Origin of the sequence: Ensifer sp. MJa1, assembly GCF_037026475.1 — a bacterium.
Taxonomy (GTDB): domain Bacteria; phylum Pseudomonadota; class Alphaproteobacteria; order Rhizobiales; family Rhizobiaceae; genus Ensifer.
In genome coordinates, this window is the sequence record NZ_JAKUMO010000008.1 from 1 (window position 1) to 55,763 (window position 55,763).

The 55,763-nt window shown below is 62.7% G+C and carries 56 protein-coding genes, 1 tRNA gene and 1 riboswitch (1 of these 58 running past the window's edge); of the genes, 30 read left to right on the top strand and 27 right to left on the bottom strand.

The window, feature by feature from the left end; translation table 11 throughout:
* Positions 1-171: 171 nt before the first annotated feature.
* The 5 genes from bfr to MKZ91_RS12835 all read right to left on the bottom strand — a co-directional run bounded on the left by bfr (position 172) and on the right by MKZ91_RS12835 (position 7,087).
* Positions 172-663 (bottom strand): bacterioferritin, encoded by a 492-nt coding sequence (gene bfr, locus MKZ91_RS12810; protein ID WP_034802698.1) that lies wholly within the window; start codon positions 661-663, stop codon positions 172-174.
* Positions 629-940: a (2Fe-2S)-binding protein gene (locus MKZ91_RS12815; RefSeq protein WP_442892270.1), complete on the bottom strand. Its 312-nt coding sequence runs from the start codon at positions 938-940 to the stop codon at positions 629-631. Before MKZ91_RS12815 ends, bfr begins: the two co-directional genes overlap by 35 nt.
* A 375-nt stretch (positions 941-1,315) precedes the next feature.
* Positions 1,316-4,669: an error-prone DNA polymerase gene (locus tag MKZ91_RS12825; RefSeq protein ID WP_336171258.1), complete on the bottom strand. Its 3,354-nt coding sequence runs from the start codon at positions 4,667-4,669 to the stop codon at positions 1,316-1,318.
* Positions 4,666-6,249 (bottom strand): Y-family DNA polymerase, encoded by a 1,584-nt coding sequence (locus tag MKZ91_RS12830; protein WP_336171445.1) that lies wholly within the window; start codon positions 6,247-6,249, stop codon positions 4,666-4,668. Before MKZ91_RS12830 ends, MKZ91_RS12825 begins: the two co-directional genes overlap by 4 nt.
* The gene (locus MKZ91_RS12835) at positions 6,134-7,087 is read right to left on the bottom strand and encodes an ImuA family protein (protein ID WP_336171259.1); all 954 of its coding nucleotides are present in this window, start codon (positions 7,085-7,087) and stop codon (positions 6,134-6,136) included. The genes MKZ91_RS12830 and MKZ91_RS12835 overlap by 116 nt, the downstream gene beginning before the upstream one ends.
* 168 nt (positions 7,088-7,255) lie before the next feature.
* Between MKZ91_RS12835 and MKZ91_RS12840 the strand changes: the two genes are divergently transcribed.
* A complete protein-coding gene (locus MKZ91_RS12840) occupies positions 7,256-7,690 on the top strand; it encodes a metallopeptidase family protein (RefSeq protein ID WP_034802708.1) in 435 nt (144 codons plus the stop codon).
* Positions 7,691-7,808: 118 nt separating this feature from the next.
* Here MKZ91_RS12840 and MKZ91_RS12845 read toward each other — a convergent pair whose 3' ends face one another.
* Both MKZ91_RS12845 and MKZ91_RS12850 read right to left on the bottom strand, forming a co-directional pair.
* Complete coding sequence (locus MKZ91_RS12845) at positions 7,809-8,015, bottom strand: DUF1737 domain-containing protein (RefSeq protein ID WP_336171260.1); 207 nt, start codon at positions 8,013-8,015, stop codon at positions 7,809-7,811.
* Entirely contained in the window at positions 8,012-8,917 is a 906-nt protein-coding gene (locus MKZ91_RS12850; RefSeq protein WP_336171261.1) for an HpcH/HpaI aldolase/citrate lyase family protein, read from the bottom strand. The genes MKZ91_RS12845 and MKZ91_RS12850 overlap by 4 nt, the downstream gene beginning before the upstream one ends.
* A gap of 125 nt (positions 8,918-9,042) precedes the next feature.
* Between MKZ91_RS12850 and MKZ91_RS12855 the strand changes: the two genes are divergently transcribed.
* The 9 genes from MKZ91_RS12855 to MKZ91_RS12895 all read left to right on the top strand — a co-directional run bounded on the left by MKZ91_RS12855 (position 9,043) and on the right by MKZ91_RS12895 (position 16,287).
* Positions 9,043-9,297, top strand: coding sequence for a hypothetical protein (locus MKZ91_RS12855; protein ID WP_336171262.1), 255 nt, complete (start codon positions 9,043-9,045; stop codon positions 9,295-9,297).
* Positions 9,298-9,489: 192 nt separating this feature from the next.
* On the top strand, positions 9,490-9,921 hold the full coding sequence (locus tag MKZ91_RS12860) for a VOC family protein (protein ID WP_336171263.1): 432 nt from the start codon (positions 9,490-9,492) through the stop codon (positions 9,919-9,921).
* Positions 9,922-10,096: 175 nt separating this feature from the next.
* A complete protein-coding gene (gene leuD / locus MKZ91_RS12865) occupies positions 10,097-10,702 on the top strand; it encodes a 3-isopropylmalate dehydratase small subunit (protein WP_104665493.1) in 606 nt (201 codons plus the stop codon).
* Between the two features lie 11 nt (positions 10,703-10,713).
* Positions 10,714-11,094, top strand: a complete 381-nt coding sequence (locus MKZ91_RS12870; RefSeq protein ID WP_336171264.1) for a RidA family protein — start codon at positions 10,714-10,716, stop codon at positions 11,092-11,094.
* A gap of 104 nt (positions 11,095-11,198) precedes the next feature.
* Positions 11,199-12,038: an AAA family ATPase gene (locus tag MKZ91_RS12875; RefSeq protein ID WP_336171265.1), complete on the top strand. Its 840-nt coding sequence runs from the start codon at positions 11,199-11,201 to the stop codon at positions 12,036-12,038.
* Positions 12,035-12,484, top strand: coding sequence for an NUDIX hydrolase (locus MKZ91_RS12880; RefSeq protein WP_336171266.1), 450 nt, complete (start codon positions 12,035-12,037; stop codon positions 12,482-12,484). Before MKZ91_RS12875 ends, MKZ91_RS12880 begins: the two co-directional genes overlap by 4 nt.
* 241 nt (positions 12,485-12,725) lie before the next feature.
* Positions 12,726-12,803: riboswitch (SAM riboswitch) on the top strand.
* A 60-nt stretch (positions 12,804-12,863) separates the two neighbouring features.
* Positions 12,864-13,790: a homoserine O-acetyltransferase MetA gene (metA, locus tag MKZ91_RS12885; protein ID WP_336171267.1), complete on the top strand. Its 927-nt coding sequence runs from the start codon at positions 12,864-12,866 to the stop codon at positions 13,788-13,790.
* A 7-nt stretch (positions 13,791-13,797) separates the two neighbouring features.
* Positions 13,798-14,982: a vWA domain-containing protein gene (locus MKZ91_RS12890; protein ID WP_336171268.1), complete on the top strand. Its 1,185-nt coding sequence runs from the start codon at positions 13,798-13,800 to the stop codon at positions 14,980-14,982.
* Positions 14,983-15,270: 288 nt separating this feature from the next.
* Positions 15,271-16,287 (top strand): aldose epimerase family protein, encoded by a 1,017-nt coding sequence (locus tag MKZ91_RS12895; protein WP_336171446.1) that lies wholly within the window; start codon positions 15,271-15,273, stop codon positions 16,285-16,287.
* A 210-nt stretch (positions 16,288-16,497) separates the two neighbouring features.
* Here MKZ91_RS12895 and MKZ91_RS12900 read toward each other — a convergent pair.
* Positions 16,498-16,572 (bottom strand) — tRNA-Gly (locus MKZ91_RS12900).
* Between the two features lie 253 nt (positions 16,573-16,825).
* On the opposite strand from MKZ91_RS12900, the gene MKZ91_RS12905 reads away from it, so the two are divergent.
* From MKZ91_RS12905 to MKZ91_RS12920, 4 genes are all read left to right on the top strand, one after another.
* A complete protein-coding gene (locus MKZ91_RS12905) occupies positions 16,826-17,335 on the top strand; it encodes a prolyl-tRNA synthetase associated domain-containing protein (RefSeq protein ID WP_336171269.1) in 510 nt (169 codons plus the stop codon).
* Between the two features lie 58 nt (positions 17,336-17,393).
* Entirely contained in the window at positions 17,394-18,368 is a 975-nt protein-coding gene (gene trxA, locus MKZ91_RS12910) for a thioredoxin (protein ID WP_336171270.1), read from the top strand.
* A gap of 226 nt (positions 18,369-18,594) precedes the next feature.
* The gene (locus MKZ91_RS12915) at positions 18,595-19,275 is read left to right on the top strand and encodes an LON peptidase substrate-binding domain-containing protein (RefSeq protein WP_336171271.1); all 681 of its coding nucleotides are present in this window, start codon (positions 18,595-18,597) and stop codon (positions 19,273-19,275) included.
* Between the two features lie 10 nt (positions 19,276-19,285).
* Positions 19,286-19,474 carry a Trm112 family protein gene (locus MKZ91_RS12920; RefSeq protein WP_077500831.1) on the top strand — a complete coding sequence of 63 codons (189 nt, stop codon included), beginning with the start codon at positions 19,286-19,288 and terminating at the stop codon, positions 19,472-19,474.
* Positions 19,475-19,679: 205 nt separating this feature from the next.
* Here the strand turns inward: MKZ91_RS12920 and MKZ91_RS12925 are convergent, their stop codons facing one another.
* The gene (locus MKZ91_RS12925) at positions 19,680-20,894 is read right to left on the bottom strand and encodes a ubiquinone biosynthesis hydroxylase (RefSeq protein WP_336171272.1); all 1,215 of its coding nucleotides are present in this window, start codon (positions 20,892-20,894) and stop codon (positions 19,680-19,682) included.
* Between the two features lie 84 nt (positions 20,895-20,978).
* Between MKZ91_RS12925 and tesB the strand changes: the two genes are divergently transcribed.
* From tesB to MKZ91_RS12960, 7 genes are all read left to right on the top strand, one after another.
* The gene (gene tesB / locus MKZ91_RS12930) at positions 20,979-21,863 is read left to right on the top strand and encodes an acyl-CoA thioesterase II (protein ID WP_336171273.1); all 885 of its coding nucleotides are present in this window, start codon (positions 20,979-20,981) and stop codon (positions 21,861-21,863) included.
* A gap of 237 nt (positions 21,864-22,100) precedes the next feature.
* Positions 22,101-22,439, top strand: a complete 339-nt coding sequence (locus tag MKZ91_RS12935) for a P-II family nitrogen regulator (protein WP_336171274.1) — start codon at positions 22,101-22,103, stop codon at positions 22,437-22,439.
* A 27-nt stretch (positions 22,440-22,466) separates the two neighbouring features.
* A complete protein-coding gene (locus MKZ91_RS12940) occupies positions 22,467-23,891 on the top strand; it encodes an ammonium transporter (protein ID WP_336171275.1) in 1,425 nt (474 codons plus the stop codon).
* Between the two features lie 243 nt (positions 23,892-24,134).
* Positions 24,135-26,789: an FtsK/SpoIIIE family DNA translocase gene (locus MKZ91_RS12945; RefSeq protein ID WP_336171276.1), complete on the top strand. Its 2,655-nt coding sequence runs from the start codon at positions 24,135-24,137 to the stop codon at positions 26,787-26,789.
* 184 nt (positions 26,790-26,973) lie between these two features.
* The gene (locus MKZ91_RS12950; protein ID WP_336171277.1) at positions 26,974-27,636 is read left to right on the top strand and encodes an outer membrane lipoprotein carrier protein LolA; all 663 of its coding nucleotides are present in this window, start codon (positions 26,974-26,976) and stop codon (positions 27,634-27,636) included.
* A 200-nt stretch (positions 27,637-27,836) separates the two neighbouring features.
* Positions 27,837-28,643, top strand: coding sequence for an exodeoxyribonuclease III (locus MKZ91_RS12955; protein ID WP_336171278.1), 807 nt, complete (start codon positions 27,837-27,839; stop codon positions 28,641-28,643).
* A gap of 233 nt (positions 28,644-28,876) precedes the next feature.
* Entirely contained in the window at positions 28,877-31,060 is a 2,184-nt protein-coding gene (locus MKZ91_RS12960) for a TonB-dependent siderophore receptor (RefSeq protein WP_336171279.1), read from the top strand.
* 24 nt (positions 31,061-31,084) lie between these two features.
* Here the strand turns inward: MKZ91_RS12960 and MKZ91_RS12965 are convergent, their stop codons facing one another.
* The gene (locus tag MKZ91_RS12965; protein ID WP_336171280.1) at positions 31,085-31,540 is read right to left on the bottom strand and encodes a cyclic nucleotide-binding domain-containing protein; all 456 of its coding nucleotides are present in this window, start codon (positions 31,538-31,540) and stop codon (positions 31,085-31,087) included.
* A 70-nt stretch (positions 31,541-31,610) separates the two neighbouring features.
* Positions 31,611-32,294: a response regulator transcription factor gene (locus MKZ91_RS12970; RefSeq protein WP_034802783.1), complete on the bottom strand. Its 684-nt coding sequence runs from the start codon at positions 32,292-32,294 to the stop codon at positions 31,611-31,613.
* Between the two features lie 143 nt (positions 32,295-32,437).
* Here MKZ91_RS12970 and MKZ91_RS12975 point away from each other — a divergent pair, with 143 nt between their 5' ends.
* Positions 32,438-32,986, top strand: a complete 549-nt coding sequence (locus MKZ91_RS12975; RefSeq protein ID WP_336171281.1) for a L,D-transpeptidase family protein — start codon at positions 32,438-32,440, stop codon at positions 32,984-32,986.
* A 26-nt stretch (positions 32,987-33,012) separates the two neighbouring features.
* On the opposite strand, the gene MKZ91_RS12980 is transcribed toward MKZ91_RS12975, so the two are convergent.
* The 5 genes from MKZ91_RS12980 to rplS form a co-directional block, all read right to left on the bottom strand.
* Positions 33,013-33,549 (bottom strand): SixA phosphatase family protein, encoded by a 537-nt coding sequence (locus MKZ91_RS12980; protein WP_336171282.1) that lies wholly within the window; start codon positions 33,547-33,549, stop codon positions 33,013-33,015.
* A 139-nt stretch (positions 33,550-33,688) separates the two neighbouring features.
* Positions 33,689-35,098: a 3-isopropylmalate dehydratase large subunit gene (gene leuC / locus MKZ91_RS12985; protein ID WP_336171283.1), complete on the bottom strand. Its 1,410-nt coding sequence runs from the start codon at positions 35,096-35,098 to the stop codon at positions 33,689-33,691.
* Positions 35,099-35,340: 242 nt separating this feature from the next.
* The gene (locus tag MKZ91_RS12990) at positions 35,341-36,162 is read right to left on the bottom strand and encodes an amino acid ABC transporter permease (protein WP_336171284.1); all 822 of its coding nucleotides are present in this window, start codon (positions 36,160-36,162) and stop codon (positions 35,341-35,343) included.
* Between the two features lie 9 nt (positions 36,163-36,171).
* Positions 36,172-36,981 carry a basic amino acid ABC transporter substrate-binding protein gene (locus MKZ91_RS12995; RefSeq protein ID WP_336171285.1) on the bottom strand — a complete coding sequence of 270 codons (810 nt, stop codon included), beginning with the start codon at positions 36,979-36,981 and terminating at the stop codon, positions 36,172-36,174.
* Between the two features lie 126 nt (positions 36,982-37,107).
* On the bottom strand, positions 37,108-37,626 hold the full coding sequence (gene rplS, locus MKZ91_RS13000) for a 50S ribosomal protein L19 (protein WP_043625625.1): 519 nt from the start codon (positions 37,624-37,626) through the stop codon (positions 37,108-37,110).
* 325 nt (positions 37,627-37,951) lie between these two features.
* Here rplS and MKZ91_RS13005 point away from each other — a divergent pair, with 325 nt between their 5' ends.
* Positions 37,952-38,698 (top strand): sulfite exporter TauE/SafE family protein, encoded by a 747-nt coding sequence (locus tag MKZ91_RS13005; protein WP_336171286.1) that lies wholly within the window; start codon positions 37,952-37,954, stop codon positions 38,696-38,698.
* Here MKZ91_RS13005 and trmD read toward each other — a convergent pair.
* The 6 genes from trmD to MKZ91_RS13035 form a co-directional block, all read right to left on the bottom strand.
* Positions 38,680-39,372, bottom strand: a complete 693-nt coding sequence (gene trmD, locus MKZ91_RS13010) for a tRNA (guanosine(37)-N1)-methyltransferase TrmD (RefSeq protein WP_336171447.1) — start codon at positions 39,370-39,372, stop codon at positions 38,680-38,682. The two genes, MKZ91_RS13005 and trmD, sit on opposite strands and share 19 nt — an antisense overlap.
* Before the next feature lie 11 nt (positions 39,373-39,383).
* Entirely contained in the window at positions 39,384-39,947 is a 564-nt protein-coding gene (rimM, locus tag MKZ91_RS13015) for a ribosome maturation factor RimM (RefSeq protein ID WP_336171287.1), read from the bottom strand.
* Positions 39,948-40,040: 93 nt separating this feature from the next.
* Positions 40,041-40,403 (bottom strand): 30S ribosomal protein S16, encoded by a 363-nt coding sequence (gene rpsP, locus MKZ91_RS13020; protein ID WP_336171288.1) that lies wholly within the window; start codon positions 40,401-40,403, stop codon positions 40,041-40,043.
* 37 nt (positions 40,404-40,440) lie between these two features.
* Positions 40,441-40,776, bottom strand: a complete 336-nt coding sequence (locus MKZ91_RS13025) for a chorismate mutase (RefSeq protein ID WP_065776889.1) — start codon at positions 40,774-40,776, stop codon at positions 40,441-40,443.
* 14 nt (positions 40,777-40,790) lie between these two features.
* On the bottom strand, positions 40,791-42,356 hold the full coding sequence (ffh, locus tag MKZ91_RS13030) for a signal recognition particle protein (RefSeq protein WP_336171289.1): 1,566 nt from the start codon (positions 42,354-42,356) through the stop codon (positions 40,791-40,793).
* Between the two features lie 247 nt (positions 42,357-42,603).
* The gene (locus MKZ91_RS13035) at positions 42,604-43,101 is read right to left on the bottom strand and encodes a MarR family winged helix-turn-helix transcriptional regulator (protein ID WP_336171290.1); all 498 of its coding nucleotides are present in this window, start codon (positions 43,099-43,101) and stop codon (positions 42,604-42,606) included.
* 107 nt (positions 43,102-43,208) lie between these two features.
* On the opposite strand from MKZ91_RS13035, the gene MKZ91_RS13040 reads away from it, so the two are divergent.
* From MKZ91_RS13040 to MKZ91_RS13065, 6 genes are all read left to right on the top strand, one after another.
* A complete protein-coding gene (locus MKZ91_RS13040) occupies positions 43,209-44,225 on the top strand; it encodes an MBL fold metallo-hydrolase (RefSeq protein WP_336171291.1) in 1,017 nt (338 codons plus the stop codon).
* A gap of 92 nt (positions 44,226-44,317) precedes the next feature.
* Positions 44,318-45,229: a diaminopimelate epimerase gene (dapF, locus tag MKZ91_RS13045; protein WP_336171292.1), complete on the top strand. Its 912-nt coding sequence runs from the start codon at positions 44,318-44,320 to the stop codon at positions 45,227-45,229.
* Positions 45,226-46,500 (top strand): tRNA (N(6)-L-threonylcarbamoyladenosine(37)-C(2))-methylthiotransferase MtaB, encoded by a 1,275-nt coding sequence (mtaB, locus tag MKZ91_RS13050; RefSeq protein WP_336171293.1) that lies wholly within the window; start codon positions 45,226-45,228, stop codon positions 46,498-46,500. The genes dapF and mtaB overlap by 4 nt, the downstream gene beginning before the upstream one ends.
* Before the next feature lie 18 nt (positions 46,501-46,518).
* Positions 46,519-48,204 (top strand): signal recognition particle-docking protein FtsY, encoded by a 1,686-nt coding sequence (gene ftsY / locus MKZ91_RS13055; protein ID WP_336171294.1) that lies wholly within the window; start codon positions 46,519-46,521, stop codon positions 48,202-48,204.
* A 109-nt stretch (positions 48,205-48,313) separates the two neighbouring features.
* Entirely contained in the window at positions 48,314-48,946 is a 633-nt protein-coding gene (locus MKZ91_RS13060; protein WP_336171448.1) for a septation protein A, read from the top strand.
* Positions 48,943-49,533, top strand: coding sequence for a DUF2585 domain-containing protein (locus tag MKZ91_RS13065; RefSeq protein ID WP_336171295.1), 591 nt, complete (start codon positions 48,943-48,945; stop codon positions 49,531-49,533). Before MKZ91_RS13060 ends, MKZ91_RS13065 begins: the two co-directional genes overlap by 4 nt.
* Before the next feature lie 249 nt (positions 49,534-49,782).
* Here MKZ91_RS13065 and MKZ91_RS13070 read toward each other — a convergent pair whose 3' ends face one another.
* The 5 genes from MKZ91_RS13070 to ccmA all read right to left on the bottom strand — a co-directional run bounded on the left by MKZ91_RS13070 (position 49,783) and on the right by ccmA (position 52,843).
* Complete coding sequence (locus MKZ91_RS13070; RefSeq protein ID WP_336171296.1) at positions 49,783-50,391, bottom strand: DsbE family thiol:disulfide interchange protein; 609 nt, start codon at positions 50,389-50,391, stop codon at positions 49,783-49,785.
* Positions 50,388-50,564, bottom strand: a complete 177-nt coding sequence (gene ccmD / locus MKZ91_RS13075) for a heme exporter protein CcmD (protein ID WP_336171297.1) — start codon at positions 50,562-50,564, stop codon at positions 50,388-50,390. Before ccmD ends, MKZ91_RS13070 begins: the two co-directional genes overlap by 4 nt.
* The gene (locus MKZ91_RS13080) at positions 50,561-51,331 is read right to left on the bottom strand and encodes a heme ABC transporter permease (protein WP_336171298.1); all 771 of its coding nucleotides are present in this window, start codon (positions 51,329-51,331) and stop codon (positions 50,561-50,563) included. The genes ccmD and MKZ91_RS13080 overlap by 4 nt, the downstream gene beginning before the upstream one ends.
* Before the next feature lie 165 nt (positions 51,332-51,496).
* Positions 51,497-52,156: a heme exporter protein CcmB gene (gene ccmB, locus MKZ91_RS13085; protein ID WP_336171299.1), complete on the bottom strand. Its 660-nt coding sequence runs from the start codon at positions 52,154-52,156 to the stop codon at positions 51,497-51,499.
* Between the two features lie 36 nt (positions 52,157-52,192).
* The gene (gene ccmA / locus MKZ91_RS13090; protein WP_336171300.1) at positions 52,193-52,843 is read right to left on the bottom strand and encodes a heme ABC exporter ATP-binding protein CcmA; all 651 of its coding nucleotides are present in this window, start codon (positions 52,841-52,843) and stop codon (positions 52,193-52,195) included.
* Positions 52,844-53,113: 270 nt separating this feature from the next.
* Between ccmA and acnA the strand changes: the two genes are divergently transcribed.
* A protein-coding gene (acnA, locus tag MKZ91_RS13095) for an aconitate hydratase AcnA (RefSeq protein WP_336171301.1) crosses the window boundary here: on the top strand, positions 53,114-55,763 show its 5' portion. It continues 41 nt past the right edge of the window; the window shows 2,650 of its 2,691 coding nt (coding positions 1-2,650); it begins with the start codon at positions 53,114-53,116; its stop codon lies beyond the right edge, outside the window.

Below are 55,763 nucleotides of genomic sequence, written 5' to 3' on the forward strand. Positions count from 1 at the left end.
CGCCAAAGCGCAGCATGGCGTAAGCCAAGGCCCCCTTCTTTCTCTCCGACAAAACAGCCCGAACAAAAATGCCTGCCCCAAAAACAAAAACCCGCCGAAAATATCGACGGGTTTGTCAGCGGTCTGAAGCCGGCGATAACGCCGGCCTTTCTGTTTGGGAATGTGCCGTGCTCAGTCGGCTTCCGCCTCGTTTGCCGGTGCGGCATTGAGCTGGCCGTATTTCTCTTCGCCGATCTTGTCGAGCAGCTCAAGCTGGGTTTCGAGGAAGTCGATGTGACCTTCTTCGTCAGCGAGCAGCTCTTCGAAGAGCTTCATGGAGACGTAGTCTCCGGCGGCGTGACAAATGTCGCGCGATTTCTTGTAGGCGGTGCGGGCGTCATATTCGCCGGCAAGGTCGGCCTTCAGCACTTCCTTGACGTTCTGGCCGATACGCAGCGGCGCAACCGTCTGCAGGTTCGGGTGGCCTTCGAGGAAGATGATGCGGGCGACGAGCTTGTCCGCATGCTGCATTTCCTCGATGGATTCGGCGCGCTCCTTCTTGGCCAGGAGCGTATAGCCCCAATCCTCCAGAAGGCGGTAATGCAGCCAGTACTGGTTGACGGCACCGAGTTCGAGATAGAGCGCTTCGTTAAGCTGCTCGATGACCTTTTTGTCGCCTTTCAAGATCCGCCCTCCGGTTGTCTTCATGGAATTGTTTGAGGCGGGTCATGAAATCAAATATCTCTGCGTCCGTCGAGTCGCGGTGCGCGTGATATTGCTCGGTGGTGCGGATGATGATGTCGACGACATTGGGGAAACAGCCGCAGCAGCGACCGCGTTTTTCCATCGCGTGATAGACTTTCGCCGGCACGATCAGCTGCCAACAGTCTTCGTCGAGGAGGCCGACAATCGTGTCCTCGATCTCTTTTTCCGTGATGAAATTGCAGCTGCAAACCAGCATGTCGTCTCGCTTGTCGTACGCAACGTCCTGTATTTGCGCATAAAGCAAAACAGGACATTTAGTGTCAACTAAAAACTCCGCGAGCGCAGGTTGCAGATGGATTAGAACGACTCTAAACTTGATGGAAAGCTTCGTGTTTTCAGAATATTAGAGAAATTGAGAAGACTATTCCTGCGGGCAAGTTATACTTTATGATGCCCGCTTCCTGCGACACTTTTACACACCTGGGACAAAGAGGATGCCGGCCGGGCGAAAACCTCTTCCAGGGGGCGGCGGCCTCAACAATTTTCCTGCCCCTTGTGGGCCCGCTTGAAGAGATTGGGCTCGCCCAGGGCTCAGTTGTATCGCCGCCGCAGCAGTGGCGCAGCGGTCGCTCTAGTGGAAATTGCGGCCCTTCGGCATGACCCCCGCCACCTCTGCCGTCGCCTGCTCCGGTTGGCCACCGGTGCGGCGCGCCATCGCCAGGCGCAGATCCCCAAGCGCCTTTTTCTCACGTGCATCGCCGGTTGGTCTCAGCGCCTCGTCTGCACGATCGCTTGCTCCGAACCGTCGCGCCTCCTTGCGCAACAGCCCGAGCATCGGCGTGATGTCCTCGATGTGCTCGGCCACCACATGGATGACGCTGCTTTCGCGCTGCAGCCGGCCGCGGATCTTGACCAGCCGCGCGCCCATGACCACCGGGCGGTAGGTCGCAAACACCTTCGGCCAGACGATCGCATTGGCAACCCCGGTCTCATCCTCGATGGTCATGAAGATGACACCCTTGGCCGAGCCCGGACGCTGGCGCACGAGCACCAGCCCGGCGACCGTCACCCGCCGACCGACCGGGGCGGTCGCAAGCGTGCGGCTCTGCACGATCCCCTGTTCTGCAAGCTGCGCTCTCAGGAACGAAACCGGATGCGCCTTCAGCGAGAAGGAGAGATAGCGGTAGTCGTTGATCACCTGCTCGCCCGGCAGCATCTCCGGCAGATCGACAGCCGGCTCCGGTCGCAGGTCCTCCTGTGCCTGTAACTCGAAGAGCGGCAGCCGCTCGGTCGCACTCTTTTCATCGAGCGCCTTCACCGCCCAGAGCGCCTTGCGCCTGTCAAGCCCGATCGAGCGGAAGGCGTCCGCATCGGCGAGCCTTTCAAGCGCTGCACGGGAGAGGCCCGAGCGTAGCCAGAGTTCGCGCACCGTCCGGTAGCCGGTACCGCGGTTGGCAACGAGCCTGCCCTCGATCTCCTCTTGCCTCAGCCCCTTGATCGAGTTGAAGCCGAGGCGCATCGCCCTCGCCGTCTTGATCACGTCCGCCATCTCGCGGTGGCGCGGCTCGATGGCGCGCTTGTCGAAGCCTCCCGCTTCGAGATCCGCATCCCAGACCGAATGGTTGATATCGACAGGCCGCACCCGGACCCCATGCTCACGCGCGTCGCGCACCAGTTGCCCCGGCGCATAAAACCCCATCGGCTGCGAGTTCAAAAGTGCTGCGCAGAAGACATCGGGATAATAGGTCTTCAGCCAGCACGAGACATAGACCAGGAGCGCGAAGGACGCCGCATGGCTTTCGGGAAAGCCATATTCACCGAAGCCCTCGATCTGCTTGAAGCAGCGCTCGGCAAAATCGCGCGGGTAGTTGTTCTTGACCATGCCTTCGATCATCTTCTGATGGAAAGTATGGATCGTGCCGGTGCGCTTGAAGGTCGCCATGGCGCGTCGCAACTGGTCGGCCTCGCCGGGCGAGAAACCGGCAGCGGTAATGGCGATCTGCATCGCCTGCTCCTGGAACAGCGGCACGCCGAGCGTGCGCTCCAGAACCATCTCCAGTTCCTTGCTCGGATATTCGATGGGGATATTGCGGGCGCGCTGCTCCCTTCGCTTCAGATAGGGGTGCACCATGTTGCCCTGGATCGGCCCTGGCCGGACGATCGCCACCTCGATGACGAGGTCATAGAAGATGCGCGGCTTCAGCCTTGGCAGCATGCTCATCTGCGCCCGGCTCTCGATCTGGAAGACGCCGATCGTATCGGCGCGGCAGATCATGTCGTAAACGTCCTTCTGGTCATCCTTGAAGAGTTGATGCAGGGTTTTCTTCTCGCCGTAATGCCGGTCGAGCAGTTCGAAGGCGCGGGCGATGCAGGTGAGCATGCCGAGCGCCAGCACGTCGATCTTCAGGATCTTCAGCGTGTCGAGATCGTCCTTGTCCCACTCGATCATGTATCGGTCGGGCATCGCCGTGTTCATGATCGGCACGACCTCATCGAGCCGGTCGCGGGTAATGACGAAACCGCCGACATGCTGGGAGAGATGGCGCGGGAAACTCATCAGTTCGATGGCGTAATCGAGCACACGCACCGTCGTCGGGTCCTTGGTATCGAGACCGGCGGCCTTTGCCTCGCGCTCGGAGAGATCGGCGACCGACCAGCCCCAGACGGAACCCGCCAGCGCCGATTGCACGTCTTCTGAAAAGCCGAAGGCCTTGGCGGTCTCACGGCCGGCCGAGCGCGCCCGATAGCTGATGACGGCGGCCGTCAGCCCCGCATGTTCCTTGCCGTAGGTGCGGTAGATATGCTGGATCACCTGTTCCCGCTTCTCATGCTCGAAATCGACGTCGATATCCGGCGGCTCGTCGCGTTCGGTCGAGATGAAACGATCGAAAAGCAGGGTGGTCGAAAGCGGATCAACCTCGGTGATGCGCAGGCAATAGCAGACGGTGGAGTTGGCCGCCGAGCCGCGCCCCTGGCAGAGGATTTCAGCGCCCCGCGCAAACTGCATGATATTGCGCACCGTCAGGAAGTAGGGCTCGTAGCGTTTCTCTGCGATCAGGCCGAGTTCGTATTCGATCTGCTTGGAAACCTTCTTGGAAATTCCCTCGGGATAGCGCGCGTGCGCGCCCTCCATCGTCAGTCGCCTGAGGGTTTGCGTCGGCGTCTCGCCCGGAATGCTTTCGTCCGGATATTGATATTCGAGCTCCGACAGCGAGAACTTCAGCCTCCCGAAGAACTGACCGGCATTGGTGATCGCTTCCGGATAGTCGCGGAAGATGCGCGCCATTTCGGCGGGCGTCTTCAGATGCCGTTCGGCATTGGCATGCAGCCGATAGCCGGCCGAAGCAATCGTCACATGCTCGCGGATGGCGGTGACGACATCGGCGAGCGGCCGCCTTGCGGCCGAATGGAACAGAGGACTGTTCGTAGCAACGAGCTTGATCCCCACTTGGCGGGCAATGGTCGCAAGCCCGGCAAAGGCGAACTGGTCAAAGCCGTCATAACGCGGCACCAGCGCCAGGTGGAGCCGGTCGGCGAAATGCGGCTTCAGCCGCTTGAGGAAATCGCCAAGCAACGTCGCCTCCGGCGCGCCAATGACGGGATCGGGCAGCACGGCGAGCAACAGGTCCTCACCCCATTCGATGAGATCGGTCTCATAGAGCGTGCAGGTGCCCTTCTTGGCGCGCAGGTTTCCAGCACTCAGCATCCGGCAGAGATTGCCCCAGCCGCGACGACTTGAGGGATAGGCAAGCACATCAGGCAGGTCTTCGGCAAAGGAGAGCCGCGCACCCGGCTGGAAGGCATATTTCTCCACCTTGGCCTGCGCATGGGCGCGCACGACGCCGGCAACCGTATTGCGGTCGGCAATGCCGAGGCCGCCGATGCCAAGCCGGCTTGCGGCCACCACCATCTCACCCGGATGGGAGGCGCCTTCGAGGAAGGAGAAATTCGACCAGGCGCCGATCTCGAAATAGGGCGTGCTCATGCGAAGACCCCATGCATGAACCAGCGCGGCGGGGCGCCGGCACCGTAATGGCCCTCGCGAAACAGCCAGAACCGCCTGCCACTATCATCTTCCACCCGGAAATAGTCGCGCTCCAGCGCCGGTTCGCCATCGAGCCACCACTCGCCGGCAATGCGCTCCGGCCCTTCGGCCCGCGCAATGCGATGCAACGTACGCCGCCAGCGAAAGCTTCGGGGCGGTCCCTCCGGCACTTCGGCCACCGCCTCCACCGGCTCGGGGCTTGGAAAGAGCCGCTGCGGCCGGGCTGTGGCGGCAAGCAGGGTCGCCGGGATATTTTCCGCCGGCACCTCGGCCTTGCCCATGAGCGCCAGATCCGTGAGCGGACGGAAGCTTGCCGCCCGTTCAGGCACGTGGCTCTCCGAGAGAGCCGGCACCAGCAGGCTCTCAGGCCCGAAGCGCGCCATCACCCGGTCGGCAAAGGCCGCAAGCGGGCGCTCGCGATCGGGCGTGCCGGAAAAATCCTCCTGCATCACCTCGTATTTTTCGCTCTTTGGTACCGAGAGCCGAAGGATCTCAAAACCGAAGCCGGCATCGAGATCCTCGTGCACTGCCTGCAGGCGTTCTCGGAAGAGACCGGCGACGCGCCGCGGTTCGTTGAGCGGCGAGGATGTGCCGGCGGCAATACGGAAGACGGCGCCGTCGACACGGAAGAGCAGAAGCTCGAACAGCCGCCCGCCCTCGCCGCGCTTCTCCAGTTCCGGCTTCAGCCGGGCCGCCAGCTCTTCCGCCAGGCCCAAGATATCGTCTTCACCCTGGACCGGTTCGCCGAGGCGGCGCTCCACGGAGAGGGCGGCGACGGGCAGCCGCGGCGACAGCGGCTCGTCCTCCCGCCCGAGCGCCTGATCGAGACGCAAAAGCAGGCTCGCGCCGAACCGGCGGGCAAGCGGCGCGCGTGACGCTTCGAGGATGTCGCCGATCTGCTTCAGCCCGACCCGGCCCAGAGTTTCGATCATTTCCAGCGGCAGCCGGAGGGCTGCCATCGGCAACGGTGCCAGTTCCCGTGCCGCTTCATCCGGGGCAATAACACCTTCGGAGCCGAAGCGCGCCACCGCCCAGGAAAGCCCGGCGGACGAAGAGATCGCCGCCCGCGCCTCGACGCCCAGGTGAAAGAGGCGGGCAAGCAGGTCGTCGAGCAGCGCCTTTTCGCCGCCGAGCAGATGTGCACAGCCGGTAATGTCGAGAAAGAGGCCGCTGTCGCCATCGAGCGCGACCAGCGGCGTGTAGCGGCAACACCAATCCGCAAGGCCCGCAAGCAGCGCCCGATCAGCGGCAGGATCGGCCGGCAGTACGTCGATCTCGGGACACATGGCCCGGGCCTCGGCAACGCCCTGGCCGATGTGAAAACCCGCCTTTTCGGCGAAACCATCGAGCGCAACGACACGCATCGCACTCTTCACCTTGTCGGCAAAGACGACGGGTGGATGCTCAGGACGCCCGCGGGAAAGCCACGAGTTCCCCCAGCGCTTGCGGGCGACCCGATCGGCCGGAAGATGCGGAAAGGCGAGCGACAGAATGCGCTGGTTCTGGATCTGCCGCAGCAGCGGCTGGTAGGGGCTCGACGGGGTAAAGGCGGCGGTCATGGGGGTTCCACTCCAGCTGGAAGCCGAGCGGCGCAGGAGCCCTGCTCTTCTCGGCTATGACATGAAAGACGGGATGACCGATGCTGCCGCGAAGCATCGATCCATCCGGTAGCGGGCGCTCGCGCGCCGGCGCCGGCTCGACGAGGAAGCGAAAGAAGGCACTGCTGGCCTCCTCGTGTCCGGACTGGCGTAAAAGCAGAAGGGGGACGTGGCCCGCCCTTGAGCGGACATGCAGGCGCCGGCTCTCGCTGAGCGCAAGGGCTGCCGGGTTGCCGCGAATTTCGAGAATGACAGCGCAGAAGCTCGGGACGGAAAGAGCGGCTTCGGCGATCCACAGCGCATCCTTCACCGTGCGTGGCAGGCTGAAGACAAGGCCGCGCACATCAAGCCCATAGGCCTTGAGACCAAGCCCATAGGGCATGCCCGCCTCGTTGGACGCCATCGACTGGCTGATCCAGAGAACGGGAGCCACGGGTTCGCCCTTTTCGAGCCGCGCCTTTTGGCAGAGCACGCTGAGCGCTGCGGTAAAGCCGGCGGCCGCACCCGCATCGCGCGTCTCGGCATTGCGGATTTCCGTCAAGCCTTCAAGCGGCAGGCCGCCGTCGAGAAGGTCGTCCAGTTCCGCAATGCCGAGTGCCAGCGCCCGGCGGCCGGGCTCATCGTCCTCGCGCGGACGGAAGCCGCCGGGATCGGCCGCCTTGGCGGCGCGAACGACGCCCGGAAGCCGACGGTTTTCGATCCTGGCGATCGTCTCTCGCAGCGAAAGCACCGTCTCCCGCTGCACGGCTTTGTCGGCCATGACGGTCAACTCCCATCAAATGTTCATGTTATGTTCTATTAGATTCCAGAGCTTCCCAAATGAGTCAACAGCCAATTATAAGAATTTATTCCTCTCCCTGGGGGCGCGGAATTCAACACTCGAAAAACACTGGCAAAATCGCTATATGGAGGGCAACAAGGAGTGCCTATGGCCCGCATTGACCAGACCGATGATTGGCGGGAACGCCACGCACCGACGCTTACCACTTTCGAGCAGCTTGCGCTGGAGGCCTATGGCCACCTGCCGCAGGAATTCCGTCAGCTGACAACCGACCTCATCATCGAAGTTGCCGACTTTCCGAGCGACGACGTGTTCGAGGACATGGCGCTGGAAACGCCTTTCGACCTGCTCGGCCTCTTCGAAGGCCGTGGCATCAGCGAACGTTTCACCATGGAAACCGGCCAGTTTCCGAACCGCATCACGCTTTATCGCCGTCCGATCATCGACTATTGGGCCGAGAACGAGGAGACGCTGGGCGACATCATCACCCACGTGCTGATCCACGAGATCGGCCACCATTTCGGCCTTTCCGACGACGACATGGAACGGATCGAAGCCAGCGTCGAGCATGTCGGCGGCTAACAAGCTCACCGTTTCGCTTTGCCCCTCATCCGGCCTGCCGGCCCGCTCGTCTCGATGAACCATCCCCGCAGAGGGACGACACCAAGGGTGAGGGAGCAGTCGCTGATGGCAGCTGCGACTACTGCTCCGACAGCTTGATATCCGGGGTGTACTCTTTCCCCTCGACCTCTTTCACCACCGCCTGGCCGCATTGCATGTGCTGCGTGTCGGCGTTGAAGGCGTAAGTCGGCGAGCCGTGCAGGCTCCAGCCCTGGTTCAAAGCCGCCGTCACCTTGTGGCAGAAAGTGGCGTCGTCGGGACCGGTCAGGAAGCGGTAGAGTTTCAAGATCTTGTCTTTCGTTTTTCGATGAGATCCGCCTTGGCGGCAAGCGTTACGGCCTGGTCGAGATGCAGCCGCTCGACCATGCGTCCGTCGAGGTTGATGACACCCTTGCCGGCGTTTTCGGGAAGCGCGAAGGCGGCGATGATTGCACGCGCCTCGTCGACGGCGATCTGTTCGACGCCGAAACGTTCGTTCGCCGGGCCGATCTGGGCCGGGTGGATCAGCATCTTGCCGTCATAACCCATGTCGCGACCCTGCCGGCATTCCTCGTCGAAACCATCAGCGTCGCGAAAATCGTTGAACACCGCGTCGATGACGTCGAGACCGCCGCCACGGGCAGCCAGCAGGATCTGCATCAGCCAGGGGATCAGATAGGGGCGGCCGGGGCGATCGGGCACGCCGGTTTCCTTGCGCAGGTCATTAAGGCCGACGACGAAGCAGTCGAGCCTCCCACCGAAGGTGCGGCCGGTCTCGGCGATGACGGGCGCGTTGATGACGCCACGCGGCGTCTCGATCATCGCCCAGAGACGCAGCGTCTCCGGCGCATCGTTTTCGGCAAGCCAATCGGCCGCCGCCTGGATATCCGCCGGGCTCTCAACCTTCGGCAGAAGGACAGCGTCGGGCTTCGCCGCAAGCGCCGCAACGAGGTCGTCCTGCCCGAAGCCGGAGCCGATCGCGTTGATGCGGATGACGATTTCGCAATCCGGCCGGTTCACTGTGAGGTGCTTTACCAGCGCCGCACGCGCCTCGGCCTTGCGCTCGGGCGCCACCGCATCCTCGAGATCGAAGATCACGGCGTCCGCCGCCAGCTCGGCGACCTTGGCAAGCGCCCGGGCATTGTCGGCGGGCACACAAAGCACCGAGCGACGCAGGTGCACAGGGTGATTGTCTGTCGATTTGCTCATGCCCCAGTTGTGCCCGCCTTTCACCCGTTCCGCAAGAAGAGGCGAACCGCCGCACCTCTTTCGAAAAGCCACCTCTTGCAAGTGCCGGCGCGAACCACCACATCGCCATCAGAAAGGTGAGGATCATGCACAGCATTCGCTCTGTTCTCTTTACGGCCGCAGCCCTGACCATCACGTTCGCGGCCTTCGTTCTGACCGCTTCGCTGGCCTTGGCGCTGGCCGGCATCGCCGCCGTCGTCGTGATCGGCAGCGCCATTGCCGCCCGGCTGAACTTCAAGCCGGCCCGCGCAACCGCCCGTCCGGCCGCCGCCGCTGCCGCTCATGGTCAGCGCGAGATGCGCATCTGGAACGACGGTCGCGGTACGATCATCGACCTCTGATCTCCCTCGATCCGGACGAATACACAAACGGGCCGATCCGTGATCGGCCCGCACCTTGCGGCGACCGCAAACGAGGTGCCGCACCGGGCCTCAAAATTTTTTCCATCCCGATGTCGGAACGGGCGTTCCTCGTCCGTCCTTGAGGCAGGCCAGCAACGGTCCTGGCTCCTTAAAACAGGATGGAGAAACCCGATGGATACCCAGACGCAGCAAACCGAAACGCAGCAGCCGGCGCCGGTCCTGAGCGGCCTTCTGCCCTATCTGCAGGTCGACGGCGCCGCCAAGGCGTCCGAATTCTACCAGCGCGCCTTCGGTGGCAAGGAAGTGAACCGGCATCCGCTCGACGAGCAGGGCCGCACGATGCACATCCACCTCTATGTCAACGGCAGCTCGCTGATGCTCGCCGACGCCTATCCGGAATACGGCCATCCGCTGGAAAAGCCGCAGGCCTTCACGCTGACGCTCACCGTCGACGATATCGATGCCTGGTGGGATCGCGCCGTTGCCGCGGGTGCGGAAGTGGTGATGCCGATCGAGGTGATGTTCTGGGGCGATCGCTACGGCCAGTTGCGCGACCCCTTCGGCGTCCTCTGGGCGATGAACAGCCCTGTGAAGGCAGGCTGAGGCAGGCTGAGGCAGGCTGAGGCCGGCCCGACGATCGAAATCCGGACGCAAGTTCTGCCGGGCGGGCAATTTCACCCGCCTGGCGAAGCCTATTTGAACAGATTTTCCTTCATTTCGGCGCAAAACTCATCTAAACGCTAGCGCAACATTCTTCTGAAATCGAAGGCCTGAAGTTATGGAAAAATTCGTCAAGCTCACCGGTGTCGCCGCCCCCCTCCCCGTCGTCAACATCGACACGGACATGATCATCCCGAAGGATTACCTGAAGACGATCAAGCGCACCGGCCTTGGCAAGGGCCTTTTCGCCGAAGCCCGCTACAACGAGGACGGCTCGGTCAACCCGGACTTCGTGCTGAACAAGCCCGCCTACCAGAATGCCAGCATCCTGGTTGCCGGCGACAACTTCGGCTGCGGCTCCTCGCGCGAGCACGCCCCGTGGGCGCTGCTCGACTTCGGCATCCGCTGCGTGATCTCCACGTCCTTTGCCGACATCTTCTACAATAACTGTTTCAAGAACGGCATCCTGCCGATCGTCGTCAGCCAGGCTGACCTCGACAAGCTGATGGACGACGCTTCGCGCGGCTCCAACGCCATCCTCTCGGTCGACCTGGAATCCCAGGAAATCACCGGCCCGGACGGCGGTTCGGTCAAGTTCGAGGTCGATGCCTTCAAGCGCCACTGCCTCTTGAACGGCCTCGACGACATCGGCCTGACGCTGGAAAAGGCAACCGCCATCGACAGCTTCGAGAAGTCGGTCGGCGCTTCGCGCCCCTGGGCCTGAGCCAGAACCAAGTGGCGCGCAAGCTCATCTCCTCGGGTTCGCCCTTCGAAAAGACGGCAGGCTATTCGCGTGCCGTCGCGATCGGCGACTGGTGCTTCGTCTCCGGCACGACCGGCTACGACTACGCCACCATGACCATGCCCGAGACGGTGGAGGAGCAGGCGCGCAACTGCCTGAAGACGATCGAGGGCGCGCTCAAGGAAGCGGGCTTCTCGCTTTCCGACGTGGTGCGCAATCATTACTACGTCACCGACGCCAGCTTCGCCGACCGGGTGTTCCCGATATTCGGCGAAGTTTTTGGCGAGATCCGCCCGGCGGCAACCATGGTCGTCTGCGACCTGATCCGCCCGGAAATGCTGATCGAGATCGAAGTCACCGCCCTTCGCGGCTGAGACCTTCTCGCACCACCTCTCGTCAAAACGATTCCGATTTCGGCCAAGATGCGGTAGTCCATGGACTTCGCTTGCCAGACCTACGCTGAATCGGAAGACGCAAAATGCAATTCGAGGGCACCGCCGACTATATCGCCGACAAGGACCTGATGATCGCGGTCAACGCCGCGATCCGGCTGGAGCGGCCGCTGCTGGTCAAGGGCGAGCCCGGCACCGGCAAGACCGAGCTTGCTCGCCAGATTGCTGCGGCCCTTGATCTCGAGCTTATAGAATGGAGCGTCAAGTCGACGACCAAGGCGCAGCAGGGCCTCTACGAGTATGACGCCGTATCGCGCCTGCGCGACAGCCAACTCGGCGACGAGCGCGTCAATGAGGTCCGCAACTACATCCGCAAGGGCAAGCTCTGGCAGGCCTTCGAGGCCGAGCGGCGCGTGGTGCTCCTGATCGACGAGATCGACAAGGCCGACATCGAGTTTCCGAACGACCTGTTGCAGGAGCTCGACCGCATGGAATTCCATGTCTACGAGACCGGCGAGATGATCGGCGCCCGCCACCGGCCGATCGTCATCATCACCTCCAACAACGAGAAGGAACTGCCGGACGCGTTCCTGCGCCGCTGCTTCTTCCACTATATCCGCTTCCCCGACGCAGACACGCTCGCCCGCATCGTCGAGGTGCATTATCCCGGCATCCGCAAGACGCTGCTTTCGGCAGCCCTTGCGGCCTTCTACGACATCCGCCAGGTGCCAGGCCTGAAGAAGAAGCCATCGACCTCCGAAGCACTCGACTGGATCCGCCTGCTGGTCGCCGACGAGGTCGATCCGGCGGATCTTCGGGCCGACCCCAAGTCCATGCTACCGAAGCTGCATGGCGCACTGCTGAAGAACGAGCAGGACGTGCATCTCTTTGAACGCCTGGCCTTCATGGCGCGCCGCGACGGATGACGCCCGACGCCCACAAGGTCCTGATCTACGCCACCTGGCGAGATCAGCTGCTGGTCTTCGACGAGCCGGATTTCCCCGAGATCAAGCTGCAGGTGCCCGGTGGCACGATGGCACCGGGCGAGAGCCCGGAAGCTGCGGCGACGCGCGAGTTCGTCGAGGAGACCGGGCTGACGCCGTTGGAGCCGTTCACGCACCTCGTGATGCAGGACTATTCGTACCGGAAAGACGACAGGACCGTCTGCCATCGGCGGCACTATTTTCACGTTGCGCTTGCCGGAGAGCAGAAGGAAAGCTGGGTGCATCATGAAATGACACCCTTTGGCGGTGGTGGGCCGATCCGGTTTCGCTTCTTCTGGCTTGAGATCGAGGAGGCCAGCCACAGGCTCGGCTATGGGATGCAGGACGCTCTGCATCTGCTGCGGACTTGCCCCTCTCCTCGGATTTAACCCGAGGACTACCCCTCTCCCCGCAGGCCGGGAGAGGGGACGCGAACCACCCTTGGTCGCTACGAGACGATACCATCCGGCATCGCACCTGGCGCCGCGAGTGAGGACACCAATTGGGTGACGAGCAAGCGCCACGGATCCCCTTCTCTCCGCCCGCGGGAGAAGGTGCCGGCAGGCGGATGAGGGGCCGCTACCACCGCCCGAATCGTTTTTCTTGACCCTCACGCTCCTGTCGCGCTATCAAATTCCTCGTGGTGATTTGGCCGGCCGGCTTGCAGCCACGTTAAACAAGTCGCTAAAGGGCCGAGGAAAGTTGGATTTCCGAGGACCGGTCGCGATCAATCGCCGCCGGTTTTTTTGTATTGATCGAGTGAAGCCCATGCCCATCAAGATTCCCGATACGCTGCCCGCCTTCGAAACCCTCGTGCATGAGGGCGTGCGGGTGATGACCGAGACCGTGGCGATCCGTCAGGATATCCGCCCGCTCCAGATCGGGCTCCTGAACCTCATGCCGAACAAGATCAAGACTGAGATCCAGATGGCGCGCCTGATCGGCGCCTCGCCGCTGCAGGTGGAGCTGTCGCTGGTGCGCATCGGCGCCCACCGGGCCAAGAACACATCCGAAGACCACCTGCTTTCCTTCTACGAGACCTGGGAAGAGGTACAGGGCCGCAAGTTCGACGGCTTCATCATAACAGGTGCACCGGTCGAGACGCTCGAATACGAGGACGTCACCTATTGGGAGGAGCTGAAGCGCATCCTCGACTGGACCGAGACCAACGTGCATTCGACGCTCAACGTCTGCTGGGGCGCGATGGCGGCGATCTACCATTTCCATGACGTGCCGAAATATCCGCTGAAGGAAAAAGCCTTCGGCGTCTATCGCCACCAGAACCTCAATCGCTCGTCTGTCTATCTCAACGGCTTTTCCGACGATTTCGCCGTTCCGGTCTCGCGCTGGACCGAGGTTAGGCGCGCTGATATCGACAAGGTGCCGGGCCTCGAAATCCTGATGGAATCGAAGGAAATGGGCGTCTGCCTCGTGCATGAGAAGAAGGGCAACCGCCTCTACATGTTCAACCACGTGGAGTATGATTCGACCTCGCTGTCGGACGAATATTTCCGGGACGTGGATGCGGGCGTTCCGATCAAGATGCCGCACGACTATTTCCCGCACAATGATTCGACCCTGCCGCCGCAGAACCGCTGGCGTAGCCATGCGCATCTGTTCTTCGGCAACTGGATCAACGAGATGTACCAGACCACGCCCTATGATCTCGCCGAGATCGGTACAGGAAAGCGCTGACTGACCGATGTTCATCCCCTTCTTCCTCGAACTCAAGGCAGCGAAAGTCCCGGTCACGCTCCGGGAATTCCTCTCCCTGATCGAGGGGATGGAGGCGGGCATCGCCACATTCGACATCGAAGCCTTCTACTACCTGGCGCGCACGGCGCTGGTGAAGGACGAGCGCCATATCGACCGCTTCGACCGGGTGTTCCAGCACTGCTTCTCCGGTCTTGAGGCGGTCAACCCCATGGAAGCGGGCGAAGAGGCTGTCATCCCCGAGGACTGGCTGCGCAAGCTCGCAGAAAAACACCTGACCGAGGAAGAAAAGCGGATGATCGAGGCTCTCGGCGGCTTCGACAAGCTGATGGAAACCTTGCGCCAGCGGCTGCAGGAACAAAAGGGCCGGCATCAGGGTGGGTCGAAATGGATCGGCACCGCCGGCACCTCGCCCTTCGGCGCCTATGGCTACAATCCTGAGGGTGTCCGGATCGGCCAGGACCAGTCGCGCCATCGCCGCGCCGTGAAGGTCTGGGACCGGCGCGAATTCAAAGACTATGACGATACCGTCGAGCTCGGCACCCGCAACATCAAGGTAGCACTGAAGCGGCTCCGGCGCTGGGTGCGCCAGGGGGCTGCCGACGAACTCGACCTCTCGGGCACGATCCGCGCCACCGCCGAGCACGGCTATCTCGACGTGGTGACGCGCCCCGAGCGGCGCAATGCGGTGAAGCTCCTGATGTTCTTCGACGTCGGCGGCTCGATGGACGACCATATCCGCATCGTCGAGGAACTGTTTTCCGCGGCCCGTGGCGAGTTCCGCCACATGGAGCATTTCTACTTCCACAATTGCGTCTACGAGGGCCTGTGGAAGGATAATCGCCGCCGCCGCGCCGATATCACCCGCACGACGGAAGTGCTGCGCACCTATGGCGGCGACTATCGTGCCATCTTCGTCGGCGACGCCTCGATGAGCCCCTATGAGATCAGCCATCCCGGCGGCTCGGTGGAACACTGGAACGACGAGGCAGGGGGCCTCTGGCTTTCGCGTATGACGGCGCATTTTCCACGCTCGATCTGGATCAATCCCGTGCCCGAACAGCACTGGGCCTACACCCAGTCGATCGGCATGGTGAGAAAGCTCTTCGAAGGGCGGATGTTCCCTTTGACGCTTGCCGGTCTGCAGGATGCCACCAAACAACTATCGCGCTGAAATCACCCCGAAAATCTCGCAGCGCCGTGCATCTCCTCAGGTCGCCGTGGCGCTTTGGCTGGCGGCAGATTTTCGTCCTTGAATCGACGTCGATATAACGAGCGACATAGTAAGATTTTTGGTTGCCGCGCTTTCGGAAATGACGCAGGTTGCTGCCATCGCACCGCTGCATGTTTCCTTGGATCCTAACCGAACCAAGGGCAAAATGTGCAGCAATTCTAAAGCGTACAGCGACCTTTGCGCGTCTCGGGAGACGCGCGGCGCTGTAGAGGGGAGCAAGCGGTGAGCATGCATCAGAGCACGGAAATCTTCGGCCACCTGCCATCCGGCGAGCCGGTCCATCGTGTGGTGCTCACCGGCGGGGGGCTCACCGCCCATGTGCTCACCTGGGGCTCTGTCATCCAAGACCTGCGGCTCGAGGGCCATGAGCCGCCACTGGTGCTTGGCTTCACCGATCTTGAAAGCTACCTCGCCCATTCGCCCTATCTTGGCGCCACGCCGGGGCGCTGCGCCAATCGCATCGGCAATGGACGCTTTACACTCGATGGCAAGGCATACCAGCTCGAACTGAACGAGAAGGGCGTGACCCATCTGCACGGCGGCAGCGACAATATCGGTAAGCGCAACTGGACGATCACAAGCCAGACGCCGGACAGCGTGACGCTCACGATCACCGATCCGGATGGACGCGCCGGCTATCCCGGCAATTGTTCCGTTACCTGCACCTACACCCTGAAGCCTGGCGGCGTCTTGAGTGTCGTCTACGAGAGCACGACCGACCAGCCGACGCTCGCCAATGTCTGCCAGCACAGCTACTTCAATCTCGACGGCAGCGCCGACGCGCTTGGCCACGACATCATGATCGCCGCCGACCACTACCTGCCGACGAGCGACCTGCAGGTTCCGACGGGCGAAATCCTTGCCGTCGACGGCACCGTCTTCGATCTCAGGGAAATGACGCCGCTTCGCCGCCAGACCGAAGGCGAGCGCATCACTTACGACCACAACTTCTGTCTTTCGGACGAGCGCATGGCGAAGCACTCGGTGGCGTTTGCCCGCAGCATCAATTCCGGCGTCACGCTGGAAGTGCTGACGACCGAACCCGGCGTGCAGCTCTATACCGGTGCGAAGCTGAATACCCCCGTCCCCGGCCTCGGGGGCCGCCGCTACGGCCCCTTTGCCGGCTTCTGCCTGGAAACCCAGGTCTGGCCGGATGCGGCCAACCATGCCGGCTTCCCGAACGCAGTGCTTCGCCCCGGCGAAACACGCCGGCAGGAAACCGATTATGTCTTCATGAAGAGCTGAATGGGCGCGCGCGAGCGCGTTCGCATAGGCGGCCGGCAGCAAAAGAATGCAATCTCGGAAGGGGGCCTGACGGAGGTCAACGGAGAGATTTACCCCCGCATAACTCGACCGCGATGCGCGCTGCGCCCGACAACAAGCCATGAGAAATGCCTTGGCGGCAAACGCCGTTTCATTTCAAAAGGACTGCGAAATGAAGTGGTTGGGAGAAATTGGAGCGGGTGAGGCGATTCGAACGCCCGACCCCAACCTTGGCAAGGTTGTGCTCTACCCCTGAGCTACACCCGCTCATTAACCTCGGCCCGGGGGTAGTCGGTGGACCGTGGCGTCGGCGCTGTCTTGCGGCGACGGGCGGTATATGGCCTAAGCGATTTTGGAATGCAACAGGGAAATGACGAGAAATCGAATATTTTTTTTGGAGACCCCGCGCAAAGCCCGGAAATGCCGCGTTTTTGGCGAGCATCGCCGCCTGTGAGATTGCGCGCCGACGCGCTTCTCCCCTAAAGCAGGATCGAAAACGAACGCCCAAGGGATGAGAATCATGAGTGAATCACAGCCGAAGTCCGCCGACGACCTCTTCCGTTTTCTCGACAATCTCGGCATCGAGCACAAAACCAAGAACCACGAGCCGGTCTTCACGGTTGCCGAATCGGTGGCGCTGCGCGACGAGATGCCCGGCGGCCATACGAAAAACCTCTTCGTGAAGGACAAGAAGGACAACTACTTCCTTTTGACCGTCGAGGAGCACGCGACGGTGGATCTCAAGACCGTTCACCAGGTGATCGGTGCGGCAAGCAAGGTGTCCTTCGGCAAGCCGGAGAAGCTGATGGAGTATCTGGGCGTCATTCCAGGTGCAGTGACCGCTTTCGGCGCGATCAACGACACCCAAGGCAACGTCAAGATGATCCTCGACGAGGAGCTGATGAAGTTCGACATCGTCAACTGCCATCCGCTCTCGAACGACGCGACCACCTCGATTGCATCGAAGGATCTGTTGCGCTTCATGGAAGCGACCGGACACGAACCGCTTGTCTTGAAAGTCACGGCCTGACATACGATCTTTGGCGCGAATGCAGTAAGCTGGACGACGAGCCGGCGAGGAGAGAAGAATGACGGGCAGCGACAATCCCTATGCAGGGTCCTTCGGCACTCAGATGACGGCCTCGGCCTCCTTCGGCCAGCCGGCGCCGGCGGCAGCACCAAGTGGTGACCTGATCAAGGAAACAACCACCGCCAACTTCGCCAAGGACGTGCTCGACGCGTCCCGCCAGCAGCCGGTTCTCGTCGATTTCTGGGCCCCCTGGTGCGGTCCCTGCAAGCAGTTGACCCCGGTCATCGAAAAGGTGGTCACGGAAGCCGCAGGCCGGGTCAAGCTCGTCAAGATGAACATCGACGATCACCCCTCGATCGCCGGCCAGCTCGGCATCCAGTCGATCCCGGCCGTCATCGCCTTCGTCGGCGGACGTCCGGTGGATGGCTTCATGGGCGCAGTTCCCGAAAGCCAGATCAAGCAGTTCATCGAAAAGATCGCCGGCCCCGCCGTCGATGACAGCAAGGCCGAGATCGAAGCGGTTCTCGCCGACGCCAAGGCGCTCATCGATGCCGGTGACGCCCAGAATGCTGCCGGCCTCTATGGCGCCGTGCTTCAAGCCGATCCCGAAAACGTCGTGGCGATTGCCGGTATGGTCGATTGCATGATTGCGCTCGGCCAGCTCGCAGAAGCCCGTGAAGCGCTTTCCAGCCTGCCGGAAGACCTCGCCAAGGATGCCAGCATTGCCGCGATCGCCAAGAAGCTCGACCAGATCGAGGAGGCCCGCAAGCTCGGCGATCCCAACGAATTCGAGCGGCGCCTTGCTGCAAACGCCGATGATCATGAGGCGCGCATGCTGCTCGCCAAGATCCGCAATGTCGAAGGCGACCGGACGGCTGCCGCCGACCATCTGTTGGCGATCATGAAGCGCGACCGGGCTTTCGACGATGACGGCGCGCGTCGCGAGCTGCTCTCCTTTTTCGAAGTCTGGGGCCCGAAGGACCCGGCAACGATCGCTGCCCGGCGCAAGCTGTCTTCGATCCTGTTTTCGTAAGGTCCGGCCGGCGACGTTTGCCGCGCGTCGCCACCGCTGCCGTACCCATGGGAACGATCCCGACGATACTCGCGCGATCTGTGCCTGAAACCGTCGTGATCGCAGCCGATGCGCCAAGATCGGTGCTCCCTTCCCTTGAGATTTTCGAGGGGCGCACCATTTGTTGATCTGGTTGACCGCGCTTGCCTGGTGAGGTGAGGCCCGGATATCTGCAAGGTCTATCGGAATGCACGTCGGAAATGCACGTTATCTCGGTCCGAAGGACTTGCCGGAGATCATTCCGGTGTTTCCGCTGACCGGCGCCCTGCTGCTTCCAGGTGCCCAATTGCCGCTCAACATCTTCGAGCCGCGCTACCTCGCCATGCTCGATGATGCACTGTCCGGCAACCGCCTGATCGGCATCGTACAACCATCCTTCTGCGAGGGCCGCAATGAAATCGCTGCCGGCCCGATGCAGGCACTCTGCGAGGTCGGCTGCATCGGCCGCATCACCTCCTTCGCCGAGACCGGCGACGGGCGCTACATCACGTCGCTGACCGGTGTCTGCCGCTACCGGCTGTTTTCCGAAGTCGCCGGCACGCGCGGCTACCGCCGTTTCCGCATCGGCCCCTTCGCCGCCGATCTCGAAAACCGCGACGACGAGACCCTCGTCGACCGCGCAGCGCTGCTTGCTGCCTTCAAGGCCTATCTCGAAGCCAACAAGCTGAAAGCCGACTGGGAAAGCGTCGAACGGGCGAGCAACCGTACGCTCGTCAATTCCATGGCGATGATGTCGCCCTATGGACCGGCGGAGAAGCAGGCGTTGCTCGAAGCGCCTGACCTCAAGACCCGGGCGGAAACCCTGATCGCCATCACCGAGATCGTGCTTGCGCGCGACTTCGGCGATATGGACAGCATCTTGCAGTGAGCGCCGTAAGATGGATGTGAACGCCAGCAAGGTCGACCCGAAACTGCTCGAACTGCTCGTCTGCCCGCTGACCAAGGGCAGGCTCAGCTATCACGCCGAAGCCGGCGAACTCATTTCGGAAAAGGCTCGCCTTGCCTATCCGATCCGCGACGGCGTGCCGATCATGCTGATCTCCGAGGCGCGCAAGATCGAAGATTGAGCTCTTCCTCGGCGGCGATTTCGATCCACCCCTGCCCCAATCCGGCCTGCCGGCCACCTTCTCCCCGCAAGCGGGGAGAAGGACACGCGCTGCGCAAAACCTCTTCTCTCAAATGGCGACATCGCCGCGCACGCGACCTGATCCCCTCGCCCCGCCTGCGGGGAGAGGGTTAGGGTGAGGGGCGAACTTAATTGCGGGTTTGGTCTTAGATCGGCTGGCCCGACAACAATCGTGGATCCGCGTCGCCGGCAATGCCGGCCGCCTGGCGAATGAAGAAGTTCTTCAGCGACGGCAACCGGTCGACGAGGCCGAGGCCGAAGTCGCGGGCGATCCGGACCGGGGTGATGTCGTTGGAAAACAGCCGGTTGAGCACGTCTGTCGTCACCCCCATGCGGAAGGTGTCGAACCGCCGCCAGCTCTGGTAGCGCTCAAGAACCGCCAGCGAACCGATATCGAGCCCGAGGCGATCCGCCTCGACGATCGTCTCGGCGAGCGCTGCGACATCCTTGAAGCCGAGATTGAGCCCCTGCCCCGAGATCGGGTGGATGCCGTGAGCCGCGTCGCCCGCAAGCGCGAAACGCGGCTTGACGAAATCGCGCGCGAGCGTCAGGCCGAGCGGGAAGGCGCGCCTGCCGCCGACCACCTTGAGATGCCCGAGCTTGTGGCCAAAGCGCCGCTCCAGCTCTTCCTCGAACAGGAAATCGTCGCCCTTGACCAGTCGCTCGGCATCTTCGGTCCGTTCGGTCCAGACCAGCGACGAGCGGTTGTTCTTGAGCGGCAAGGTGGCAAACGGACCGGCCGGCAGGAAATGCTCCTCCGCCGTGCCTTCGTGTGGCCGTTCATGCTCCACCGTCGTGACGATGCCGGACTGGCCGTAGTCGAATTCGACCGTCTTGATGCCGGCGGCATCGCGCAGCTTCGAGCGGACGCCGTCGCAGGCGACCAGCAGCCGGGCCTGCAGTTCCTCGCCGCCGGCCAGCTTCACCGCGACCGCATGGTCGCCGCTATCGAAGGTTTCGACCATCGTCGATTGGCGCGTGACGACACCGAGTTCATCACCGGCAGCGCGCAGGGCGCCGACCATCGCCGTGTTCGGCACCATATGGGCAAACGGCCGGCCATCGCCACCATCGCCATCGAAGGTCAGGAACACCGGGCGCACCGGATCGGCCGCCTTCGAATCGGTGATCACCATGCGGCGGATTGGCTCGGCCTCAGGCGCAATCTGGTCCCAGACGCCGAGAACGTCGAGCATGCGCTCGGCCGCGGACGCCACGGCCGAGGCGCGTTCATCCTTCTTCCACGCGCCTTCCGGAGCGCCATCGATCACCATGACGCTTAAATGCGGCGCCGCCTTCTTCAAGGACACGGCAAGCGAAAGGCCGACATAGCCGCCACCGGCAATCAAGACATCGAGCATCGGCTTTCTCCGTCGCACTTGAGCATCGTTTTATGTCTATATAGATCAATGCCATCGACGTTCCTACCATCGGAGACTGCCGAAATGTCGCGCCCCACCGAGACCACAACGCCCATGGATGCGCTGCTGGCCATTCTCGATCTCGAGAAGCTTGAGGAGAACCTGTTTCGTGGTCGAAGCCCCCAGGTCGGCTGGCAACGGGTCTTCGGCGGCCAGGTGATCGGCCAGGCGTTGGTGGCCGCCCAGCGCACCGTCGACGACGGACGCTACGTGCACTCGCTGCACGCCTATTTCATGCGACCCGGAGACCCGTCGGTGCCGATCATCTACGAAGTTGATCGGATTCGCGACGGCGCGAGCTTCGCGACGCGGCGGGTGGTCGCCATCCAGCACGGCAAGGCGATCTTCTCGATGTCCGCCTCTTTCCAGTACGACGAGGACGGCTTCGACCACCAGATCGAGATGCCGAAACTGGCCATGCCGGAGACGTTGCCGGGCGAACAGGAACTGAAAGAGAAATTCCTTGTCCATGCGCCGGAAGCAATCCGCCGCTACTGGGAACGGCCGCGGCCGATCGAGATCCGGCCCGCCTCGTTCGAACATTACTTCACCCGCAACGACGGTAAGCCGATCCAGGACGTCTGGGTCAAGGCGGTCGGCAACGTTCCGGACGAACGCCATATCCAGGCGGCGATCCTCGCCTATCTCTCCGACATGACCCTGCTCGACACCTCGCTTTATGCGCACGGCACCTCGGTCTTTGACCGGAACCTGCAGGTGGCAAGCCTCGATCACGCCATGTGGTTCCACCGCCCCTGCAAGATGGACGACTGGCTGCTCTATACCCAGGACAGCCCGAGTGCACATGGTGCCCGCGGGATGACCAGAGGCAGCCTTTTTACGCGTTCCGGTGTTCTGATTGCGTCCGTTGCCCAGGAGGGGCTGATCCGGAAAAAGGCATCTGAATAGAAAAAGGGCACTTTTTTCAATCTGCCTATTTTTTAATCTTCTAAATTGACGATTTTTTGATGCGCCGCAGCATTGTCGCTGCGACGTATGCTTTTATTATTGTTTTTCATATACTTAGATCAGGCATCTGAATCTGGCACGCCCCTTGAATGTCATTGTCCGGTTGCACGGCGCCCGGGGCGCTCCGCAGCAAGGAGAGACGGCCTCCGGCCGGAGGCGAACAAGGATGGAAACCAGATGAAAATTGTGATGGCCATTATCAAGCCGTTCAAGCTCGATGAGGTTCGCGAAGCCCTCACTGCTGTCGGCATCCAGGGCCTGACCGTGACCGAAGTCAAAGGCTACGGCCGCCAGAAGGGGCATACCGAAATCTATCGCGGCACCGAGTACGCCGTGAGCTTCCTGCCGAAACTGAAGGTCGAGATCGCCGTCCCTTCGGAACTGGTCGACGTGGCGGTGGAAGCGATCGCTTCGTCCGCCAAGACCGGCCAGATCGGCGACGGAAAGATCTTCGTTTACGCCATTGACCATGCCGTGCGCATCCGCACCGGCGAAACCGATTCAGAAGCGTTGTAAACCACGCCGTTCAGGGAGCACTCCTCGATGTCATCAATCAAACTTTCCACCTCTCTTGGACGCCTGGGCGCGCTGACTGCCGCCTTGCTTGCGCCGGCCGTTGCCTTTGCGCAGGAAGCAGCCCCCGCTGCAGCCGAAGCCGTTGCCGCCGTACCGGTCCCGGACAAGGGCGACACCACCTGGATGCTCTTGTCGACCATCCTCGTCCTCCTCATGACGGTTCCGGGTCTTGCGCTTTTCTACGGCGGTCTGGTGCGCGCCAAGAACATGCTCTCCGTGCTGATGCAGGTTATGATGATCACCGCGATCGTCATGATCATCTGGGTCACCTACGGCTATTCGCTGGCCTTCACGGACGGCGGCTCGCTCAACCTGTTCGTCGGCGGCTTCTCGAAGATGTTCCTCGCCGGCGTCGACACGACGACGCTCGCTGAGAGCTTCTCCAAGGGCGTGTTCATCCCGGAATATGTCTTCGTCGTGTTCCAGATGACCTTCGCCTGCATCACGCCGGCGCTGATCGTCGGCGCCTTTGCCGAGCGCATCCGCTTTTCGGCCGTCGTTCTCTTCGTCATCCTGTGGGTCACGTTCGTCTATTTCCCGATCGCCCACATGGTCTGGTTCTGGGGCGGCCCGAGCGCCTACACGGCTCCGACCGGCCTGATCTTCTCCTTCGGCGCCATCGACTTCGCCGGCGGCACGGTCGTCCACATCAATGCTGGTATTGCCGGCCTCGTCGGCGCCATCATGCTCGGCAAGCGTACGGGCTATAAGAAGGAGATCATGGCACCGCACTCGATGACGCTCACCATGGTCGGTGCGTCGCTGCTCTGGGTCGGCTGGTTCGGCTTCAATGCCGGGTCCAACCTCGAAGCCAACGCCTATGCCGGCCTCGCGATGATCAACACCTTCCTCGCAACCGCCGCCGCCATCATCTCCTGGGCCGCCGTCGAAACGCTCGTCCGCGGCAAGGCATCGATGCTCGGCGCTGCTTCGGGTGCCGTTGCCGGCCTCGTTGCCGTCACGCCTGCCGCCGGCTTTGCCGGACCGATGGGCGCAATCGTGCTCGGCTTCATCGTCTCGCCGGTTTGCTACTTCTTCGTCGACGTGGTGAAGAACAAGTTCAACTACGATGACAGCCTCGATGTCTTTGGCGTGCACGGCGTCGGCGGCATCCTCGGCGCCATCGCCACCGGCATCCTCGTCAACCCGGCGCTCGGCGGCGCAGGCATCGTCGACTACTCGACGGCTGACTTCGCAGCTGGTTACGCCGGCACTGCGACCCAGGTGCTCGCACAGCTCAAGGGTGTCCTCGTTACCGTCGTCTGGTCCGGCATCGGCTCGTTCATCATCTTCAAGATCGTCGATTCGATCGTTGGCCTGCGCGTCTCCGTCGAAGCCGAACGCGAAGGGCTCGACCTCTCGTCCCACGGCGAAGCCGCCTACCACAGCTAAGCCAATTGCAGCGCCGGCAGCCGGCGCCGCTCATCGTCCCGTCGCGGTCCGTCTGATGCGGATCGCCCTTGGCCCGGATCGAAAGATCCGGGCCTTTTTCTTTTCCACCGGCCTTTTCCAGCACCTGCCCACCGCTATTTTAGCGGCAACTACGCATGGTTAATGTCGCATTAACCGTACTCCGCTTAGGTTGATTCCATGGCGCGCAATGCGCCGTTGAGATCGAGACGGGCAGCAGGCAACATGAGCAGAAGCAATCCGGCAACGCTTGACAGCCGTTCCAACCGGTTCGTGCTAACCACCTTCGTTTGGCGACAGATCGCGTCGCTGGCGGGCTTTGCGCTGTTCGGCGCATTGGCGCTGGCGATCGCTGCACTGTCGACATGGAACGTGTCCGACCCGAGCTTCTCCTACGCCACTTCGGAACCGCCGACCAACGTACTCGGCTACACGGGAGCTGCCTTCGCCGACGTTTTCATGCAGTTCTTCGGCCTTGCCAGCGTCGTCGCGCTGCTGCCGGCGGTTGCCTGGGCGCTGGTGCTGATTGGCGGCAAGCGCTTCGACAAGATCTTCAAGCGCCTCGCCCTCTGGTTCATCGGTTCCGTGCTTGCCGGCGCGGCCTTGAGCTGCGTTCCCGCGCCGATCACATGGCCCCTGCCGAACGGCCTTGGCGGCGTCTTCGGCGACATGATCCTGCGCTTTCCCGCACTTTTTACCGGCGCCTTCCCGACCGGTACGCTCGCCACGGTGCTTGCCTGCATTTTTGCAGCACCGGCCGCCTGGTGCCTGGTCTATAGCGCCGGGCTGATCGGCGTCAGCGACGAGGAGGAAGAGGAAGAGGTTGTCGAGCCGACACCCAGCAAGGCACGTACCGTGCGCGACGAGTTGGACGAAGACGACAGCGAAGGCCCCTTCACCCTTCTGATGGGGTCGTTTGCCCATATGCGCTACACCATGCACGCGCGGGTCCGGCGCATTTTCGGCATGAGCGGCACCCGCAGCGCGCCCAAGCGCCAGTACGACGAACCCTATGATTTCAACAATGACGAGTTCGGCACGCTGAACGAGCCGGTGCGTCCGAAGCCGATGGCTGCGGGCGACCGCATCGAACCGTCGCTCGACCGCGGCGAGCGCCGTGTCGTCACCCCGCCGCCGATCATGGCCGATGACGAGGACGACGACCTGCCCTTCGACATCGACGAGCGCCGTCCTGCCGGCATCCTGCCCGAAGACGATTACGACCCGGCGGCCGATTGGGCGCCGAAGGCTGCGCCGCCAAAGCAGGGCCTGCCGAAGGCCGGTTCACGCGTCGCCACGCCGGCTCCGCGCCCGAAATCCGGCCAGCGGCTCGAGCGCGAAGCGCAGCGTTCCTTTGTCGAAGACAGCGACGGCGACTTCACATTGCCGCCGATGCATTTTCTTGCCGAACCGAAGAACGTCAGCCGCGACGCTTCGCTGTCGCCTGACGCGCTCGAGCAGAACGCGCGCATGCTCGAAGGCGTGCTCGAGGACTTCGGCGTCAAGGGCGAGATCATCCATGTGCGCCCCGGCCCGGTCGTCACCCTCTACGAACTTGAGCCCGCCCCCGGCATCAAGTCTTCCCGCGTCATCGGCCTTGCCGACGATATCGCCCGCTCGATGAGCGCGATCGCCGCCCGCGTCGCCGTCGTTCCGGGTCGCAATGCCATCGGCATCGAGCTGCCGAACCAGCGGCGCGAAACCGTCTACCTGCGCGAACTCGTCGGCTCGCGCGACTTCGAGACCTCCAAGGCGCGCCTCGCCATGGCGCTTGGCAAGACGATCGGCGGCGAGCCCGTCGTTGCCGACCTCGCCAAGATGCCGCATCTGCTCGTCGCCGGTACCACCGGCTCGGGCAAGTCGGTCGCGATCAACACCATGATCCTGTCGCTGCTCTATCGCCTGCGCCCGGATCAGTGCCGCCTGATCATGATCGACCCGAAGATGCTCGAACTCTCCGTCTATGACGGCATTCCGCACCTGCTTTCACCCGTCGTCACCGACCCGAAAAAGGCGGTGGTTGCGCTGAAGTGGACCGTGCGCGAGATGGAAGAGCGCTACAAGAAGATGTCGAAGATCGGCGTGCGCAACATCGACGGCTTCAACAGCCGCGTCGAGCAGGCGCTTGCCAAGGGTGAGCAGATCACACGTACGGTCCAGACCGGCTTCGACCGCCAGACCGGCGAAGCGATGTACGAGACGGAAGAATTCGATCTGGCGCCGATGCCCTATATCGTCGTCATCATCGACGAAATGGCCGACCTGATGATGGTCGCCGGCAAGGACATCGAAGGCGCTGTCCAGCGCCTCGCCCAGATGGCACGCGCCGCCGGCATCCACGTCATCATGGCGACCCAGCGCCCGTCGGTCGACGTCATCACCGGCACGATCAAGGCCAACTTCCCGACCCGCATCTCGTTCCAGGTGACGTCCAAGATCGACAGCCGCACGATCCTTGGCGAACAGGGCGCCGAGCAGCTGCTCGGCATGGGCGACATGCTCTACATGGCCGGTGGCGGCCGCATCCAGCGCGTCCACGGCCCCTTCGTCTCCGATACCGAGGTGGAGGAAGTCGTCGCTTACCTCAAGACCCAGGGCGTGCCGCAGTATCTCGACGCCATTACCGAGGACGACGACGAGGATGGCGAGGGCGGTGGCCCGGCCGGCACCTCGAACCTTGCCGATTCGGACGACCCTTACGACCAGGCGGTCGCGGTCGTCCTGCGTGACGGCAAGGCTTCTACTTCCTACGTTCAACGTCGCCTCGGGATCGGTTACAATCGAGCCGCATCGCTGATCGAGCGCATGGAACAGGAAGGCATCATCGGCCCGGCAAACCACGCTGGAAAGCGCGAAATCCTGGTTCCGACCGAGGAATGAGGCGATTTCGGCGCATGCAATCTGCATCGCGTTTGCGCCGAGAGACAATCAGTGCCTAGCCGCAGCGGACGGCCAGGCCAAACCGGTAACGGTCATGTGAGAGCGCGAGCGGCCAAGCTCGAAAATTGCGCCTTGAAGGCGCCGCACTTGCGCTCCAGATGATCCGTAAATGAAGGAGACTGAGATGACAGAGACCAAGAACGGCGAGCGCAACCATCCGGTGATGTCGCGCCGCCTTTTCGTGTGCGGACTTGCGGCGTTTGCCGGCATCGGCGGCACCGGTCTCGACCTCACGCAGGCCTTCGCGCAGGCGCCGAGTGCTGCCCAGAAGATCGCCGATCACTTCTCTTCGGTGAAGACGATGTCCGGCGAATTCGTGCAGTTCGGCCCGCGCGGCGAACAGACCGGCGGCAAGTTCTATATCCGCCGCCCCGGCCGCATCCGCTTCAACTATGAGGCTCCGTCGCCGATGCGCGTGATTGCCGACGGCAAGTCGGTGGTCATCGGCAACATGAAGCTGAAGACCTGGGACATCTATCCGCTGTCGAAGACACCGCTGAACCTCTTGCTGAGCGAGAGAATCGACCTTACCGGCAAGATGGTGCGCGGCGTCAAGGAAGAGTCCGACCTGATCACCATCGTGCTTGGCGACCGCTCGATCTTCGGCGATTCGACCATCACCATGATGTTCGACCCGAAGACCTACAACCTGCGCCAGTGGACGATTACCGACGCGCAGAAGAAGGACACATCGGTGATGATCTTCAACGTCCGCACCGGCATGGCGCTGGACGACAAGGTGTTCCAGATCCCCTACGATGAGGTCCGCAACAAGAGGGGCGGCTGAAGCGATCGCAATCGCCGACATCTCGAGCGCTGCACGATGAACATGAGGCCGCCGGATGGTGGCCTTTTTTTCATGCGCATCCGCCCCCGCATTCCTTGTCTAGGTGCGCCGGACCTGCTTAAAGCTCGGATCGAATATCCGTCCCAAGCCGACCTTCCCTTCGTGAACGTTCGGCCCATCCGATCAAGGGAAATGCTTGAATGGCCCTTTCCGTCGCCACGTGGAACATCAATTCCGTTCGCCTGCGCATGCCGCTCGTCGAGCATTTCCTGAAGACCTGGCAGCCGGACATCCTCTGCCTGCAGGAAACCAAGTGCCCGAATGACCAGTTTCCGTCCAAGCCGCTGAAGGCGCTCGGCTACAATCACATCGAGATGCACGGCCAGAAGGGCTATCATGGCGTTGCCACGATCTCGCGTCTGCCGCTCACGGAACTGACCGACCGCCGCGACTATTGCGGCGTCGGTGACGCCCGCCACCTCTCCGTCGTCTTTGCGGCTGGCGGCAAGAAGATCCGCTTGCACAATTTCTACGTTCCGGCCGGTGGTGATGAGCCGGATCGCACGATCAACCCGAAATTCGGCCACAAGCTCGATTTCGTTGACGAGATGAAGCTGCTGCACGCCGAGGCCGAGGCCGGCATTTCGTCGATCCTCGTCGGCGACCTCAACATCGCGCCGCTCGAAGACGACGTCTGGTCGCACAAGCAGCTCCTGAAAATCGTCAGCCACACGCCGATCGAAACCGAGGGCCTGACGACGGTCATGACCGGCGGCGGCTGGGTCGACCTCATGCGCCAGCACGCGCCTTCCCCGACCAAGCTCTATACCTGGTGGAGCTACCGGGCGAAGGACTGGGAGGCGGCCGACCGTGGCCGCCGCCTCGACCATATCTGGTCGTCGGCAGACCTCGCGCCCGCGCTGAAGCACGTCGACATCCTGCGTGAGGCCCGCGGCTGGGAGCGCCCCTCCGACCACGTTCCCGTCATCGCGCATTTCGATATCTGACAGCTTTCCTCTGAGGGGCGGCACGCGCCTTGAGCACTTGGCGCCTCATGAGATAAAACATGAGAAAAAGAATCATATTTTTCTTGATGCCTGAATCTAAACGGACTATCCCTCTTGGCGGGCGGCGGGGACACCGCCCCCGACGGCTGATCGGCCGTCGTTTCCACTGATTTTCGGGTGCTGTGCTCTGGCGTTCGCCGGAGGGTTTTCGTGCGCCCGCAAGAGGGCCAGACATGCACAAGACCTTGCCGATCCACTTCAAGCACGCGTCGCGCCGCGCGTTGTCCGCAACCACGATGCTGGCTGCAAGCGCTGCCACTTTGTTCCCTTTGGCAACCGCAGCTTATGCCCAGTCTGTAGAAAGCCAGAAGACGACACGGCTGGAGAAGATCGAGGTGACGGCTGGCAAGGCAGCCGCGACGATCGCTGAAGACAATGACACGATCGTGCCGACGCGCAACGTCTCGGCGCTGAAGACAGACACACCGCTCATCGAAACGCCGCGCTCGGTCTCGGTTGTCACCCGCAAGGAACTCGACGAGCGCGGCGTGCAGGACATGATCCAGGCGACACGCTACGCCGCCGGCGTCACCACCGGCGCCTTCGGTTTCGATCCGCGCTTCGACCAGATCTACATCCGCGGCTTCGAAACAACGACAACGGGCGACTTCCGCGATGGTCTGCGTCAGCCCTACATGAACTACGGCACCTTTCCGACCGAGGTCTACGGCCTCGAACGGATCGAGATCCTCAAGGGGCCGGTTTCGGTCATGTACGGCGCTGCCGGCGTCGGCGGCATCGTCAATCGCATCTCGAAGCTGCCGCAGGACGAGCAGCATCGCGAGATCGAACTGCAGTATGGCACGATCGGGCGTGCCCAGGCCGCCTTCGACTTTGGTGGGCCAGCGACGGCAGAGGGCGATTTCCTCTATCGTATCGTCGGCCTCCTCAGGAACGCCGAGACGAACTACGACGTTGCCGATGATCGCTACCTGCTGCAGCCGTCCTTTACCTGGAAGCCGGACGAGGGCACCTCACTGACCATCTATGGCCTCGGCCAGAAGGGCGAAAGTGACGCCAGCCCGCGTGTGCTGGAGCATGACGGCCGCCTGCTGCGCTACAGCGACCCGAACTACGATTACCAGAAGGTCACGCAACATCAGGCGGGCTACAGGTTCGAGCATGAATTCGACAATGGACTGACCTTCCGTCAGCACGGCCGCGTCAGTGATCTCGACCTGAAGGCCCGCTACGTGGACTTCAGCACCGAGATTGCGCCCGACGTCTTCGATCGTTACCCCGTCGCCATCAACGACGATCAGCGTGCCTACCAGATCGACAACCAGCTCGAGGCAGCCTTCGATACCGGTGCAGTCTCCCACACGCTTCTGGCCGGCCTCGACTACACCTGGATCACCTCCGATTTCGGCCTCGGCTTCGGAGCCGTCGATCCGGCCTACCGCTTGGACCTCAACAACCCGACCTTCGGTATCAGCGGCCCGACGCCTGCGCTCACCAGCTTCAGCGGACGCGATCTTCGCCAGACCGGCATCTACCTGCAGGACCAGGCCGAGTTTGGAAACTGGCGCGCCGTCGGTGGTCTCCGTTACGACTGGGTCGACCAGACAAGCACGAACAAGAACACCGGCGTTGTCGATCGCAAGGACGATGGCGAGCTCACTGGCCAGGCGGGCCTGCTCTACCTCTTCGACAACGGCATTGCGCCCTATGCGAGCTACAGCACGTCCTTCGTGCCGCGCACCGAGCTTTCGGTCGACGGCTCCGTACTCGATCCGACGACCGGCGAGCAGATCGAACTCGGAGTGAAGTACCAGCCGGAAGGCGAGGTCTATTCGCTGAGCGCCGCCTACTACCGGATCGTCGAGACCGGTGCGCCGCAATATGTGCCGGACAGCACACTTCCCGCCGGCTTCTACTACAAGTCCTCGGGCGAGGTGACGACCAATGGCTTCGAGCTGGAAGCGCGGCGCGAATTCGACAACGGCTTCAGCGTCATTGCCGCCTATAACTACAACGACGCTGAAATCACCGGCAACGTCGACCCTTCGTTGATCGGCAACACGCCCTCAACGAAGCCCCGCCACGTCGCATCGCTCTGGGCCAACTATCTTCTGCCCGATGACACGCAACTTGCCGGCTTGAGCCTTGGCGGCGGCATGCGTGTGACGTCGAACTCGTATACGTCCGACGCCAACACCGCCAGGAACAGCGGCGCCGTCTACTTCGATGCCTCGATCGCCTACGACTTCGGAGCGAAGAACCCTGAGCTCGACGGGCTGTCGCTTGCCGTCAGCGCTACCAATCTCGGCGATCGTCGCGAGGAGGTCTGCACCGATGGCTATTGCTATTTCGGCCAGGGCCGCACGGTGCTTGGTTCGCTGAAGTACCGTTGGTAAGGGACGACCCCGGGTGATCGAGGATCAGGCAAAGCGGCCGGCGAGCGCGCCGGCCCGGCGGATCATCGCCTGCAGGTTCTCCCGGATGCGCGCTTCCACCAGTTCCGCCACTTCCGGGTACTCTTCAAGCATGCGTCGAAACAGCGGCCGGTTTATTCGGATCACTTCGCTGTCTTCCTCGGCAGTTGCCGTGAACTTCCGTTCGACCATCGAGATCAGCGCCAGCTCCGACAGCAGTGCACCCCGTTCGACGGTCGAGACCGTTGCCGCGGAGCCATCGGTGCCGACCTTCGACAGCGACAGGCTGCCGCTCGCAATCGCGTAGGCACAATCGGCGGGCGCGCCTTCGCGAAACAGTTCCTGCCCTTTAAAGATGCGACGACGTTCCGCGCCGAAGGCGATCAGCCGCAGCTTGTCCTCGCTGATATCGGCAAACAGCGGCACATTGGACAGAAGCACGATGTCGTCGTTGAGCGCCAAGCGGCTAACCTCCCGCAATCGCGTCGGCTCCGGCCGCGATAGCCGGGATTACCGAGCGATCGTTCGAATGTCATGGAACGATCTTGTAGCCGCCGTTCTCTGTCACCAAAATCTCGGCATTGGAAGGGTCCCGCTCGATTTTCTGCCGGAGACGGTAGACATGGGTTTCGAGCGTGTGGGTGGTGACACCGGAGTTGTAGCCCCACACCTCTTCGAGCAGCACGTCGCGCGTCACCACCTTCTGGTCGGCGCGGTAGAGATAGCGGATGATCGCCGCTTCCTTCTCGGTCAGGCGGATCTTCTGGCCGTTTTCGAGCGTTAGCAGCTTCTGGCTGGGCTTGAACGTGTAGGGACCGACGCTGAAGGTCGCGTCCTCGCTCTGCTCGTGCTGGCGCAGTTGCGCGCGAATGCGGGCGAGCAGCACGGCGAAACGGAAAGGCTTCGTCACATAGTCGTTGGCGCCGGCCTCGAGACCGAGGATCGTATCGGAATCGGTATCATGGCCGGTCAACATGATGATCGGCGCCTTGAAACCACCCTTGCGCAGCAGCTTCACCGCCTCGCGGCCGTCCATGTCGGGCAGGCCCACATCCATGATCAGCAAGTCCACCTGCTGGGCACGCGCCGTCTGGATGCCCTTGCCGGCGGTCGCCTCCTGGATGAGGTCGAACTCCTCGTAGAGCGACAGTTGCTCGACCAAGGTCTCGCGCAGGTCATTGTCATCATCGACAAGAAGAATGGTACGGGTCGCCATGGGACAATTCCTGTTTGCTTCCGTTTTCAAACTAGCTCAAATGCCCGTGTTGGCAAGCGAACCAGCATTGCTACCTCGTTATATCCGCAACCGTGCTTATGGTGCCCCCCAAATCACGGGCAAAGCAAAAATCCGTGAGAATGATGCGCAAGAAAACGTCGGGAACAAGATCAACGAAGTCGATCATCACGGTCCGTGCCGCACCGCGCGATCGAAAGCGGGCTCTCGTTTGTTTCGATGGCCGCGTCGAGCAGGCGGCGATCGGACGGAGCGGCATCACCAGCCGGAAGCGCGAAGGCGATGGCGCTACGCCCCGCGCCGAGATGAAGCTGATCGGCGGTTATGTCAGGCGCGACCGGGTGTTCCTGCCGCCGACACCGCTGCCGACGCGCCCGACACGCAAGGCCATGCTGTGGTGCGACGCGCCGGGTCATGCTCTCTACAATCGCCCCGTGACCGCACCCTTCACCCAAAGCCATGAGGAGATGATGCGCGAGGACGGGCTCTACGACATCTGCCTCGTCATGGACTGGAACCTCATCGCCCGCCGCCGAAACGCCGGATCGGCGATTTTCTTCCACCTGATCCGGCCTGGCTACGAGCCGACGCAAGGCTGCGTCGCCGTCAGCCTGCCCGCCATGCGCCGGCTGATGCCGCACATGCGGCGTGGTACCGTCGTCAAGGTTGTCTGAGCTCGGCGCCCATGACGGGATGTCGTTCAAGCAAGCGAACGCGGCGTCACGAAATGCGCAAGCCTTGCGCCTCCCGCTGAAATCTCCCGCCAATTTGTGGCTTCGAATTCCAGAACAGCCAAGGCCGCTGTCGGAAACTTGTCCGCCAGGCGCAAACGCGTATTCGGATCACCGGAGCCAATCAGTTCAAGCGCCAGATCCTCCATGCCGGGATTGTGCCCGACGACGAGCAGAGTTCTGATTGAGGCATCGGCTGCACGGATGACGCTGAGGATCTGGTCAGAGCCGACCTCATAGATCGCCCGCGTGTTCTCGACCGCAATGCCCTTGGGCAAGGCCGCCGCCACCAATTGCCAGGTCTCCTGCGCACGCTTCGCCGTCGAGACGAGGGCGCGGTCTGGCACGAGCTTGTGTCGCGCCAGATACGTACCCATCACCGGTGCCGCCTTGCGGCCACGCTCGCCGAGCGGACGATCAATGTCGGCAACGCCGTCCGGCCACGCCGACTTGGCATGGCGCAGCAGCAGCAGGCGTAAGACTTGCGCAGGCAGATCGTCGCTCATCCATCGTCCTCCAGCGGTCTCCGGTCGACAAACAGCTTAGCGCATTTTCATCCACCCGAAGCGGACACCTTTGCGTGTGGCCAAACAAAAAAGGCCGCCCCGAAGGGCGGCCATTGGCGCCGGAAAGCTCAAGACCGGCTTATTTCCATTCGCGGATATCGACAAAATGTCCCGCGACAGCCGCTGCAGCTGCCATGGCCGGCGACACCAGGTGTGTGCGGCCCTTGAATCCCTGACGGCCCTCGAAGTTGCGGTTCGACGTGGAGGCGCAACGCTCGCCCGGCTTCAGCCGGTCGTCGTTCATCGCCAGGCACATGGAGCAGCCCGGCTCGCGCCAGTCGAAGCCGGCTTCCCTGAAGATCTTGTCGAGACCTTCGGCTTCGGCCTGTTCCTTGACGAGGCCCGAGCCCGGAACGATCATCGCCGAAACGGTCGAGGCAACCTTGCGGCCTTCCACCACCTTGGCAACTTCACGCAGGTCCTCGATGCGGCCATTGGTGCAGGAGCCGATGAAGACGCGGTCGATGCCGATGTCGGTGATCTTCGTGCCCGGCTTCAGGCCCATATAGTCGAGCGCACGCCACTTGGAGGCCCGCTTCGTCTCTTCCTGGATGTCATCCGGGTTGGGAACGATGCCCTGGACCGAGATGACGTCTTCCGGCGACGAACCCCAGGAAACGATTGGCGGCAGGTTGGCAGCGTCAAGCACGACAACGCGGTCGTAGTGCGCGCCTTCGTCGGTGTGCAGCGTCTTCCAGTAGTCGAGCGCCATGTCCCAGGCCTTGCCCTTCGGAGCGCGCGGCTTGTCCTTGATGTAGGCAAAGGTCGTTTCATCCGGCGCGATCAGGCCGGCGCGGGCGCCGCCTTCGATCGTCATGTTGCAGATGGTCATGCGGCCTTCCATCGACAGCGAGCGGATCGCTTCGCCGGCAAATTCGATGACATGGCCGGTACCGCCGGCCGTGCCGATCTCACCGATGATCGCAAGAATGATGTCCTTGGCGGTGACGCCCGGCGGCAGTTGGTTGTCGACGCGCACCAGCATGTTCTTCGCCTTCTTCTGGATCAGCGTCTGGGTGGCGAGCACGTGCTCCACCTCCGAGGTACCGATGCCGTGCGCCAGCGAGCCGAAGGCGCCGTGCGTCGAGGTGTGGCTGTCGCCGCAGACGATGGTCATGCCCGGCAGGGTGAAGCCCTGTTCCGGACCGACAATGTGCACGATGCCCTGGCGCTTGTCGTTCTCGGAATAGTACTCGACGCCGAAGTCGGCAGCATTCTTGGCGAGGGCCTCGACCTGGATGCGGCTTTCCTCGTTCTTGATGCCGAGATGGCGGTCAGCCGAGGTCGGGACGTTGTGGTCGACGACGGCGAGCGTCTTTTCCGGCGCACGGACCTTGCGGCCGGCCATGCGCAGGCCCTCGAAGGCCTGCGGGCTCGTCACTTCGTGAACGAGGTGACGGTCGATGTAGAGAAGACAGGTGCCGTCTTCCTGTGCATTGACCAGGTGATCGTCCCAGATCTTGTCATAGAGGGTACGCGGTGCGCTCATGGCGATATATCCATCGAGTTTTCAATAGGTAAGGGAAAGCGGCGCGCGGCGCGCCGGAAGCACTGATCAAAGGATCAGGATAGGCGGCTCGTGAGTGCCCCGTGAACGCGCGCGAAGAAGCGTGCCGGCAGGCGCTTGTGGTCCTGCAGCACGACGATTTTCTGCTCGCGACATCCGAATTTGGATTCCATGGCCGTGTTCATATCAATTTTCTGACAGGTCGGCAATTGGTGGAAACGGTCTCAGCGCTGCTCGGCACGCCTGAGGCGCCGCTCCAGTCCCCGCAATGCGAGCGACAGACCGATGGTCAGAACCAGATAGACATAGGCAACGATCGAGTAGGTCTCGAAGAAGCGGAAGGAACCGGAAGCATAGACCTTGCCCATCTGGGTGATGTCGGCAACGCCGAGCACCGAGACGAGCGAACTGTCCTTGACCATGGCGACGAAGTCATTGCCGAGCGGCGGCAGGATGACGCGGATCGCCTGCGGGAAGACGACGAGGCGAAAGCGCTGATAGCGCGTCAGGCCAAGCGCCTTGGCGGCCTCGACCTGCCCCTTGTCGACCGACAGGATGCCCGCCCGGAACACCTCGGCGATGAAGGCGGAATAGCCGATCATCAAGGCGATGATCGCCCGCCACATCAACGAGATGTCGCGTACGACCACCGGGTCCATCCAGCCTGCACTGATGAACGGCGCGCAGATGAAGTTGGCAGTGACGACGAGCGCCGGTGCCCCGACGAAGGCGATGTAGAAGAGGAGCACGAGGATCGGCACACCGCGGATGACTTCGGTGTAGAAGCGGGCGATCTGCCGGAGCGCCGAATGCTCGGACAGTGCCATCAGCGCGATGCCGAGACCAAGCGTCGTCGCCAGCACGAACCCCATCAGGGTCACGAAGACGGTGACGCCGAGCCCTTTGAAAACGACGGCGAAGACTTCGGAGAAGATGTCATTGCTGACGATCACGGCGGCGAGTGCCACCGCGATCACAAGAAGGGCGACCAACCACCAGGGATAGTCGCCCTTGCCGGACATGCCAGAAGATTGTGGAGCGGCCATCGCCTGAAATCAGCCGCCCATCCTGTATTCGAGGAACCACTTCTTATCGAGGGCGTCGAATGTGCCGTCTGCCTTCAGTGCTTTGATCGCGGCGTTGATCGGAGCGACGAGATCCGAGCCCTTCGGGAAGATGAAGCCGAAATCTTCGGTGCCGAGCGGGCCGCCGACGACCTTGAGCTTGCCTTCGGAAGCGTCGACATAACCCTTGGCGGCGACGCTGTCGGTCAGCACCACGTCGACGTCGCCAGCCTTCAGCGCCTGAACGGTCGCGCCAAACGTCTCGAACAGCTTGATGCGCGGGTTCTGCTCGTTGCCGTCGAGCATTTCGTAGACGGCGGTGTAGAACGGCGAGGTGCCCGGCTGCGCGCCGACGAGACCGTCGGCGAAGGCGCCGAAGCTCTTGCCGTCGTTGAAGCGGGTTTCATCGCTGCGAACAAGCATGAACTGCTGCGAGCGCATGTAGGGATCAGAGAAGTCGACCTTTTCCTTGCGGTCGTCCTTGATGGTGATGCCGGTCATGCCGATCTGGTACTGGCCGTCATGCACCGCCTGGATCATCGCGTCCCAGCTGGTGTTCTGGTATTCGACCTTGAAATTCAACCGCTTGGCGATCTCGTTCATCGCGTCGTATTCCCAGCCGATCGCCTCGCCGGTCTTCGGATCGACGAACTGCAGCGGCGGATAAGCGTTCTCCGTGACGACGACGACCGTCTTGCCGCCGAGGTCAGGCAGGTCGCTCGCAGTGGCCGGTGCGGAAAATGCGAAAGGAACGGCAAGTGCGGCTGCGATGCCCGCAAGCACGTGGCGACGGATTGTCATTGGAGAGGCTCCCGAAAATTGTGGCAGCGGAAAATGTCACAAAATCTGTCGAAAAGACAAGCGCATAGTACCAAAAAAGAAAGGCGGCCGAGGCCGCCTTTCCAACAATCCAAGAGGATTGAAAACTTATTCTGCTGCGGCTTCCGCTGCTGCCTTTGCTTCGGCGGCTTCGGCTGCTGCCTTCTCGGCGGCGAGCGCCTGAGCTGCTGCAACCTTTTCAGCTTCGATACGTGCCTTTTCCTCGGCAATCGCCTGGCGCTCGGCTTCGTTCAGCTTGCGGGCGCGCGTGCCGGTGTTCTCGACGATACGAGCCGACTTACCGCGACGGTCACGCAGGTAGTAGAGCTTGGCGCGACGGACCTTACCACGGCGAACCACTTCGACGCTCTCGACGAGCGGCGAGTAAACCGGGAATACGCGCTCGACGCCTTCGCCGTAGGAGATCTTGCGAACGGTGAAGCTTTCGTTGATGCCGCCGCCCGAACGAGCGATGCAGACGCCTTCATAGGCCTGAACGCGGGTACGGTTGCCTTCGACAACGCGGACGTTGACGCGCAGGGTGTCGCCTGCGGAGAATTCCGGAAGGGTGCGCTTGGCGGCGATCTTGGCGGCCTGTTCGGCTTCCAGCTGCTGGATGATGTTCATCGGTCTAACCTTTCAAGTTCTTCTGAAACAGCCAGAGCGCTCTCTGGTGAACCTGTCGGTCTTGCCTTCAGGTCTTGCCGGAAACCGGCAGGAGCGGATTCGCCATTCTTTGTTTTGGTCGACGGGCACAGAACCCGAACCGGGGCGGCACTTACACCAAACCACCCTGCTTGTCATCCCCGAAAGCCATATTTTCTAGGCGATCCGGGCCGCAAATGCAGATTCTATCGAAATCCTGAAGCCAACGCATCCAATTGTCGGTCCGCGCGCACTTGCAGGCGGCATCGCCACCGGCTATCCCGAGCGGGGTGGTTCGGGGGAGACCATGCATATTTTCGAAGTACTGATGCTGTTTGCGGCCGGCTTCCTGTCCGGCGTCGTCAATGCCATTGCCGGTGGCGGAACCTTCCTGACCTTCGGGGCAATGACGCTTGGCGGCCTGTCGCCGATCGTCGCCAACGCGACGTCTTCGATCATCCAGTTTCCCGGTTACGTGACCTCGACGCTGGCCTATACCAAGGAGATCCGGGCCGACCGGCGCAACGCCATCCTGCTCGGTGTGATCTCCGCGCTTGGCGGCCTTGCCGGCGCCCTTTTGCTGATCTCGCTCTCCAACGCGTCCTTCCGCGCGCTCGTGCCCTGGCTGCTGATTGCGGCGACGGCGATCTTCGCTGCCGGTCCGCTTTTGAAACCCAAGGCCCGCACCGACGAACATGCCATCAACCCGGCCGGCATCGGCGCCCAGTTCGTCACCTCCATCTATGGCGGATTCTTCGGCGCCGGCATGGGCATCATGATGCTGGCCGTGTTGGGGCTTGCGACGGGCGGTGGCTACCACCGGCTGAACGCGCTCAAGAACTTCATCTCGATCGTCATTGCCGCGATTGCCATCGTCGTCTTTGCCGCCGGCGGCGTCGTCTCCTGGCTGCATGCGGCAATTATGGTGCCGGGTGCGGCCCTTGGCGGCTACGCCGGCGTCTGGGCGGCCAGGCGCGTGCCGCAGGCGGTTATCCGCGCGCTGGTCGTCGCCGTCGGCCTGCTGCTGGCCGCCTATTACTTCTTCACGGGCTGAACGAGAAGGTCGGGCCGACGCTCGGCCGTCAGTCGGCGCGCCTCGGCATCCCGCCACTTGGCAATCGCACCGTGGTTGCCGGAGGTCAGCACCGCCGGGATTTCGCGACCTTCGAAGACCTGCGGTCGTGTGTAGTGCGGATGTTCCAGAAGCCCACCTTCGAAGCTCTCATGCACACCCGAAAGCTCGTTGCCCATGACACCCGGCAGGATCCTGACGACGGCATCGAGCAGCGTCAGTGCCGCCGGCTCGCCGCCCGAAAGAATATAGTCGCCTATGGAAACCTCTTCGAGACCGCGCGCGTCGATCACCCGCTGGTCGACACCTTCGAAGCGGCCGCAGACGATGACGACACCGGGCCCCTCGGCAAGTTCGCGCACCCGCGCCTGGGTCAAGGGGCGGCCGCGCGGGCTCATCAACAACCGCGGACGATCATCATCGCCAGAGACCTGATCGATCGCGCGGGCAAGCACGTCGGGCTTCAGCACCATGCCGGCGCCGCCGCCAGCCGGCGTGTCGTCGACGGTGCGATGCTTGTCCTCGGCGAAGTCGCGGATCTGCACGGCGTCGATCGACCATTGGCCACGCTCAAGCGCCTTGCCCGAAAGCGAGGCGCCGAGATGGCCGGGAAACATTTCGGGATAAAGCGTCAGAACCGTCGCGCGAAAAGCCATCGCCACGTCGCTCACTTGCGCTTTGCCGAAAACGGGCCGCCCGGATCCTGGTCCTTGTCGTCGGTAAGACCGGCGGCCACCGGATCGACCAGCAGCTTGCCGGCGTCCAGATCGATCTCCAGCACCGACCATTCGGTGAAGGGGATAAGCACCGGGCGCCGGCCCGGCCCCTTGAGCTCCAGCAGATCACCGGCGCCGAAGTCGAAGACGCCGCTCACCTTGCCATAGCTGGTGCCGTTGCCGTCGATCGCTTCGAGGCCTTCGAGGTCGGCATAAAAGAACTCGTCATCATCGAGGTCGTCATCCGGCAGGTTGTCCCGCTCGATGAACAGGTCGAGACCGTTGAGCGCCTCGGCAGCGTTGCGGTCGTTGACGCCGCGGAAGCGCACGATGACGACATTCTTCGCTTCGCGAATTTCGAGCACCTCAAAGACACGGCCATCGACGCTGTGCAGATTGCCGTAATCGCCGAGCGCGGTCGGATCGTCGGTAAAGGATTTGACCCTGACCTCGCCGCGCAAGCCTTGCGCCGCGCCGATCGTTGCCATCAGGACCGGGTTTTCGAGTTTGCTCATCGTGCGCGTCCGTTTCGGGATTTTCTGGTGCACATAACGGAAAACGGGCGGCATTTCCATGCCGCCCGTTTTCCTCAACGCATTTGCCGAAAATTATTCGGCAGCGGCAGCAGCAGCTTCTTCAGCCTTCTGCTTGGCTTCAGCAGCGCGCTCCTGGGCCTTCTTGCCCGGAACAGCCTTGGTCGGGTTACTGCGTGCCGGGCGCTTGGCGAGACCTGCCTGGTCGAGGAAGCGCAGAACGCGGTCGGTCGGCTGGGCGCCCTGGGCGATCCAGTGGTTGAGGCGCTCGGCGTTCAGCTCGACGCGCTTTTCGTCGTCCTTGCCGAGCATCGGGTTCCAGGAACCGACCTTCTCGAGGAAGCGGCCATCACGCGGGCTGCGGGCGTCGGCAACGACGATCTGGTAGTAGGGACGCTTCTTGGAACCGCCACGGGCGAGACGAATTTTCAGTGCCATTTGAGTTACTCCTTGCAGGCTTTCTTGACCGCTTCGTTCAAGCGGAATGGGGGGTGCCGGCGTTGCCCGCGGAATGCGAGCGATCGGCGGCGATGGCTTCATGGTGCCGGATGACTTCCTTGATGATGAAGTTCAGGAACTTCTCGGCGAAATCCGGGTCCAGATTGGCGTCCTTGGCCAGGCGGCGCAGGCGTTCGATCTGGTATTCTTCGCGCGCCGGGTCGGCCGGCGGCAGATCATGCTTGGCTTTGAGAACGCCGACTGCCTGGGTGCAGCGGAAGCGTTCGGCCAGCATGTGGACGAGCGCGGCATCGATATTGTCGATCGACTGCCGGTAACCCGCCAATTCCTGTTTGATTTCGGGATCAATCATCTCTCAAACGATCCTCACTTCTTCTTCGGCAGGCCGGGAAGGCCGGGGAAGCCGCCACCTAGGCCCGGAAGCTTGGCGCCACCCAGACCCGGCAGACCGCCGCCGCCGAGGCCAGGCATGCCGCCGGGCTTCAGGCCAGCCGCTTCCGCCTGCTTCTGCAGGGCTTCGAGCTGCTTCGGGTCGAGCTTCGACAGATCGGGCATGCCGCCGCCACCGAGGCCGCCAAGGCCCATCTTGTTGGCAAGGCCACCCATCATCTGCTTCATCATGCCGCCTTTGCCCTTGCCACCCATCATCTTCATCATGTCCGCCATCTGGCGGTGCATCTTCAGAAGCTTGTTGATGTCGGCGGCATCGGTACCGGAGCCGGCGGCGATACGCTTCTTGCGCGAATGCTTGAGGAGGTCCGGGTTGGCGCGCTCGGCCTTGGTCATCGACGAGATGATGGCGAGCTGGCGCTTGAACAGGCTGTCGTCGAGGCCGGCAGCGGCCATCTTGTCCTTCATGCCGGCCATGCCGGGCATCAGGCCCATGATGCCGCCCATGCCGCCCATCTTCTGCATCTGGCCAAGCTGGTCGGCAAGGTCGTTCAGGTCGAACTTGCCCTTGGCCATCTTGGCGGCCATGGCAGCCGCCTTCTCGGCGTCGATGTTCTCGGCCGCCTTCTCGACCAGCGAGACGATGTCGCCCATGCCAAGGATGCGGTCGGCGACGCGACGGGGATGGAACTCTTCGAGTTCGCCCATCTTTTCGCCGACGCCGATGAGCTTGATCGGCTTGCCGGTGACCGCACGCATCGATAGCGCCGCACCGCCACGGCCGTCACCGTCCATGCGGGTGAGCACGAGGCCGGTGATGCCGACGCGTTCATCGAAATTGCGGGCAAGGTTGACGGCGTCCTGACCGGTCAGCGCATCGGCGACGAGCAGGATTTCGTGCGGATTGGACTTCCGCTTGATCTCCGCCATCTCGATCATCAACGGCTCGTCGATATGGGTACGGCCAGCGGTATCGAGGATGACGACGTCATGGCCGCCGAGCTTGGCCGCCTGCACGGCGCGCGAAGCGATATCGGTCGGCGACTGGCCGGCGATGATCGGCAGCGTATCGACGCCGGTCTGCACGCCGAGCTGGCGAAGCTGCTCCTGGGCGGCCGGACGACGGGTGTCGAGCGACGCCATCAGGACCTTCTTCTTGTCCCGGGTCTTCATCCGGCTGGCGATCTTGCCGGTGGTCGTCGTCTTACCAGAGCCCTGCAGACCGACCATCATGATGACGACCGGCGCGGGTGCGTTGAGGTCGATCGTCACGCCCTCGGAGCCGAGCATCTCGATGAGCTCGTCATGGACGATCTTGACGACCATCTGGCCGGGCTTGATCGACTTCAGGATTTCGGCGCCGACGGCCTTTTCACGAACCTTTTCCGTGAAGGAGCGCACGACGTCGAGCGCGACGTCGGCTTCGAGCAGCGCACGGCGAACCTCGCGGAGCGCAGCGGAAACATCGGCTTCCGACAATGCGCCGCGGCCGGTCAGTCCATTCAATATGGAACCAAGGCGGTCCTGGAGGCTCTCGAACATTCTCACTTCCTTCTGGTTTCCGGTGGCGATCAACTCGCCGGAAACGTGGGTTCCTTCGCCAGGAAAACAAGGCGCAAAGCCAAAAACCACCCGAGGGCGCAACGCGCTGTCGGATGTTGACCTCCGGGTTCTCTTTATACCTCTAGGGGACCCGGTCGGCGGCTTCGAAGTCTTGAGCTTGCGAAGGAATTGGCCGGGATAAACAGGAAAGCGCGGCAAAAGTCAAGGACGGCAGGCAAATGCGTCGTCAGAGCGTCTCTTCCGCCGCCGCGTCGAGCTCGCTCGCCAACTCGAGCTCGCTCGCCAACTGCTCGAAGGCTGTCGCCACCCGCGTCATCACCCTAAGCGCCGCCACCGCCTCTGTCTGGTTGATGTCGCCAAGCATGGCATGCAGCATTTCGACTTCGCGGCGATGGATCTCGTCGAACAGACTGCGGCCGGCAAGCGTTGGGGCGCAAAGATAGGCACGGCGGTGTTCCGGATTCGGCTGCCTTTCGAGCAATTGCTTGTCCATCAGCGCGGTGACGACACGCAGCACGAACTGTCGCTTCATCGACAACCGGCGTGCGGCATCCGGCACCGTCAGCGGTTCTTCGCAAAAAAGTTCGAGAATCTGTCGCTCCGCCACTGATATGCCGGCCCCCTCAAGCATATGTTCTGTCGAACGCTGCATGTTGAGATGGACGGATCGGACCAGCTTGAGGGTCCTGTAGAGACGGTCATGCGGATCGAATCGGACAAGCATAGGAAACGATAGCAATCCAGTTGCTGTCTTCAAGAATTTATTAAACCCTGGCTTCCAGGCGCGACGAAAGACAGGATGCAATCACGGCACTTCCCGGGAGGTCGAGCATGAAGAAAGCCTCCAACCCATATTATCAGGGACCCGTCTCCGACCATTTCGACGGAACGCATTTCTTCAATCCCGGCGGCAAGCCGCCCAAGGGCATGGGCGATCTCCTGCGCTGGCAGTTCGGCGGTGGCAAGGTCCGCTGGCCGGCACACAACCCAAGCCCCTTCGCACAGGCCAGACCCGAACTCGGCGTCGAGGGCGAGCGCCTGCGGGTGACGATGGTCGGACATGCGACCATGCTCCTGCAGGTAGAGGGCGCCAACATCCTGACAGATCCGGTCTGGGCACATCGCGCCAGCCCCTTCGCCTTTGCCGGCCCGCAGCGCCGAAACGCGCCCGGCATCGAGCTCGACGACCTGCCGCCGATCGACATCGTGCTCGTCACCCACAATCACTACGACCATCTCGATCTCGACACGCTGGCAGCCCTCAACGAGGAGCACAGCCCACAGATCGTCACGCCGCTCGGCAACGACACCATCATCCGCCGCGCCATCCCGTCGGCCGAGATCGCCACCATGGACTGGGGCGACCGGCTGGATTGCGGCGACGACATCATCCTGCACGCCGAGCCCTGCCATCACTGGTCGGCCCGCGGCTCGCGCGACCGGCGCATGGCGCTCTGGGCGGCCTTCGTTCTGGAGACACCGGCCGGCAAGATCTACCATGTCGGCGATACCGGCTTTCACGACGGCATCAACTACCGTGCCGCCCGCGAAAAACACGGCCCCTTCCGCCTCGCCGACCTGCCCTTCGGCGCCTATGAGCCGCGCTGGTTCATGCAGGACCAGCACCAGAATCCGGAAGAAGCGGTGCGCGGCATGATCGACTGCGCCGCAGCCCATGTGGCCGGCCACCACTGGGGCACGTTTCGCCTCACCGACGAAGGCGTCGATGAGCCACGACAGGCGCTGGAACGGGCGCTTGACGCAGCCGGTATCGCCCGCAGCCGCTTCCGTCCCTTGCGCCCAGGCGAAGTCTTCGATGTGCCTGTCTTCGCGACGGCCGGCGAATGAACGCGGCACTGGTAATTTCCGGGCTTTTCCGCCATATACAGCCCGAATGAAGGGTGCCCTGCTTGACGCGGGCCGGTTTGGACAATCGCGACATGACTGACAACGTGCAATTTGCCAGGATGAACGGGCTTGGAAACAAGATCCTTGTCGTCGACATGCGCGGTCGGAAGGATCGGGTGACGCCGGCGGCCGCAGTCGCGCTCAATGCTGACCCGGCAACCGCCTTTGACCAGATCATGGCGATCCACGACCCAAAGGCGGCCGGCACCGACGCCTGGATCGACATCGTCAATTGCGACGGCTCAATGGCCCAGGCCTGCGGCAACGGCACACGCTGCGTCGTCCAGGCGCTTGCCGCCGAAACCGGCAAGAAGGCTTTCACCTTCCAGACCATTGCCGGCATCCTCAACGCCCACGAGCATGAGGACGGCACGATATCGGTCGACATGGGCACGCCGGTCTTTGCCTGGGACAAGATCCCGCTTGCCGAGGAATTTGCCGATACCAGCCGCATCGAGCTGCAGATAGGCCCGATCGACAATCCCGTCCTGCATTCGCCCTCGGCCATGTCGATGGGCAATCCACACGCGATCTTCTGGGTCGACAAGGATCCGATGTCCTTCGATCTCGACCGCTTCGGCCCGTTGCTTGAGAACCATCCGATGTTTCCCGAGCGCGCCAACATCACGCTGGCGCAGGTGCTTTCGCCTTCGTCGCTGCGCACCCGCACCTGGGAACGTGGCGCCGGGTTGACGCTTGCCTGCGGCTCGGCGGCTTGCGCGGCTGCCGTCAGCGCCGCGCGCACCGGTCGCACTGGCCGCAAGGTGACGATCGACGTCGCCTCCGCCCCCGCCCCGGCAAAGCTCACCATCGAATGGCTGGACAGCAACGATCATGTCGTCATGACCGGCCCGGCCGAGTGGGAATGGTCCGGCACGCTGAACCCGACGACCGGCGCCTGGCAGCGCGACGAGGCTGAAGCCGGCGGAGCCCGGGCGCTTTGAGCGGCGTCGAGGTCATAACCTTCGGCTGCCGTCTCAACACCTACGAATCCGAAGTGATGCGGACGGAAGCCGAGAAGGCTGGGCTGAACAACGCCATTCTCGTCAACACCTGCGCCGTCACCGGCGAGGCCGTGAGACAGGCGCGCCAGGCGATCCGCCGCGCCCGCCGCGACAATCCGCACGCCCGCATCATCGTCACCGGCTGCGCCGCGCAGACCGAGAAGGAAACCTTTGCCGAAATGGCCGAGGTCGACGCCGTGCTCGGCAACGAGGAAAAGCTGAAGAGCGCCTCCTACCGTTCGCTGCCCGATTTCGGCGTGTCGGCGGAAGAAAAGCTGCGCGTCAACGACATCATGAGCGTGCGCGCCACCGCACCGCAGATGGTCAAGCACATCGACGGCCACGTGCGTGCCTTCATCCAGGTGCAGAACGGTTGCGACCACCGCTGCACCTTCTGCATCATCCCCTATGGCCGCGGCAATTCGCGCTCCGTGCCGATGGGCGCCGTGGTCGATCAAGCGCGCAAGCTTGTCGAAACGGGCTATTGCGAGATCGTGCTCACCGGCGTCGATGCCACCAGCTACGGCGCCGACCTGCCGGGCACGCCGACACTCGGTCTGCTGGCGAAGACCCTTTTGAAGCAGGTGCCGGAGATCCACCGCCTGCGCCTTTCCTCGATCGACGGCATCGAGGCCGACAAGCATCTGTTCGACCTGATCGCCGACGAGCCGCGCTTCATGCCGCACCTGCACCTGTCGCTGCAGCACGGTGACGACATGATCCTCAAGCGCATGAAGCGCCGACATTCGAGCGCCGACGCACGCGCCTTTGCGGATAAAGTGCGCCGGCTGCGCCCCGATGTCAGCCTCGGCGCCGACATGATCGCGGGCTTTCCGACCGAAACCGAAGAGATGTTCGACAATGCCGCGCGTCTTGCCGAGGATTGCGGCATTGCGCATCTGCACGTCTTCCCCTACAGCCCGCGTCGCGGCACGCCGGCCGCGCGCATGCCGCAACTCGACCGCGGCCTCGTCAAGGACCGTGCCGCGCGCCTGCGGGCCGTCGGCGCGACGCTTTATGACCGCCATCTCGACGGGATGATCGGCAGCGAGCAGACGATCCTGGTCGAAAACAACGGGCTCGCGCACACGCAAAACTTCACGCTCGTCGATGCCGCCGGCCTCAAACCCCGCGCGCTTGTCCCGGTCTCAATCACCGGCCACAATGGCAAGCATCTGACGATGCAGGTAAAACAGATGGCTGCGGCCTGACTTATGCGGAATTCCTGAATGGCAATGGGTTTCATCAAGAGGATCTTCACCTTCGGCAAGGGCGCGGTGGAGGAAACGAAGCCGCAGGATGTCACGCCGGAGGCGGACGCCGCAGCGACGGTGACGGCCGAAACACCGGCCGCACCGGAGCCCGCATTCCCTGAAGAGATCACCCCGGCACAAGCCTCTGTCGATGAACAGCCGACGGCCGAAGAAACGTCGGAAGAACTGCTTGAGCCGCTGTCGGATCTCGAAGCGCTGCCGCTTGCGGTGGAAGACCCTATCCTGCCGGCAGAGATCGAGACCGCAGGCGGGCCGGCATCTGACGAGACCTCCGGCGAAGAGACCCTCGCATTCGCCGGGCCTGCCATCGAGCGGCATGAACTGTCGCCGGCCGAGCAGGAGGCGCTGGACACTTACGGCGAGCTTCTGGAAACCGCGCCTGAAGAACCGCCCGTCGAGCCTGAAGATCTGGCTGAGCAGGAAGAAGTCGCCGACGCTGAAACGCAAGCGATCGACGCCGAAGCAAGCCACGTGGCACCGGCAGATGCGGAACCTGTCGAAGACGTCGTCGCCAAGAGCGACACCGCTTTTGAGACGCCGGTCCCCGAGGCACCGGTTTCTGAAGCGCCGACCGTAGAGACGCCAGTCGCCGAACAGCCGGCCCTCGAAGCACCTGTCGAGCCCGTCGCCGAAGCTCCTGTTGCACCCGCAGCCCTCCCCAAGGGCTTTGCGACCGCCGAAAACAGAGCCAAGGAAGAGCCGGTTGCGGCGCCGAAGGAAAAACTCAGCTGGTACCAGAGGCTGCGCCGCGGCCTTGCCCGCACCTCGTCGCAGCTGACCGGTCAGATCGCCAGCCTGTTTACCAAGCGCAAGCTCGACGAGGCGACGCTGCAGGATCTCGAAGACCTCCTGATCCAGGCCGACCTCGGCGTCGAGACGGCAATGCGCATCACCGACACCCTCGCCTCCGAGCGCTATGGCAAGGATGTCTCCGGCGAAGACGTGTCGCGCATCATGGCCGGCGAGATCACCAAGGTGCTTTCGCCCGTCGCCAAGCCGCTGGAACTCGACCTCAGCCACAAGCCGCACGTCATTCTCGTCGTCGGCGTCAATGGCACAGGCAAGACGACGACGATCGGCAAGCTCGCCGCCAAGCTTTCGGGCGCTGGCCTCAAGGTCATGCTTGCCGCCGGCGATACCTTCCGTGCCGCCGCCATCGAGCAGCTGAAGATCTGGGCCGAGCGCACCAAGTCTGACATCGTCTCTTCCAAGCTCGGCGCCGATGCGGCGGGTCTCGCCTATGAGGCCTTCCAGCAGGCGCGCGAGAAGAAATCCGATGTGCTGATCATCGACACCGCCGGCCGCCTGCAGAACAAGGCGGAGCTGATGGCCGAACTTGAAAAGATCGTGCGCGTGCTCGGCAAGCTCGACCCCGACGCGCCGCACACGGTGCTGCAGACGCTCGATGCTACGACTGGCCAGAACGCGCTGCAGCAGGTCGAGATCTTCCGCAACGTCGCCGGCGTCAGCGGTCTGATCATGACCAAGCTCGATGGCACGGCGCGCGGCGGCATCCTCGTTGCCATCTCCGCCAAGCACAAGCTGCCGGTCTATTTCATCGGCGTCGGCGAAGGCATCGATGATCTGGAGCCGTTCGAGGCCAAGGATTTCGCCGAAGCGATCGCCGGCGTCGCCGCCTGACGAGGCCATATTGGCGCCCGTGCGTTTGCGCGGGCCCGCTGCCTTGATATGGTTTTGCCGCAAAGCTGGTGTTATGAGCAGCAGGCACATGCAGAAACAGGACCCGGAAATGTCGTCGATCGAGGCTACCAAGCCGCAGAAGGAAGTCAGCCCCTTGCTCAAGATGGTGCTGGAGCTTGGACCGCTGATGGTCTTCTTCTTCGCCAACTCGCGCGGCGAATGGCTGGCTGGGCATTTCCCGGCGCTGGCCGAACTCGGCGGCCCGATCTTCATCGCCACCGGCCTGTTCATGGCCGCGACCGCGATTGCGCTTGCCGTGTCCTGGGTGCTCACCCGCACCCTGCCGATGATGCCACTGATCTCTGGCATCGTCGTCTTCGTCTTCGGCGCCCTGACGCTCTGGCTCCAGAACGACACCTTCATCAAGATGAAGCCGACGATCGTCAACACGCTGTTCGGCGCGATCCTGCTCGGCGGCCTTCTGTTCGGCAAATCTCTGCTCGGCTACGTCTTCCACTCCGCCTTCAAGCTCGACGCAGCCGGCTGGCGCAAGCTGACGCTGCGCTGGGGCCTGTTCTTCCTCTTCCTCGCGGTCCTCAACGAAGTGGTCTGGCGCTCGTTCTCCACGGACTTCTGGGTCGCCTTCAAGGTGTGGGGCACGATGCCGATCACCATCCTGTTCACGCTCGCGCAGATGCCGCTGATCATGAAACACTCGCTGGACCAGGAGAACGCCGAGTGAGCACGACGCTTGAGGAGAATGACAGCAACCGTCACGCACTCCTCTGGCTGATCGCCTGTTTCGCGGTCCTTGCCGTCCAGATCGTCACCCAGCACCTGATGGGCCGCATCTGGATCTGCGATTGCGGCTACGTCAAACTGTTCGAACCCGTGGTCAAATCCAGCGGCAACTCGCAGCACATCGCCGACTGGTACACGCCGTCCCACATCATCCACGGCTTCCTGTTCTACGGCCTCAGCCACCTGCTTTTGCGCAAGAAGCCGCTGTCGGCAAAGCTCTTCCTGGCGATGGTCATCGAATCCGCCTGGGAGATCGCCGAGAACACGCCGATGGTCATCAACCGCTACCGCTCGGCGACGATCTCGCTCGATTATTTCGGCGACAGCATCCTGAACTCGACGATGGACACGCTGGCCATGGTCGCCGGCTTCCTGTTCGCCGCCCGCATGCCCGTCTGGCTGACGGTAACGACCGCTATCGTCTTCGAGCTCTTCACCGGCTGGCTGATCCGCGACAATCTCACGCTCAACGTGCTGATGCTGGTGTGGCCGCTCGATGCGGTCAGGGACTGGCAGGCGGGGATTTAAGCGGGCTTCGGAGTTCGCTTCAGCCCCTCATCCCGCTGCCGCGACCTTTTCCCCGCAAGCGGGGAGAAGGAAGATGACGCACTCTCCCTCCGCTACATCACCGCCGAGCAAGACCATTTGCGCCTGCTGCCAAGCGATCCGAATGAGATTGGCAAGGCGGGTGCCGCTAGTCTCCTTCGCCCCGCAAGCGGGGAGAAGGTGGCCGGCAGGTCGGATGAGGGGCAGTCAGCAACAGCAGTGCCAGAGAGACTACGAACCCGCAGTCGCCTTCTCGATCGCCGGCAGCAACCCGTTCTTGACGCTCTCCTCGTCAAACGGGCCGACCCGCTTGTAGAGGATCGTACCGTCGGCACCGACCAGATAGGATTCCGGGATGCCGTAGACGCCCCAGTCGATCGCCGCCTTGCCACGCGGGTCGACGCCGACCGCGGAGAACGGATTGCCAAGCTCGCCGAGGAACCGCAGCGCGTTTTCGTTCTGGTCCTTGTAGTTGATGCCGACGACGGTCAGTCGTGGATCCTTCGACAGTTCGAGGATGAAGGGATGCTCCTGACGGCAGGGCACGCACCAGGAGGCCCAGACGTTGACGAGCGTCAGCTTGCCCTTGATCGCCTGATCGGTCAGCGCCGGCATCGGCTGGCCGTCGCGCGTAGCACCCTCGAGCGCCGGCATGTCGAGCTTCGGCGCCTTGGTGCCGATCAGTGCGGACGGGATTTCGCTCACATCCTTGCCGGAATTGAGCTGGCTCCAAAAGATTGCCGCAAGCCCGGCGAAGATGATCAGCGGCAGCGCGGCCAGCACGAAGCGCGTGGGGCCCGGCTTGCGCTCTTCGCTACCGGGAGCTGGGGTGCTGGTCATCGTGTCTCTCCGGACGCCGGTTCGGCGGAGCGCCTGCGAACGCCCGAGGCCTCGAGTTCGGCAAGTTCGCGCCGACGCGCGCGGCCATCGAGCACGACCCAGGCGATCAGCCCGAGAACCGTCAGCGTCGCTATTCCATAGCTCGTAAAGACGTAGGCGGCGTGGCTCATCATTGCGCGCGCGCTCCCCGACCGGCGCTGCGAGCGGCGAGCCTGCGCAGCGCCGTGACCCGCCGGCGCAGGATCTCGTTGCGCATGGCGGCGATGTGCAGCGTGAAGAACAAAAGCGTAAACGCGATCGCCATGACGATCAGCGGACGCAGAAACTCCGGATCGATCGTCGGCCCGTCGAGCCGCATGACGCTCGCCGGCTGGTGCAGCGTGTTCCACCACTCGACCGAGAACTTGATGATCGGAATGTTGACGAAGCCGACCAGCACCAGAACGGCCGAAACCTTGGAGGAGCGGGCCGGATCGTCGATCGCACGGTTGAGCGCCATCAGCCCCAGATACATCAAGAACAGCACGAAGACCGAGGTCAGCCGCGCGTCCCAGACCCACCAGGTGCCCCACATCGGCTTGCCCCAGAGCGAGCCGGTGACGAGCGCGAGGAAGGTGAAACAGGCACCGATCGGGGCCGCGGCCCGCGAGGAGACATCGGCGAGCGGATGCCGCCAGACGAGCGTGCCGAGCGCTGCCAGCGCCATGACCGAGTAACACATCATCGACAGCCAGGCGGCCGGCACATGCACATACATGATGCGCACGGTCTCACCCTGCTGGTAGTCGCCCACTGTGGTGAAGGAGAGCCAGAGGCCGACGGCGAAGGACAGTGCAGTCAACCCGGCAAGCCAGGGCAACAGACGGTCGGCCAGCGCCAGGAACCGCGTGGGGTTGGCGAGATCGCTGAATTTGCGGATAGCCAGGCTGTTTTCGCTCATGGTGGCTCTTTAGCGCGTAAGACCTGCGGCTGCAATTGATCCGCGTCAATCGCGCGATCACATTGCGTTTGAGATGCCGGATCATAAACGTGATCGATCTGAAGAGGTTAGCGCGGATTCGTTCGAAAGGCTGCAAACACTTTCGCCCGATCCATGCCGATTGCGTCAATCGGACGCGTGGCGAAGCGCGGCCGCCGCCGCAACCGGACCGATGACGGCGAAGAAAAGCGTGATTGCCGCAAGGATCATCAGCGGCGGCAGGAACGGCGCCGGATCCTCGATCGCCGCATAGACGGCGCTGACGCCGAAGATCAGCACCGGGATCGCCAGCGGCAACACCAGGATCGAGACCAAAAGCCCGCCGCGCGGCAGCGACACGGCAACGGCAGCACCGACGGCACCGATGAAGGTGATGGCCGGCGTTCCGATCAGCAGCGTCAGCATGGTCGCGCCGATCGCGATCTCGCTCATGTTCATGAACAGACCGAGCAAAGGCGAGGCGATCACCAGCGGCAATCCGGTCGCTGCCCAATGGGCCGCGCATTTGACGAAGACGGTGAAAAGCAGCGGCGTTTCCTGCATCAGCATCAGGTCGAGCGAACCGTCGTCGCGCTCTGCCTGGAAAAGCCGGTCAAGACCGAGCAGAGAGGCGAGCAGCGCGCCGATCCAGAGGATCGCCGGACCGATGCGCGAAAGCAGGTTCAGGTCCGGGCCGACACCGAAGGGAATGACGGCGACCACGGTCATGAAGAAGAGAACGCCGATCATCGCACCACCGCCGGCGCGGATCGCCAGTTTGAGATCGCGGAAGAAGAGCGCGATCATGCCGTTCGTCCCCGGGCGCAGATCACGGTCGGGCTCCTATGCATCATGCCAGTGATCTCCTGCCAGATGCTCAAAACCCTTCATGTGCAGTTCCTTCGTGCCGTCGAGCCCGAGCGGCTGGTGGGTCGCCGCAATCACGATGCCGCCTTTTTCGAGATGCGCCTTCACTAGATCCGCAAACAACCGGTCGGCGCCGGCGTCGAGTGCTGCGGTCGGTTCGTCGAGTAACCAGATCGGCCGATGGGCGACGAGCAGTTTCGCCATCGCCATGCGGCGCTGCTGGCCGGCCGAGAGATAGCCGAAAGGCAGATGCGCGATGTCAGGCAGGCCGACCGCCTCGACGGCCTCCGTCAGGCCGACGCCGACGCCTCCCGGCGAATCACCCATGAAGCGCTGCCAGAAGGAAAGATTTTCCGCGACGGTCAGTTCGCGCTTCATCGCATTGCGGTGTCCGAGATAGTGACTGAGCTCGGATGGGTGGGCGATTTCCGGGGGCCCATTCTCAAGTTTCAGGTGCCCGCTCTCGGGCCGCAGAAGGCCCGCCAGAACCCGCAGCAAAGTCGACTTTCCCGACCCGTTCGGACCGGTCACGACAAGGGCTTCCGAATGACCCAGAACGAAGGAAATATCGTTAAAAATCAGGTCATCACCGCGCCTGGCGCTCAAACCTTCAGCGATGAGACGCATGAATTTTTAACTTCCCTTCACACTCTTTGCCGCAGAGCAAAAAAAGTTCCAATTGGACCTTCGTTGCTCTGGCACGTTTTGGAGAAATTATCTATAAGGCGGCCAACACGCCAGCGGTCGGCGTGAATTTCATCCTAGCGCCGAACATGGAATGAATTTCCACGTACGGACAGCGGAAATGGCCGCACCCGCATCCCAATTTGCGCTTCACAGGCGCTCGGGCGTTCGTACGTCAGTTTTTGGCGATCAGACGGAACGGGGTATTATCCAGTGTCCAAGTCCCTAGACAGCTTCAATTGTCGCTCCACGCTCACCGTCAACGGTGTGGACTACGTCTATTACAGCCTGCCCAAGGCTGAGGCAAACGGTCTCGCCGGCGTATCCAAGCTGCCCTATTCGATGAAGGTTCTGCTCGAGAACCTGCTGCGCAACGAAGACGGCCGCTCCGTCACCAAGAAGGACATCGAGAATATTGCCGTCTGGCTCAACGACAAGGGCACGGCTGAAAACGAGATCGCCTACCGTCCGGCCCGCGTGCTGATGCAGGACTTCACCGGCGTTCCGGCCGTCGTCGACCTCGCTGCGATGCGCGACGCGATGGTCTCGCTCGGCGGCGACCCGGAAAAGATCAACCCGCTCGTTCCCGTCGACCTCGTCATCGACCACTCCGTTATCGTCGACGAATTCGGCACGCCGAACGCCTTTGCCCGCAACGTCGAGCTGGAATACCAGCGTAACGGCGAGCGTTACCGCTTCCTCAAGTGGGGCCAGCAGGCATTCAAGAACTTCCGCGTCGTTCCGCCCGGCACCGGCATCTGTCACCAGGTCAATCTGGAGTATCTGGGCCAGACGGTCTGGACCCGCGAAGAAGGCGGCGAAATCACCGCCTACCCGGATACCTGCGTCGGCACCGACAGCCACACCACCATGATCAACGGCCTCGGCGTTCTCGGCTGGGGTGTCGGTGGTATCGAAGCGGAAGCGGCGATGCTCGGCCAGCCGGTCTCGATGCTCCTGCCTGAGGTCATCGGCTTCAAGCTGACCGGCAAGCTGAAGGAAGGCGTCACCGCCACCGACCTCGTGCTGATGGTCGTTCAGATGCTGCGCAAGAAGGGCGTGGTTTCGAAGTTCGTCGAATTCTTCGGCCCGGGCCTCGACAACATGACGCTCGCCGACCGCGCCACCATCGGCAACATGGGCCCGGAATACGGCGCGACCTGCGGCTTCTTCCCGGTCGACAGCGAAACGATCAACTACCTCACCATGTCCGGCCGCGAAGAGCAGCGCATCGCGCTCGTCGAAGCCTACTCCAAGGCGCAAGGCATGTGGCGCGAGGGTGATGGTTCCGAGCTCGTCTTCACCGACACGCTCGAACTCGACCTCGGCGACGTGGTACCGGCCATGGCTGGTCCGAAGCGTCCGGAAGGCCGCATCGCACTCGAAAACATCGCCTCCGGTTTCGCAACCGCGCTCGAAAACGACTACAAGAAGCCGGGCCAGCTCTCGAACCGCTATGCGGTTGAAGGCACCGACTTCGACCTCGGCCACGGCGACGTCGCCATCGCCGCAATCACGTCCTGCACCAACACCTCCAACCCGTCGGTGCTGATCGCAGCCGGCCTGCTCGCCCGCAACGCCGTCGCCAAGGGCCTGAAGTCCAAGCCGTGGGTCAAGACCTCGCTTGCACCGGGAAGCCAAGTCGTCGGCGAATACCTCGCCAAGTCGGGCCTGCAGAAGGACCTCGACGCGCTCGGCTTCAACCTCGTCGGCTTCGGCTGCACGACCTGCATCGGCAACTCCGGCCCGCTGCCGGGTCCGATCTCGAAGACGATCAACGACAAGGGCCTGATCGCCGCCGGCGTTCTCTCGGGCAACCGCAACTTCGAGGGCCGTATCTCGCCGGACGTCCAGGCGAACTACCTCGCCTCGCCGCCGCTCGTCGTCGCCTACGCGCTTGCCGGCACGGTCCAGAAGGACCTGACCAAGGAGCCAATCGGCGAGGACAAGGACGGCAAGCCGGTCTACCTCAAGGACATCTGGCCGACCTCGAAGGAAATCCAGGAGTTCATCTTCAAGTACGTCACCCGTGAGCTCTACGCGACCAAGTACGCAGACGTGTTCAAGGGCGACGAAAACTGGCAGGCCGTTCAGGTTCCTCCGGGCCAGACCTACGCCTGGGACGATGCTTCGACCTACGTCCAGAACCCTCCTTACTTCGTCGGCATGGGCAAGACCGGTTCGGGTATCTCCGACATCAAGGGCGCCCGCGTCCTCGGTCTCTTCGGCGACAAGATCACCACCGACCACATCTCGCCGGCCGGTTCGATCAAGGCGGCCTCGCCGGCCGGTTCCTACCTCATCGGTCATGGCGTCGGCGTTGCCGACTTCAACCAGTACGGTACGCGCCGCGGCAACCATGAGGTGATGATGCGCGGCACCTTTGCCAACATCCGCATCCGCAACCACATGCTCGGCCCGAACGGCAAGGAAGGTGGCTACACCATCCACTATCCGTCGAAGGAAGAGATGTCGATCTACGACGCCGCCATGCAGTACAAGGAAGAAGGCGTTCCGCTCGTCATCTTCGCCGGCGTCGAATACGGCAACGGTTCGTCGCGTGACTGGGCTGCCAAGGGCACCAACCTGCTCGGCGTCAAGGCCGTCATCGCCCAGTCCTTTGAGCGTATCCACCGCTCGAACCTCGTCGGCATGGGCGTCATCCCCTTCGTCTTCGAAGAAGGCACGACCTGGGAGACGCTCGGCCTCAAGGGCGACGAGATCGTCACCATCGACAACCTTGCCAATGTCCAGCCGCGCGAAAAGCGCGTCGCCAAGGTCACCTATGGCGACGGCAGCGTGAAGGACATTCCGCTGATCTGCCGCATCGATACGCTGGACGAAGTGACCTACGTCAACAACG

Excerpts from the sequence above, each read along its gene's own strand:
- MKZ91_RS13025 (WP_065776889.1), bottom strand. The coding sequence starts at position 40,776 with ATGATTGATCCCGAAATCAAACAGGAATTGGCGGGTTACCGGCAGTCG.
- MKZ91_RS12915 (WP_336171271.1), top strand. The coding sequence starts at position 18,595 with ATGCACGTCGGAAATGCACGTTATCTCGGTCCGAAGGACTTGCCGGAG.
- MKZ91_RS12835 (WP_336171259.1), bottom strand. The coding sequence starts at position 7,087 with ATGGCCGACAAAGCCGTGCAGCGGGAGACGGTGCTTTCGCTGCGAGAG.
- MKZ91_RS12815 (WP_442892270.1), bottom strand. The coding sequence starts at position 940 with ATGCTGGTTTGCAGCTGCAATTTCATCACGGAAAAAGAGATCGAGGAC.
- MKZ91_RS12840 (WP_034802708.1), top strand. The coding sequence starts at position 7,256 with ATGGCCCGCATTGACCAGACCGATGATTGGCGGGAACGCCACGCACCG.
- ccmA (WP_336171300.1), bottom strand. The coding sequence starts at position 52,843 with ATGCGTCTCATCGCTGAAGGTTTGAGCGCCAGGCGCGGTGATGACCTG.
- MKZ91_RS12995 (WP_336171285.1), bottom strand. The coding sequence starts at position 36,981 with ATGACAATCCGTCGCCACGTGCTTGCGGGCATCGCAGCCGCACTTGCC.
- MKZ91_RS12890 (WP_336171268.1), top strand. The coding sequence starts at position 13,798 with ATGTTCATCCCCTTCTTCCTCGAACTCAAGGCAGCGAAAGTCCCGGTC.
- ffh (WP_336171289.1), bottom strand. The coding sequence starts at position 42,356 with ATGTTCGAGAGCCTCCAGGACCGCCTTGGTTCCATATTGAATGGACTG.
- MKZ91_RS12945 (WP_336171276.1), top strand. The coding sequence starts at position 24,135 with ATGAGCAGAAGCAATCCGGCAACGCTTGACAGCCGTTCCAACCGGTTC.
- MKZ91_RS12940 (WP_336171275.1), top strand. The coding sequence starts at position 22,467 with ATGTCATCAATCAAACTTTCCACCTCTCTTGGACGCCTGGGCGCGCTG.
- rplS (WP_043625625.1), bottom strand. The coding sequence starts at position 37,626 with ATGAACATCATCCAGCAGCTGGAAGCCGAACAGGCCGCCAAGATCGCC.
- MKZ91_RS12990 (WP_336171284.1), bottom strand. The coding sequence starts at position 36,162 with ATGGCCGCTCCACAATCTTCTGGCATGTCCGGCAAGGGCGACTATCCC.
- trxA (WP_336171270.1), top strand. The coding sequence starts at position 17,394 with ATGACGGGCAGCGACAATCCCTATGCAGGGTCCTTCGGCACTCAGATG.
- ccmB (WP_336171299.1), bottom strand. The coding sequence starts at position 52,156 with ATGATCGCGCTCTTCTTCCGCGATCTCAAACTGGCGATCCGCGCCGGC.
- MKZ91_RS13080 (WP_336171298.1), bottom strand. The coding sequence starts at position 51,331 with ATGAGCGAAAACAGCCTGGCTATCCGCAAATTCAGCGATCTCGCCAAC.
- leuD (WP_104665493.1), top strand. The coding sequence starts at position 10,097 with ATGGAAAAATTCGTCAAGCTCACCGGTGTCGCCGCCCCCCTCCCCGTC.
- MKZ91_RS12935 (WP_336171274.1), top strand. The coding sequence starts at position 22,101 with ATGAAAATTGTGATGGCCATTATCAAGCCGTTCAAGCTCGATGAGGTT.
- MKZ91_RS12920 (WP_077500831.1), top strand. The coding sequence starts at position 19,286 with ATGGATGTGAACGCCAGCAAGGTCGACCCGAAACTGCTCGAACTGCTC.
- MKZ91_RS13070 (WP_336171296.1), bottom strand. The coding sequence starts at position 50,391 with ATGACCAGCACCCCAGCTCCCGGTAGCGAAGAGCGCAAGCCGGGCCCC.
- trmD (WP_336171447.1), bottom strand. The coding sequence starts at position 39,372 with ATGGCTTTTCGCGCGACGGTTCTGACGCTTTATCCCGAAATGTTTCCC.
- MKZ91_RS12875 (WP_336171265.1), top strand. The coding sequence starts at position 11,199 with ATGCAATTCGAGGGCACCGCCGACTATATCGCCGACAAGGACCTGATG.
- ccmD (WP_336171297.1), bottom strand. The coding sequence starts at position 50,564 with ATGATGAGCCACGCCGCCTACGTCTTTACGAGCTATGGAATAGCGACG.
- MKZ91_RS12905 (WP_336171269.1), top strand. The coding sequence starts at position 16,826 with ATGAGTGAATCACAGCCGAAGTCCGCCGACGACCTCTTCCGTTTTCTC.
- MKZ91_RS13005 (WP_336171286.1), top strand. The coding sequence starts at position 37,952 with ATGCATATTTTCGAAGTACTGATGCTGTTTGCGGCCGGCTTCCTGTCC.
- MKZ91_RS12855 (WP_336171262.1), top strand. The coding sequence starts at position 9,043 with ATGCACAGCATTCGCTCTGTTCTCTTTACGGCCGCAGCCCTGACCATC.
- MKZ91_RS12975 (WP_336171281.1), top strand. The coding sequence starts at position 32,438 with ATGCGCAAGAAAACGTCGGGAACAAGATCAACGAAGTCGATCATCACG.
- MKZ91_RS12860 (WP_336171263.1), top strand. The coding sequence starts at position 9,490 with ATGGATACCCAGACGCAGCAAACCGAAACGCAGCAGCCGGCGCCGGTC.
- dapF (WP_336171292.1), top strand. The coding sequence starts at position 44,318 with ATGACTGACAACGTGCAATTTGCCAGGATGAACGGGCTTGGAAACAAG.
- MKZ91_RS12960 (WP_336171279.1), top strand. The coding sequence starts at position 28,877 with ATGCACAAGACCTTGCCGATCCACTTCAAGCACGCGTCGCGCCGCGCG.
- MKZ91_RS12880 (WP_336171266.1), top strand. The coding sequence starts at position 12,035 with ATGACGCCCGACGCCCACAAGGTCCTGATCTACGCCACCTGGCGAGAT.
- metA (WP_336171267.1), top strand. The coding sequence starts at position 12,864 with ATGCCCATCAAGATTCCCGATACGCTGCCCGCCTTCGAAACCCTCGTG.
- rimM (WP_336171287.1), bottom strand. The coding sequence starts at position 39,947 with ATGAGCAAACTCGAAAACCCGGTCCTGATGGCAACGATCGGCGCGGCG.
- MKZ91_RS12925 (WP_336171272.1), bottom strand. The coding sequence starts at position 20,894 with ATGCTCGATGTCTTGATTGCCGGTGGCGGCTATGTCGGCCTTTCGCTT.
- MKZ91_RS13040 (WP_336171291.1), top strand. The coding sequence starts at position 43,209 with ATGAAGAAAGCCTCCAACCCATATTATCAGGGACCCGTCTCCGACCAT.
- MKZ91_RS12895 (WP_336171446.1), top strand. The coding sequence starts at position 15,271 with ATGCATCAGAGCACGGAAATCTTCGGCCACCTGCCATCCGGCGAGCCG.
- MKZ91_RS12850 (WP_336171261.1), bottom strand. The coding sequence starts at position 8,917 with ATGAGCAAATCGACAGACAATCACCCTGTGCACCTGCGTCGCTCGGTG.
- tesB (WP_336171273.1), top strand. The coding sequence starts at position 20,979 with ATGTCGCGCCCCACCGAGACCACAACGCCCATGGATGCGCTGCTGGCC.
- MKZ91_RS13035 (WP_336171290.1), bottom strand. The coding sequence starts at position 43,101 with ATGCTTGTCCGATTCGATCCGCATGACCGTCTCTACAGGACCCTCAAG.
- MKZ91_RS12970 (WP_034802783.1), bottom strand. The coding sequence starts at position 32,294 with ATGGCGACCCGTACCATTCTTCTTGTCGATGATGACAATGACCTGCGC.
- MKZ91_RS12825 (WP_336171258.1), bottom strand. The coding sequence starts at position 4,669 with ATGAGCACGCCCTATTTCGAGATCGGCGCCTGGTCGAATTTCTCCTTC.
- ftsY (WP_336171294.1), top strand. The coding sequence starts at position 46,519 with ATGGCAATGGGTTTCATCAAGAGGATCTTCACCTTCGGCAAGGGCGCG.
- MKZ91_RS12950 (WP_336171277.1), top strand. The coding sequence starts at position 26,974 with ATGACAGAGACCAAGAACGGCGAGCGCAACCATCCGGTGATGTCGCGC.
- MKZ91_RS13060 (WP_336171448.1), top strand. The coding sequence starts at position 48,314 with ATGTCGTCGATCGAGGCTACCAAGCCGCAGAAGGAAGTCAGCCCCTTG.
- rpsP (WP_336171288.1), bottom strand. The coding sequence starts at position 40,403 with ATGGCACTGAAAATTCGTCTCGCCCGTGGCGGTTCCAAGAAGCGTCCC.
- leuC (WP_336171283.1), bottom strand. The coding sequence starts at position 35,098 with ATGAGCGCACCGCGTACCCTCTATGACAAGATCTGGGACGATCACCTG.
- MKZ91_RS12980 (WP_336171282.1), bottom strand. The coding sequence starts at position 33,549 with ATGAGCGACGATCTGCCTGCGCAAGTCTTACGCCTGCTGCTGCTGCGC.
- MKZ91_RS12955 (WP_336171278.1), top strand. The coding sequence starts at position 27,837 with ATGGCCCTTTCCGTCGCCACGTGGAACATCAATTCCGTTCGCCTGCGC.